The sequence below is a fragment of the Allobosea sp. GW822-FHT05A11 genome (assembly GCF_058800455.1).
In genome coordinates this window covers 330,781-386,239 of sequence record NZ_JBXAMI010000004.1, presented here as the reverse complement: position 1 = coordinate 386,239, position 55,459 = coordinate 330,781, and the positions used below count along the sequence as shown (strand labels likewise).

At 66.9% G+C, this 55,459-nt stretch carries 54 protein-coding genes (2 of these 54 running past the window's edge); 17 read left to right on the top strand and 37 right to left on the bottom strand.

Annotated features, from left to right (window positions below; all coding sequences use genetic code 11):
- The 4 genes from AC1RLU_RS15760 to AC1RLU_RS15745 form a co-directional block, all read left to right on the top strand.
- Positions 1-618 carry the 3' portion of a 2'-5' RNA ligase family protein gene (locus tag AC1RLU_RS15760; protein WP_492796622.1) on the top strand. 159 nt of this gene lie to the left of the window's left edge, so the window shows 618 of its 777 coding nt (coding positions 160-777); the start codon falls outside the window, past its left edge; the stop codon is at positions 616-618.
- Positions 619-707: 89 nt separating this feature from the next.
- A complete protein-coding gene (locus AC1RLU_RS15755) occupies positions 708-1,136 on the top strand; it encodes an HIT family protein (protein WP_492796621.1) in 429 nt (142 codons plus the stop codon).
- Between the two features lie 62 nt (positions 1,137-1,198).
- Positions 1,199-1,669 (top strand): carboxymuconolactone decarboxylase family protein, encoded by a 471-nt coding sequence (locus AC1RLU_RS15750; protein WP_061967564.1) that lies wholly within the window; start codon positions 1,199-1,201, stop codon positions 1,667-1,669.
- Between the two features lie 19 nt (positions 1,670-1,688).
- Entirely contained in the window at positions 1,689-2,582 is an 894-nt protein-coding gene (locus AC1RLU_RS15745) for a sigma-70 family RNA polymerase sigma factor (RefSeq protein WP_492796620.1), read from the top strand.
- Here the strand turns inward: AC1RLU_RS15745 and AC1RLU_RS15740 are convergent.
- The 5 genes from AC1RLU_RS15740 to clpS form a co-directional block, all read right to left on the bottom strand.
- Positions 2,579-2,941 carry an AzlD domain-containing protein gene (locus AC1RLU_RS15740; RefSeq protein ID WP_061967563.1) on the bottom strand — a complete coding sequence of 121 codons (363 nt, stop codon included), beginning with the start codon at positions 2,939-2,941 and terminating at the stop codon, positions 2,579-2,581. The two genes, AC1RLU_RS15745 and AC1RLU_RS15740, sit on opposite strands and share 4 nt — an antisense overlap.
- Positions 2,938-3,660, bottom strand: a complete 723-nt coding sequence (locus AC1RLU_RS15735) for an AzlC family ABC transporter permease (RefSeq protein ID WP_492796618.1) — start codon at positions 3,658-3,660, stop codon at positions 2,938-2,940. Before AC1RLU_RS15735 ends, AC1RLU_RS15740 begins: the two co-directional genes overlap by 4 nt.
- Positions 3,661-3,808: 148 nt before the next feature.
- On the bottom strand, positions 3,809-4,108 hold the full coding sequence (locus AC1RLU_RS15730) for a hypothetical protein (RefSeq protein ID WP_091861032.1): 300 nt from the start codon (positions 4,106-4,108) through the stop codon (positions 3,809-3,811).
- 6 nt (positions 4,109-4,114) lie between these two features.
- Positions 4,115-6,640 carry an ATP-dependent Clp protease ATP-binding subunit ClpA gene (gene clpA / locus AC1RLU_RS15725; protein ID WP_492796616.1) on the bottom strand — a complete coding sequence of 842 codons (2,526 nt, stop codon included), beginning with the start codon at positions 6,638-6,640 and terminating at the stop codon, positions 4,115-4,117.
- A gap of 46 nt (positions 6,641-6,686) precedes the next feature.
- On the bottom strand, positions 6,687-7,046 hold the full coding sequence (gene clpS / locus AC1RLU_RS15720; protein WP_082617444.1) for an ATP-dependent Clp protease adapter ClpS: 360 nt from the start codon (positions 7,044-7,046) through the stop codon (positions 6,687-6,689).
- 268 nt (positions 7,047-7,314) lie between these two features.
- On the opposite strand from clpS, the gene kdsA reads away from it, so the two are divergent.
- The gene (gene kdsA / locus AC1RLU_RS15715) at positions 7,315-8,187 is read left to right on the top strand and encodes a 3-deoxy-8-phosphooctulonate synthase (protein ID WP_492796614.1); all 873 of its coding nucleotides are present in this window, start codon (positions 7,315-7,317) and stop codon (positions 8,185-8,187) included.
- Positions 8,180-9,403: an MFS transporter gene (locus tag AC1RLU_RS15710; RefSeq protein ID WP_492796612.1), complete on the top strand. Its 1,224-nt coding sequence runs from the start codon at positions 8,180-8,182 to the stop codon at positions 9,401-9,403. The genes kdsA and AC1RLU_RS15710 overlap by 8 nt, the downstream gene beginning before the upstream one ends.
- Here the strand turns inward: AC1RLU_RS15710 and queF are convergent.
- The gene (queF, locus tag AC1RLU_RS15705) at positions 9,388-9,843 is read right to left on the bottom strand and encodes a preQ(1) synthase (protein WP_492796611.1); all 456 of its coding nucleotides are present in this window, start codon (positions 9,841-9,843) and stop codon (positions 9,388-9,390) included. The genes AC1RLU_RS15710 and queF overlap by 16 nt on opposite strands.
- Positions 9,844-10,118: 275 nt before the next feature.
- Here queF and AC1RLU_RS15700 point away from each other — a divergent pair, with 275 nt between their 5' ends.
- The gene (locus tag AC1RLU_RS15700) at positions 10,119-10,442 is read left to right on the top strand and encodes a hypothetical protein (protein ID WP_061967550.1); all 324 of its coding nucleotides are present in this window, start codon (positions 10,119-10,121) and stop codon (positions 10,440-10,442) included.
- Between the two features lie 200 nt (positions 10,443-10,642).
- A complete protein-coding gene (gene eno / locus AC1RLU_RS15695) occupies positions 10,643-11,926 on the top strand; it encodes a phosphopyruvate hydratase (protein ID WP_492796610.1) in 1,284 nt (427 codons plus the stop codon).
- A 23-nt stretch (positions 11,927-11,949) separates the two neighbouring features.
- On the opposite strand, the gene AC1RLU_RS15690 is transcribed toward eno, so the two are convergent.
- The gene (locus AC1RLU_RS15690) at positions 11,950-12,567 is read right to left on the bottom strand and encodes a hypothetical protein (protein WP_492796608.1); all 618 of its coding nucleotides are present in this window, start codon (positions 12,565-12,567) and stop codon (positions 11,950-11,952) included.
- Between the two features lie 171 nt (positions 12,568-12,738).
- On the opposite strand from AC1RLU_RS15690, the gene AC1RLU_RS15685 reads away from it, so the two are divergent.
- Positions 12,739-13,728, top strand: coding sequence for a DMT family transporter (locus AC1RLU_RS15685; RefSeq protein ID WP_492796606.1), 990 nt, complete (start codon positions 12,739-12,741; stop codon positions 13,726-13,728).
- Here the strand turns inward: AC1RLU_RS15685 and AC1RLU_RS15680 are convergent.
- The 5 genes from AC1RLU_RS15680 to AC1RLU_RS15660 all read right to left on the bottom strand — a co-directional run bounded on the left by AC1RLU_RS15680 (position 13,642) and on the right by AC1RLU_RS15660 (position 17,449).
- Entirely contained in the window at positions 13,642-14,427 is a 786-nt protein-coding gene (locus AC1RLU_RS15680; protein ID WP_061967544.1) for a hypothetical protein, read from the bottom strand. The two genes, AC1RLU_RS15685 and AC1RLU_RS15680, sit on opposite strands and share 87 nt — an antisense overlap.
- Positions 14,424-15,587: a tRNA guanosine(34) transglycosylase Tgt gene (gene tgt / locus AC1RLU_RS15675; protein ID WP_492796604.1), complete on the bottom strand. Its 1,164-nt coding sequence runs from the start codon at positions 15,585-15,587 to the stop codon at positions 14,424-14,426. Before tgt ends, AC1RLU_RS15680 begins: the two co-directional genes overlap by 4 nt.
- Positions 15,588-15,669: 82 nt before the next feature.
- Complete coding sequence (locus tag AC1RLU_RS15670) at positions 15,670-16,026, bottom strand: ArsC family reductase (RefSeq protein WP_492796602.1); 357 nt, start codon at positions 16,024-16,026, stop codon at positions 15,670-15,672.
- 12 nt (positions 16,027-16,038) lie between these two features.
- Positions 16,039-16,746, bottom strand: a complete 708-nt coding sequence (locus AC1RLU_RS15665; protein WP_061967541.1) for a glutathione S-transferase N-terminal domain-containing protein — start codon at positions 16,744-16,746, stop codon at positions 16,039-16,041.
- Positions 16,747-16,864: 118 nt separating this feature from the next.
- Complete coding sequence (locus AC1RLU_RS15660; protein WP_113584312.1) at positions 16,865-17,449, bottom strand: 2'-5' RNA ligase family protein; 585 nt, start codon at positions 17,447-17,449, stop codon at positions 16,865-16,867.
- Between the two features lie 201 nt (positions 17,450-17,650).
- Here AC1RLU_RS15660 and AC1RLU_RS15655 point away from each other — a divergent pair, with 201 nt between their 5' ends.
- Positions 17,651-19,030: a M20/M25/M40 family metallo-hydrolase gene (locus tag AC1RLU_RS15655; protein WP_492796600.1), complete on the top strand. Its 1,380-nt coding sequence runs from the start codon at positions 17,651-17,653 to the stop codon at positions 19,028-19,030.
- A 24-nt stretch (positions 19,031-19,054) separates the two neighbouring features.
- Here AC1RLU_RS15655 and AC1RLU_RS15650 read toward each other — a convergent pair whose 3' ends face one another.
- The 3 genes from AC1RLU_RS15650 to AC1RLU_RS15640 all read right to left on the bottom strand — a co-directional run bounded on the left by AC1RLU_RS15650 (position 19,055) and on the right by AC1RLU_RS15640 (position 22,511).
- Complete coding sequence (locus AC1RLU_RS15650; RefSeq protein WP_492796598.1) at positions 19,055-19,837, bottom strand: enoyl-CoA hydratase/isomerase family protein; 783 nt, start codon at positions 19,835-19,837, stop codon at positions 19,055-19,057.
- A 12-nt stretch (positions 19,838-19,849) separates the two neighbouring features.
- On the bottom strand, positions 19,850-21,043 hold the full coding sequence (locus tag AC1RLU_RS15645) for a CaiB/BaiF CoA transferase family protein (protein WP_492796596.1): 1,194 nt from the start codon (positions 21,041-21,043) through the stop codon (positions 19,850-19,852).
- A 151-nt stretch (positions 21,044-21,194) separates the two neighbouring features.
- Complete coding sequence (locus AC1RLU_RS15640; RefSeq protein ID WP_244492824.1) at positions 21,195-22,511, bottom strand: aspartate aminotransferase family protein; 1,317 nt, start codon at positions 22,509-22,511, stop codon at positions 21,195-21,197.
- Positions 22,512-22,645: 134 nt separating this feature from the next.
- On the opposite strand from AC1RLU_RS15640, the gene AC1RLU_RS15635 reads away from it, so the two are divergent.
- Positions 22,646-23,437: an IclR family transcriptional regulator gene (locus tag AC1RLU_RS15635; protein ID WP_492796594.1), complete on the top strand. Its 792-nt coding sequence runs from the start codon at positions 22,646-22,648 to the stop codon at positions 23,435-23,437.
- Between the two features lie 62 nt (positions 23,438-23,499).
- On the opposite strand, the gene AC1RLU_RS15630 is transcribed toward AC1RLU_RS15635, so the two are convergent.
- The 12 genes from AC1RLU_RS15630 to AC1RLU_RS15575 form a co-directional block, all read right to left on the bottom strand.
- A complete protein-coding gene (locus tag AC1RLU_RS15630) occupies positions 23,500-24,447 on the bottom strand; it encodes an ABC transporter permease (protein ID WP_492796592.1) in 948 nt (315 codons plus the stop codon).
- On the bottom strand, positions 24,444-25,322 hold the full coding sequence (locus AC1RLU_RS15625; protein WP_492796591.1) for an ABC transporter permease: 879 nt from the start codon (positions 25,320-25,322) through the stop codon (positions 24,444-24,446). Before AC1RLU_RS15625 ends, AC1RLU_RS15630 begins: the two co-directional genes overlap by 4 nt.
- 79 nt (positions 25,323-25,401) lie before the next feature.
- Positions 25,402-26,943, bottom strand: a complete 1,542-nt coding sequence (locus tag AC1RLU_RS15620; protein ID WP_492796590.1) for an ABC transporter substrate-binding protein — start codon at positions 26,941-26,943, stop codon at positions 25,402-25,404.
- A 32-nt stretch (positions 26,944-26,975) separates the two neighbouring features.
- On the bottom strand, positions 26,976-28,490 hold the full coding sequence (locus AC1RLU_RS15615; protein ID WP_492796589.1) for a M81 family metallopeptidase: 1,515 nt from the start codon (positions 28,488-28,490) through the stop codon (positions 26,976-26,978).
- A gap of 169 nt (positions 28,491-28,659) precedes the next feature.
- Complete coding sequence (locus AC1RLU_RS15610; protein WP_492796587.1) at positions 28,660-29,622, bottom strand: ABC transporter ATP-binding protein; 963 nt, start codon at positions 29,620-29,622, stop codon at positions 28,660-28,662.
- A complete protein-coding gene (locus AC1RLU_RS15605) occupies positions 29,619-30,431 on the bottom strand; it encodes an ABC transporter ATP-binding protein (protein WP_492796586.1) in 813 nt (270 codons plus the stop codon). Before AC1RLU_RS15605 ends, AC1RLU_RS15610 begins: the two co-directional genes overlap by 4 nt.
- On the bottom strand, positions 30,428-31,282 hold the full coding sequence (locus AC1RLU_RS15600) for an ABC transporter permease (RefSeq protein WP_492796584.1): 855 nt from the start codon (positions 31,280-31,282) through the stop codon (positions 30,428-30,430). The genes AC1RLU_RS15605 and AC1RLU_RS15600 overlap by 4 nt, the downstream gene beginning before the upstream one ends.
- A gap of 8 nt (positions 31,283-31,290) precedes the next feature.
- Positions 31,291-32,232: an ABC transporter permease gene (locus AC1RLU_RS15595; protein ID WP_492796583.1), complete on the bottom strand. Its 942-nt coding sequence runs from the start codon at positions 32,230-32,232 to the stop codon at positions 31,291-31,293.
- 34 nt (positions 32,233-32,266) lie between these two features.
- Entirely contained in the window at positions 32,267-33,871 is a 1,605-nt protein-coding gene (locus AC1RLU_RS15590) for an ABC transporter substrate-binding protein (RefSeq protein ID WP_492796582.1), read from the bottom strand.
- A gap of 253 nt (positions 33,872-34,124) precedes the next feature.
- The gene (locus AC1RLU_RS15585) at positions 34,125-35,027 is read right to left on the bottom strand and encodes a GNAT family N-acetyltransferase (protein ID WP_492796581.1); all 903 of its coding nucleotides are present in this window, start codon (positions 35,025-35,027) and stop codon (positions 34,125-34,127) included.
- A gap of 106 nt (positions 35,028-35,133) precedes the next feature.
- Positions 35,134-36,438, bottom strand: coding sequence for an alanine racemase (locus AC1RLU_RS15580; RefSeq protein WP_492796579.1), 1,305 nt, complete (start codon positions 36,436-36,438; stop codon positions 35,134-35,136).
- Positions 36,429-37,889, bottom strand: a complete 1,461-nt coding sequence (locus AC1RLU_RS15575; protein ID WP_492796578.1) for a M81 family metallopeptidase — start codon at positions 37,887-37,889, stop codon at positions 36,429-36,431. Before AC1RLU_RS15575 ends, AC1RLU_RS15580 begins: the two co-directional genes overlap by 10 nt.
- Before the next feature lie 186 nt (positions 37,890-38,075).
- Here AC1RLU_RS15575 and AC1RLU_RS15570 point away from each other — a divergent pair, with 186 nt between their 5' ends.
- Positions 38,076-39,560, top strand: a complete 1,485-nt coding sequence (locus AC1RLU_RS15570; RefSeq protein ID WP_492796576.1) for a M81 family metallopeptidase — start codon at positions 38,076-38,078, stop codon at positions 39,558-39,560.
- A gap of 213 nt (positions 39,561-39,773) precedes the next feature.
- Positions 39,774-42,110 carry a heavy metal translocating P-type ATPase gene (locus tag AC1RLU_RS15565; RefSeq protein ID WP_492796574.1) on the top strand — a complete coding sequence of 779 codons (2,337 nt, stop codon included), beginning with the start codon at positions 39,774-39,776 and terminating at the stop codon, positions 42,108-42,110.
- Between the two features lie 85 nt (positions 42,111-42,195).
- Here the strand turns inward: AC1RLU_RS15565 and AC1RLU_RS15560 are convergent, their stop codons facing one another.
- Positions 42,196-42,540, bottom strand: a complete 345-nt coding sequence (locus AC1RLU_RS15560) for a hypothetical protein (RefSeq protein WP_492796572.1) — start codon at positions 42,538-42,540, stop codon at positions 42,196-42,198.
- Between the two features lie 556 nt (positions 42,541-43,096).
- Here AC1RLU_RS15560 and AC1RLU_RS15555 point away from each other — a divergent pair.
- The 3 genes from AC1RLU_RS15555 (at position 43,097) to AC1RLU_RS15545 (ending at position 46,274) form a co-directional block, all read left to right on the top strand.
- Complete coding sequence (locus AC1RLU_RS15555) at positions 43,097-43,252, top strand: DUF1127 domain-containing protein (RefSeq protein ID WP_082009515.1); 156 nt, start codon at positions 43,097-43,099, stop codon at positions 43,250-43,252.
- Positions 43,253-43,436: 184 nt separating this feature from the next.
- Positions 43,437-44,840: a methylenetetrahydrofolate--tRNA-(uracil(54)-C(5))-methyltransferase (FADH(2)-oxidizing) TrmFO gene (trmFO, locus tag AC1RLU_RS15550; protein ID WP_113584325.1), complete on the top strand. Its 1,404-nt coding sequence runs from the start codon at positions 43,437-43,439 to the stop codon at positions 44,838-44,840.
- A gap of 123 nt (positions 44,841-44,963) precedes the next feature.
- Positions 44,964-46,274, top strand: coding sequence for an MFS transporter (locus tag AC1RLU_RS15545; RefSeq protein WP_492796569.1), 1,311 nt, complete (start codon positions 44,964-44,966; stop codon positions 46,272-46,274).
- 19 nt (positions 46,275-46,293) lie between these two features.
- On the opposite strand, the gene AC1RLU_RS15540 is transcribed toward AC1RLU_RS15545, so the two are convergent.
- The 5 genes from AC1RLU_RS15540 to yajC all read right to left on the bottom strand — a co-directional run bounded on the left by AC1RLU_RS15540 (position 46,294) and on the right by yajC (position 50,616).
- The gene (locus AC1RLU_RS15540; RefSeq protein ID WP_492796953.1) at positions 46,294-47,181 is read right to left on the bottom strand and encodes a phytoene/squalene synthase family protein; all 888 of its coding nucleotides are present in this window, start codon (positions 47,179-47,181) and stop codon (positions 46,294-46,296) included.
- 104 nt (positions 47,182-47,285) lie between these two features.
- Positions 47,286-47,663 carry an Mth938-like domain-containing protein gene (locus AC1RLU_RS15535; protein WP_492796567.1) on the bottom strand — a complete coding sequence of 126 codons (378 nt, stop codon included), beginning with the start codon at positions 47,661-47,663 and terminating at the stop codon, positions 47,286-47,288.
- A gap of 8 nt (positions 47,664-47,671) precedes the next feature.
- Complete coding sequence (gene secF, locus AC1RLU_RS15530) at positions 47,672-48,634, bottom strand: protein translocase subunit SecF (protein WP_091861456.1); 963 nt, start codon at positions 48,632-48,634, stop codon at positions 47,672-47,674.
- Between the two features lie 33 nt (positions 48,635-48,667).
- A complete protein-coding gene (secD, locus tag AC1RLU_RS15525; RefSeq protein ID WP_061967500.1) occupies positions 48,668-50,278 on the bottom strand; it encodes a protein translocase subunit SecD in 1,611 nt (536 codons plus the stop codon).
- A gap of 62 nt (positions 50,279-50,340) precedes the next feature.
- Positions 50,341-50,616 (bottom strand): preprotein translocase subunit YajC, encoded by a 276-nt coding sequence (gene yajC, locus AC1RLU_RS15520; protein ID WP_061968270.1) that lies wholly within the window; start codon positions 50,614-50,616, stop codon positions 50,341-50,343.
- Between the two features lie 339 nt (positions 50,617-50,955).
- Between yajC and AC1RLU_RS15515 the strand changes: the two genes are divergently transcribed.
- Positions 50,956-51,834 carry an ATP-binding protein gene (locus tag AC1RLU_RS15515; protein WP_492796565.1) on the top strand — a complete coding sequence of 293 codons (879 nt, stop codon included), beginning with the start codon at positions 50,956-50,958 and terminating at the stop codon, positions 51,832-51,834.
- A 323-nt stretch (positions 51,835-52,157) separates the two neighbouring features.
- Here the strand turns inward: AC1RLU_RS15515 and AC1RLU_RS15510 are convergent, their stop codons facing one another.
- The 4 genes from AC1RLU_RS15510 to serS form a co-directional block, all read right to left on the bottom strand.
- On the bottom strand, positions 52,158-53,387 hold the full coding sequence (locus AC1RLU_RS15510; RefSeq protein WP_492796563.1) for a peptidoglycan DD-metalloendopeptidase family protein: 1,230 nt from the start codon (positions 53,385-53,387) through the stop codon (positions 52,158-52,160).
- 244 nt (positions 53,388-53,631) lie between these two features.
- Positions 53,632-54,294 carry a protein-L-isoaspartate O-methyltransferase family protein gene (locus AC1RLU_RS15505; protein ID WP_061967494.1) on the bottom strand — a complete coding sequence of 221 codons (663 nt, stop codon included), beginning with the start codon at positions 54,292-54,294 and terminating at the stop codon, positions 53,632-53,634.
- Positions 54,295-54,313: 19 nt separating this feature from the next.
- A complete protein-coding gene (gene surE / locus AC1RLU_RS15500; RefSeq protein WP_091861131.1) occupies positions 54,314-55,075 on the bottom strand; it encodes a 5'/3'-nucleotidase SurE in 762 nt (253 codons plus the stop codon).
- Between the two features lie 3 nt (positions 55,076-55,078).
- On the bottom strand, positions 55,079-55,459 hold the 3' end of the coding sequence (gene serS, locus AC1RLU_RS15495) for a serine--tRNA ligase (RefSeq protein ID WP_492796561.1). Its footprint extends 921 nt past the window's final position; only the last 381 of its 1,302 coding nucleotides appear in the window; its start codon lies off the right edge, out of view; its stop codon occupies positions 55,079-55,081.

The window sequence follows — 55,459 nt, the reverse complement described above, 5'->3', positions numbered from 1 at the left end:
CCCGGTGTCATCGCCCGACGCGAAGGCAAGTTCTACGAGATGGGCCGGCACCCGGCGGTCTACTCGCTGGTCCTGCCGTTGGAAGACCAGGCCTTGCGCACCTCCCCGGCCTTTCTCGTGCTTGAGGCAGAACTCAAGACCGCTCCCTTCGCCCACAAGATCGCCTGGGACATCCTTCCGAGGCGACAAGATAAGCTGCACGCCACGGTCTGTGGCTCGCTCAGCCTTACCGAGCCCCCGGCCATTGCCGAAGAAACGCGCAACGCCCTGCGCAAGATCGCGCCCTTCACGGTCGAGCTACGCGGGCTCTTCTCCGGCAACGTCAATCGCGGCCGACTCTATCTCGCGGTCTATCCGGAGAAGCGCGCCGGCCGGAACACGTTGCAGCAAGTTCAAGCCGCCTTCGACCGGGCGCCGGGCGACCTCTGGCTCGTCGGGCTCTACAACCTCACCGACGATCTCGATGCGACTGAGACCGCGGCACTGGCCGACATCATCACGCGCTGGTGGAACAAGCCTTTGCTCAACCTCGCCGTGACGGAGTTTCAGGTGATGGGCGCGCGCGATGACCTCGTGCTCGACGCCCATGTCGAAGCGCTGCTGCTGCTCGGCGCCTGAGGCGGGGGCATCAGCCGGTTCGCGGCCTTGACGCCCCGGCTGGCGCGCCGCAGCTTGCGCCTTCCGTTTTCGATCCTGCCGGACCCGCCATGACCGCCTATGATCCGTCCAACGTCTTCGCCAAGATCCTGCGCGGCGAACTGCCCTCCCACACCGTCTACGAGGACACTGATACCCTCGCGATCATGGACATCATGCCGCGCGCCGACGGCCATGTGCTGGTGATCCCGAAGGCGGCCTGCCGCAATGTCTTCGACGCGCCCGCCGAGGCGCTGAATGCGGTGGCGCTGACCACACAGAAGCTGGCGCGCGCCGTGAAGGCCGCGTTCTCGGCCGAAGGCGTCACCATCCAGCAGTTCAACGAGGCGGCCGGCGGCCAGGTGGTGTTCCATCTCCATGTCCATGTCATGCCGCGCTTCGACGGCGTGGCACTGCGCCCGCATACCGGCACGATGGAGAAGAACGAGGTTCTCGCCAGCAATGCCGAGAAAATCCGCGAGGCCCTGAAAAAAATCTGACGGGCCATGTCACAGCGGGGTGAGCTGCCTCGTCTTGTCGTCATCAACCGATGGAGACAATCATGAGCCAACGCCTCAACGCTTTCCAGATCGCGCCCGAAGCCTACAAGGCCATGCTGGTCCTGCAGGACTACGTCAACAAGTCGGCGCTGGAGCACAGCCTGATGGAGCTGGTGAAGATCCGCGCCTCGCAGATCAACCGCTGCGCCTATTGCCTGCACATGCATGTGCTCGACGCGCGCAAGGCCGGCGAAACCGAGGCGCGCATCAACCTGCTCAATGCCTGGGAGGAATCCGAGCTCTATACGCCGCGCGAGCGCGCCGCCCTGCGCTGGACGGAAGAATTGACCCGCGCCTCCGAGCGCAGCCCGAGCGACGCCGCCTATGCCGAGCTCCGCGAGCATTTCAACGAGAAGGACAGCGTCGACCTGTCCTTCGCCATCGGCGCGATCAACACCTGGAACCGCGTCAATGTCGGCTTCCGCACGCGCCATCCGGCCGACCGGCCGCACAAGACCGAGGCTGCCGCCTGATGACACCAACCCGGCGCGCATGACAGGCGCGCCTGCCAGCCCTTTCGAGGCGAACCGGTCCTACCTGACCCGCCTCGCCTATCGCATGCTCGGCTCGCTCAGCGACGCCGAGGATGTGGTGCAGGATGCCTGGCTGCGCTGGCATGGCGCTGCGCCCGAGGCGATCGCCAACCCGCGCGCCTGGCTCGGGCGCGTGGTCACGCGGCTTTGCCTCGACCTGATGAAATCGGCGCGGCGCAAGCGCGAGACCTATGTCGGCGCCTGGTTGCCCGAGCCCTTGATCGAGGCCATCGGCGGCGCGCCCAGCGCCGACGAGGCGATCGACGTGCCCTATGCGCTACAGCTCGCGCTGGAACGGCTCTCGCCATTGGAGCGCGCGACCTTCCTGCTGCACGACGTCTTCGACCTGCCGTTCGGTGAAATCGCCGAGACGCTCGGGCGCAGCGAGGCTGCCTGCCGGCAGCTCGTTTCACGGGCACGCCGCCATGCGAGGGAGGAAGACGGCCCGCGCCATCCGCTCTCGCCTGACGAAGCGCGTCGCTACTCCCAGGCCTTCTTCCAGGCCGCTCACAGCACCGATGCCACGATCCTGAAGAGCATGCTCGCCCATGACGCGGTGCTGCGCGCCGATGGCGGCGGCAAGGTCAATTCGGTGCTGAACCCGATCCTCGGCAGCGACAAGATCGGCCGATTCTTTGAAGGCATCGGCCGCCATGTCGAGCGGGAAGGCCGTTCGACCACACGCTATGAATTCGTGATGATCAACGGCCTGCCCGGCTATGTCAGCCTGGAGCGCGGCGAGACCGTGCAGGCCACGGCCTTCGACATCCGCGACGGGCGCGTCACCGCGGTCTACATCATCCGCAACCCCGACAAGCTCGGCCATGTCCGGCGGTTGCTGGAAGCAGCCTAACCTGCCGCGAAGAGCCAGACGCCGCCGATCAGGATCATTTCGCCGGCGAGCACCGCGAGCATCATCCGGCGCTTGTCGAACAGCATGACGGCAGCCGCCGCCGCCAGCGCTGCGACGCGCACCCATCCTGGAGCCGCCGCGAGCACGCCCGGCGGCGAGACCATCAGCTTGGCGACGATCCCGGCGAGCAGCGCAGTCGCGACCGCCCTCACCCATTCGAGCAGGGGCGAATCGTTGGAGAGCCCACGCGAGAAGCCCACCGCAAGCCAGCGCCAGATCTCCGTCGGCAGCACGGCGAACAGCATCAGCGCGAGATAGGGCCAGAGCGGCCCGTCGAGCATGGCGATCGGCTGGGTCATGCCGGCTTCCGTTTCCGCCCGATGAGAAAGGCCAGGCTTCCGGCGGCGAGCCCAGCGACGATCAGGTCGAAGCCGCCGCCGATGAAGCGCTCGCAGACCGGCGCCAAGGCCAGCCCGAGGATCAGCGCCGCCATATCGCCGCGATGGCGCAGGCCCGCGATCAGCGAGACCAGGAAGAACATCGGCGTGAGGCAGAGCAGCCCTGCCGCGAAGGGGATCGGGAGCGCGCCCAGCAGGTAATAGCCGGCGAAGGTGCCGATCGAGCTCACCACCATGCAGGTATTGGCGAAGCCGAGGAAATAGGCGACGCGCTGATGCGGCGCGATGCCAGGCAGGCGCCGCAGGCCCTCGCTCCAGGCGGTCACGGCAACGTAATGCGCAAGGAGAAGCTGCTGCCAGATGCTCTGGCCGGGCCGGCGCAGCAGCGGCAGGATCGCCATCGTCATCGGCAGGAAGCGCAGCGAGGCGAAGGCGATCGCGATCACGATCGCGCTCCAGGCGGCACCGGCTGCGATCGAGGCGAAGAACAGCACCTGCGAGGGGCCGGCCCAGACCAGGATCGTGGAGAGCACGGCGACATCGACGGGATAGCCGACGTCGCGGGCGAGCGAGCCGATGCCGATCAGCCCAAAGCCGACGATCCAGGCCGGCAGCATCAGCGCATCGCGCATGCCGGCCAGCGCGACACGCTGCCAGCTCCAGTCGGCGGATACGCTCATGAGGCCATCGGGGCGGAATGGGTTCGACAGGATTCCGGCCCGGAGCAGTTCGAGCCCATTCCTCTATCGCTCATGCGCGCGACGCTTGCCTAGCCACCGGCAGGCCGGCCGGCTCTGCATCTCTTGCAAGCGCGGGTCGTGCCGCCTCTCAGCCTTTGCCGCCCTTCATCGCAATGGCGATGATCTCATTGGCGAAATCGATCAATTCCTTCGGGATGCCACCGACAGCCTGGACGCCCAGATAGATCAGATAGATGAGGGCCGGCACCAGGATCCAGCCCAGCACTTCCTCGAAAATCTTGCGGCGGCGCCGGCGGCGGTCGCGCTTTTCGAACCAGCCGAGCTTTTCCTTGGCCGGGCGAGCGGGAGCCGAGGCCGGGGCCGGAGCCTCCTGAAGCACCTCGCCGCTCTCGGCGGCGAGGCTTGCGGTCTTTCGTTTGAACAGCACGGTGCCTTACGCCTTCGTCAGCGGGACCTTGGGAACGGTGCGGACGGTCTTGGCCGAGGCCTTCGCTGCGCCACCCGTCCCACCCGGAGTGCCGCCACCTTTAGGCGCTCGCCGCGGCGGAGTCTTGGTCGTTTTGCCGGTGGCAGCCGCTTTCGCGCGCGGCTTCGGCACACGCTTGGCGGTTGCCGCCTCGACATCCTTCTCCGGCTTGGGCCTGGCCGGCCCGTCCGGGAATTCGAGGCCGAGCACCTTGATGCCGGTCTCGGACTGGACGACGACGACCTTCACGGCCCCGCCGCTCTTCAGGCGGCCGAACAGCACTTCGTCGGCGAGCGGTGTCTTGATCGTCTGCTGGATCAGGCGGGCCATGGGGCGCGCGCCCATCGCCTCGTCATAGCCGTTCTCGACAAGCCATTCGCGCGCCTCGTCCGAGAGCTCGATCGTGACGTTGCGGTCGGCGAGCTGCGCTTCGAGCTGGAGCACGAACTTGTCGACGACGCGGGCGACCACCGTCTTCGGCAGATGGCCGAAGGAGATGACCGAGTCGAGCCGGTTGCGGAATTCCGGCGCGAACAGCTTGTTGATCGCCTCGGTATCGTCGCCCTCGCGCTTGGTCCGGGTGAAGCCATAGGCGTTGCGGGCCATGTCGGCGGCGCCGGCATTGGTCGTCATGATCAGGATGACGTTCCTGAAATCGACCTGCTTGCCGTTGTTGTCGGTCAGCTTGCCGTGGTCCATCACCTGCAGGAGGATGTTGAACAGGTCGGGATGGGCCTTCTCGATCTCGTCGAGCAGCAGCACGCTATGCGGATGCTGGTCGATCTGGTCGGTCAGGAGCCCGCCCTGGTCGAAGCCGACATAGCCGGGAGGCGCGCCGATCAGTCGGGAGACGGTGTGGCGCTCCATGTATTCCGACATGTCGAAGCGGATCAGCTCGACGCCGAGCGAAGAGGCGAGCTGGCGCGCGACCTCGGTCTTGCCGACGCCGGTCGGGCCGGCGAAGAGATAGCTGCCGATCGGCTTCTCGCCGTCGCGCAGGCCGGCGCGGGCGAGCTTGATCGCCGAGGACAGCGCCTCGATAGCCTTCTCCTGGCCATAGACCGTGCGCTTCAGCGTGGTCTCGAGGTTGCGCAGCACCTCGGCATCGTCCTTCGAGACGGTCTTGGCCGGGATACGGGCCATGGTCGCGATCGCGGCCTCGATCTCCTTGACCCCGATCGTCTTCTTGCGCTTGGCCTCGGTCACCAGCATCTGCGAGGCGCCGGTCTCGTCGATCACGTCGATCGCCTTGTCGGGCAGCTTGCGGTCATGGATGTAGCGGGCCGAGAGCTCCACCGCCGCCTTGATGGCGTCGTTGGTGTAGCGCAGCTTGTGGAACTCCTCGAAATAGGGCTTCAGCCCCTTGAGGATCTCGATCGTGTCCGGCACCGAGGGTTCGTTGACGTCGATCTTCTGGAAGCGACGCACCAGCGCCCGGTCCTTCTCGAAATACTGGCGGTATTCCTTGTAGGTGGTCGAGCCGATGCAGCGCAGCGAGCCCGAGGCCAGCGCCGGCTTGAGCAGGTTCGAGGCGTCCATCGCGCCGCCCGAGGTCGCACCGGCGCCGATCACCGTGTGGATCTCGTCGATGAACATGATCGCCTTCGGGTGCTGCTCGATCTCCTTCATCACCTGCTTGAGGCGCTCTTCGAAATCGCCGCGATAGCGCGTGCCGGCGAGCAGCGTGCCCATGTCGAGCGAGAAGACGGTCGCGTCCTCCAGCACCTCGGGCACCTCGCCGCGCGTGATCTTGAGGGCGAGGCCCTCGGCGATCGCGGTCTTGCCGACGCCGGGGTCGCCGACCAGCAGCGGGTTGTTCTTCTGGCGACGGCACAGGATCTGGATCGTGCGCTGCACCTCGGCCTCGCGGCCGATCAGTGGATCGATGCGCCCGTCCCTCGCTTTCCGGTTGAGGTTGACGCAGTAAGCGTCGAGCGCGCTTTCCTTTTTCTTCTTGTCTTTGTCCTCGGTTTGGCCTTGCTCGGCGCGCTGCTCGCGCTGCGGTTCGCCCTCCTCCTCGGAGCCGCGGACAGGCCGGCTCTCGCTCGCGCCGGGGCGCTTGGCGATGCCGTGGCTGATGTAGTTGACCGCGTCGTAGCGGGTCATGTCCTGCTCCTGCAGGAAATAGGCCGCGTGGCTCTCGCGCTCGGCGAACATCGCGACGAGCACGTTCGCGCCGGTCACCTCCTCGCGACCGGACGACTGGACATGGATCACCGCGCGCTGGATGACGCGCTGGAAGCCGGCGGTCGGCTTGGAATCGTCACGCCCGTCGGTGACGAGATTGGTCAGTTCCGCGTCGATATAGTCGACGAGATTGCGCCTGAGCAGGTCGAGATCGACGCTGCAGGCGCGCATCACCGCGGCCGCGTCCTGGTCGTCGACCAGCGCGAGCAGGAGGTGTTCGAGGGTGGCGTATTCGTGACGGCGCTCGTTGGCCAGAGCCAGAGCCCGGTGAAGCGCCTGTTCGAGACTGCGCGAGAAACTCGGCAAGGGGCGCGCTCCTATCTGATTTCCAAAAGAACTCGATGACCCAAGACTACTTTTTCTCCATCACGCACTGCAGCGGATGCATGTGCTTGCGCGCCAGATCCATGACGAGCGTAACCTTGGTCTCGGCGACTTCGTAGGTAAAGACGCCGCATTCGCCGACGCCGTTCTGATGCACATGCATCATGATCTGCGTGGCTTCGGAGCGATCCTTGTTGAAGAAGCGCTCCAGAACGTGAACGACGAACTCCATCGGCGTGTAGTCGTCGTTGAGCAGCAGGACGCGATAGAGATTGGGCTTGCGCGTCCGCGTCCGGGTGAGGACGGCAGTGCCGCTGCCCTCGCGCCCGTTGCCTTCGCGCCCGCCGCCATCGTTCGGCGGCTGGCCGCGCCTGGGGCGATCGGCCATGGTGAGCCCGTCGCCCGCGCGCACCGGACGCCCTGCCTGGCTTGCCCTGTCCTGGCCTGACTGCATCATTCCCGTCCGCGCCGTATCCATCGATCCTGCATCGCCACCCGAGATAGTGCTTCGCCTGTGAATTTACAGACCTCGCCCCTGCTTCGCCAGCCCGTTTGAAGGCAGGCTTGATCCATAAGCTGTCCGCAGGGCTGCCCTGACTTGACCCGGCAGGGCTCACAGACATAAGCCCGGCAGCCCGCCGGACAAGGACGCCGCCATGACTCCCAACGCCATCGTGACCATCGGCGAGGATCTCGCCCGCCCTGTGCGCTTCGGCAATGCATTGCCGTTCGCCCTGATCGCCGGACCCTGCCAGATGGAAAGCCGCGACCACGCGCTCGAATGCGCGCTGGCGCTGAAGGATATCGCAGAGGAGCTGAATATCGGCCTCGTCTTCAAGGCCTCCTTCGACAAGGCCAACCGCACCAGCGTCAAAGGCGCCCGCGGCATGGGGATGAAGGCCGGCCTGCCCGTCTATGCCGAGATCCGCGAGCGCACCGGCCTGCCGGTTGTCACCGATGTCCACGAAGCCGATCAATGCGCGCCCGTGGCCGAAGTGGTCGACATCCTCCAGATCCCGGCCTTCCTCTGCCGCCAGACCGACCTGCTCGTCGCTGCCGCGAAGACCGGCCGCGTCGTCAACGTCAAGAAGGGCCAGTTCCTTGCGCCCTGGGACATGGTCAATGTCGCGGCCAAGGTGACCGAGAGCGGCAATCCGAACGTGATGCTGACCGAGCGCGGCGCCTCCTTCGGCTACAACACGCTGGTCTCCGATATGCGCGCCCTGCCGACCATGGCCGAGATCGGCGCGCCCGTGATCTTCGACGCCACCCATTCGGTGCAGCAGCCCGGCGGCAAGGGTGCCTCGACCGGCGGGCAGCGCGAATTCGTGCCGGTGCTGTCGCGCGCGGCGGTCGCCGTCGGCGTCGCCGGCCTCTTCATCGAGACCCATCCCGATCCCGACAAGGCACCGTCGGACGGCCCCAACATGGTGCCGCTATCGGAGTTCAAAGCGCTGATCGAGGAGCTTCAGGGCTTCGACCGCCTGGCCAAGTCGCGGGCCGCCCCGGCGGCCGTCGCTGATGTCTGAATCCGCTTCGTCGGCAGACCCATCGACGACATCGCTACGAACGCTCGTTCTCGTCCTGGGAGCCTGTGGCTTCGCCTCGACCTTCACTATGCGGCTCATCGATCCGCTGGTGCCGACGCTCGCCGGTCATTTTGCCCGGTCGATCGCGCAGGTCGCGGTGATGGCGACGGCATTCTCCTTCTCATACGCCTTCGGGCAGCCGATCCTCGGCCCCATCGCCGACGCCGTCGGCAAAATCCGCACGATCGGCACCTGCCTCGCCCTTCTGGTCCTGCTGTCGATCGCCTGCTCCTTCGCGCCGAATTTCGAGGCCTTGCTCGCGCTGCGCGCCGCCAGCGGAATTGTCGCCGGTGGGATCATCCCGATCGCGATGGCGGCGATCGGCGATCGCGCGACCATGGCACAGCGCCAGATCACGCTCGGCCGCTTCACCGTCATCATGATCTTCGGTCAGATGGCGGGCGCCGCCTGTTCCGGCGTGATCGCCGAATATGTCGGCTGGCGGGGCGTCTTCCTGATGGCGGGCGGCATTGCCGGGCTCGCGCTCCTGATGCTCACCTTGACGATGCGGCCCCGTGCCGGCGCGGTACGTCGCCGTCCGACACTGCGGGGAGCGATCGCCAGTTACGCGGCCGTCTTCTCGAACCCGCGCTCGAAGCTGCTCTATGCGCTGGTCATCACCGAAGGCAGCCTGATCTTCGGCATGCCTCCCTTCGTCGCCGCGATTCTGCAGGAGCGGGCCGGCATCGGCCCGTCGCTCGCCGGGTTGGTCATCGCCGGAACGGGCATCGGCGGGCTGATCTACGGTCTCTCGACCCGTATCCTGGTCGATCGGATCGGCCCCGCCCGCATGCCGATCGTCGGCGGCGTCCTGATGGCGATCGGCTATGGGCTGTTTGCGCTGCCCTTCCTGCCGTGGTGGAGCGCCGTGCCGTTCTTCGTGGTCAACGGCTTCGGCTTCTTCCTGATGCACGGCACGTTCCAGGCGCAGGCGACCGAACTCGCCCCCGAGGCCCGTGGCTCTGCGGTCTCGCTGTTCGCCTGCTCGCTTTTTGCAGGCCATGCGCTCGGCCCCGTGCTGATGGGCACAGCGCTCGCCCTGCTCGGCACGACCGGCGCCGTCAGCCTTTTTGCCGTCGGGATCGGACTGCTCGGCTTTGCCGCGCCGCGCATCCTGCCGATGCTCGGCGCGGCTGAGGCTCAGCGCCCGCGATAGGGCGCGACGCCTTGGTCGGGGAGCCAGAGGCCCTTCGGCGGCTCCCCCGTCTGCCAGAACACGTCGATCGGAATGCCGCCGCGCGGATACCAGTAGCCGCCGATGCGGAACCATTCCGGCTCCAGCAGGTCGACCAGCCGCTTGCCGATGCCGACGGTGCAATCCTCATGGAAAGCGCCGTGGTTGCGGAACGAGGCGAGATAGAGCTTCAGCGACTTCGACTCGACCAGCCACTGGCCCGGCAGATAATCGATGACGAGGATACCGAAATCGGGCTGGCCAGTGACCGGGCAGATCGAGGTGAATTCCGGACAGGTGAAACGGGCGAGATAGTGCGTGCCGGCATGCGGATTGGGCACGCGGTCCAGCCGCGCCTCCTCCGGCGAAGCGGGCAAGGCGCTGCTCTGGCCGAGCTGCAAGGTCGAGGCGTCGATGGTCATGGGATGCTCCTGGATTTGGCGGGGTTCTAGAGCATCTCCGGCCGATATGGGAACTGCCGCCGTTTGCGGCATGGGAAAGCAGTCCAGCCCGGCGCCCGCAACTGTGCGAACGACCACCCGTTCGCAAATGAAGCGTTCGATGAAAGCCTCAAGTTCTGCGCAATTAGGCCGGGTTGTTTGCTTAAATATTTCCGGAATTTCCACACGCATATTTGTGCGGATAGGCAGCATGTTCCAGGTCTAACTCGCGCAATCAGAAGCCTAGACCGAACTCCATGATCATTGCCGGCATCTTGTTCCTGATCGGCCTTCTGATCGGCTTGTCCTACGGCTATCCGGCCATCATTCTCGCCAGCGCCGCGGTCACGCTCATCGCTTTCCCGACATGGATCATCCGCGGCGAGCTCGGCCTGTTCGTCGTGCTCGTCTGGATCGGATACCTCTTCGCCCTCCAGGCCGGCTTTCTGCTCGGCGGCTATCTCGGCCTGCCGGAAGAGGAACAGGACCTACCAGAGCCAGACCGGCCGCCCCGCAGCGAGGCAAAGACCCGCCCACCACAGGACGGTCAGGCCGGACCAGAACAGGACAGAGGCGAGTGAGGGTCGGCGGCGGTTAGGCATGGTCTGGAACATGATCGTTTCCCGATGGGACGAAGCGTCGGAACGACCGGTCAATCCGCAAGCCGCGCGCCATCGGGGGCCGCCCCACCGGCACCGGCCTGCCAATTGAGGCTTTCCCCGCGGCAGGCTGTTGGCTAGAAGCGCCTTATCCATTCGCCCCGCCTCTCCCGGAGCCTGCCATGACCGCGATCATCGACATCATCGGACGCCAGATCCTCGATTCCCGCGGCAACCCGACGGTCGAGGTCGATGTCGTGCTGGAAGACGGCTCGATGGGCCGCGCCGCCGTTCCGTCGGGCGCTTCGACCGGCGCGCATGAAGCGGTCGAGCTGCGCGACGGCGACAAGTCGCGCTATCTCGGCAAGGGCGTGCTCAAGGCGGTCGAGGCGGTCAACGTTTCCATCGCCGAAGCGATCGTCGCCATGGATGCCGAGGACCAGACCGCGATCGACCAGGTGATGATCGATCTCGACGGCACCCCCAACAAGTCGAAGCTCGGCGCCAACGCCATCCTCGGCGTCTCGCTCGCCGTCGCCAAGGCGGCCGCCGAGGCCTCCGGCCTGCCGCTCTACCGCTATGTCGGCGGCACCTCGGCCCGTGTCCTGCCTGTGCCGATGATGAACATCGTCAATGGCGGCGCCCATGCCGACAACCCGATCGACTTTCAGGAATTCATGGTCATGCCGATCGGCGCGCCCTCCTTCGCGGAAGGCCTGCGCATGGGCTCGGAAATCTTCCACACGCTGAAGAAGAAGCTGCACGACGCCGGCCACAACACCAATGTCGGCGACGAGGGCGGCTTCGCCCCGAACATCAAGTCGGCCGAGGCCGCGCTCGACTTCGTCATGCAGGCGATCGAGACCGCCGGCTACAAGGCGGGCGAGGATGTCGCGCTGGCGCTCGACTGCGCCGCGACCGAGTTCTTCAAGGACGGTTCCTACGTCTACGAGGGCGAGCGCAAGACCCGCGATCCCAAGGCGCAGGCCAAGTACCTCGCCAAGCTCGTCGGCAACTACCCGATCGTCTCGATCGAGGACGGAATGTCCGAGGACGACTGGGAGGGCTGGAAGGCGCTGACCGATCTCGTCGGCTCGAAGTGCCAGCTCGTCGGCGACGATCTCTTCGTCACCAATGTCACCCGCCTGTCGCAGGGCATCAGGACGAAGACGGCGAACTCGATCCTGGTCAAGGTCAACCAGATCGGCTCGCTGACGGAGACCCTCGCCGCCGTCGAGATGGCGCAGCGCGCCGGCTACACCGCCGTGATGTCGCACCGCTCGGGCGAGACCGAGGATGCGACCATCGCCGACCTCGCGGTCGCCACCAATTGCGGGCAGATCAAGACCGGCTCGCTCGCCCGTTCGGACCGGACCGCGAAGTACAACCAGCTGCTGCGCATCGAGGAAGAGCTCGGCGCACAGGCCGTCTATGCCGGCCGCTCTGCGCTGAAGGCGCTGGCCTGATCGAAAGCCTCACGCTGCCGCGCTCACCAGCGCGGCAGCAGGCCGTTCGCCTGCGTCAGGGTCCATGATCCTGCCGCCTGCATGCTCCCGGCCGCACCGGACACCGCGTCGGCGACCTTCATCACCGGCGCGACGACGAACTGGCGCAGCGATGAATCGGCGGGCTCGCCGCCAGACGGTTCCGCATCCGTGATAGCCGCCGGAGGCAGGATCACCAGGGGCGCGCCGATCGCCTGCCCCTTTGTCTTGGACAGCACCGCCAGACGGCGCGGCGGCAATGTTGCCACGTTCACGGCAACACGCGCCCGGGCCTGAGCGGCACCCCGCGATGGCGTCCAATCGCCCTCCTCAGGCCAGGCAAGCGACATCGGCATCGCCAGCGCCGCAGGCGTGAGCGGACGTCCGACCTCGAAACTCCCCTCATCGACCCATCCGGTGTCCGCGAGCCGGTCGCCGATCTTGCCGTCGCGCAGCAAGGTCAGGGCTGGCGCCTTGGCACGATCGGGCGTCGCGTCGGATAGGAGAGCCGGCACCATCACCAGAAGGGCCGTCGCCGTCGCGATGCCCAGGGAGAGCAACAGGTCGCTCCCCAATCGCGCTGCCATCGTGGCCGGCGCGGGAAAATCAGATTGTCTCGACATCGGTTGCGCTCCGTATCGCTGCGCCCCTTGAACCTCACGGCGTAAGGAAGCCGTCGCGTCTGGGCACCAGCAGGGCCGAAACGGGGCGCAAATACGGTCTGCCGCCGCACGCGCGGGCGCCATGCGCGCCGGCCCGTAACCGGCCCGGTCGCCCGGCGCTAGAGAGGGGCGATGGATCAGATCACCCCCGCCACGATGCTCGAGACCGATGCGAGGGTGCGCCGTCGCAAGCGCCTCGCGGCTCTGGGTATGCTGCTGGCGGTGCTGATCTACGGCTCCAATTTCGTCATCAGCCGCCACGCCGTGCTTAACGGTTTGACCCAGCACGACCTGATGGCGCTGCGCTTCGCCATCGCCGGCCTGCTGCTGCTGCCGGTCTTCCTGCGGCCGGGCCTGGCCTCCTGCGGCGGCGTCGGCTGGAAGCGCGGGTTCTGGCTGACGGTGAGCAGCGGCTTCCCGATGACCTATCTGATGCTGACCGGGCTCACCATGGCGCCCGCCGCGCATGGCGCCACGATCGGGCCGGGCACGGTGACGATGATCGGCATCATCGGCTCCGTCGTGATGTTCGGCGCCGCCCTGACCGGGCGACTGATGATCGGCGTCGCAGGCGTGCTCGGCGGCCTGATCTGCCTCGGCATCGCCGGCAGTGCGGGCGCGAGCGCCATGACGCTGCGCGGCGACCTCTGCTTTCTCGGCGTCGGGCTGCTCTGGGGTTTCTATCCGCTGCTGATCCAGCTCTGGCAGGTCGACGGGCTGAAGGCGACGGCGATCGTCTCGGTCCTGTCGCTCATCTACCTGCCGATCTATTTCCTGTTCTATTTCCGCGGCTTCGACGTCGCGCCCTGGTGGGTTCTCGCCTTGCACGGCTTCAACCAGGGCGTGCTCAACGTCATCGTCGGCCTCTGGGTCTGGGGCTGGGCCGCGCATGTGCTCGGGCCGTCCGTGGTCGGACGTTTTCCGCCGCTGATCCCGGTCACCGGCACGCTGCTGGCAATCCCGATCCTGAGCGAGATCCCCTCCTCGCTTCAGCTCGTCGGCATCGTGCTGATCATCGGCGGCCTGTTCGTGGCGTCATGGCGCCGACCGACGCGCCAGTCCAAGCAGGATCAGGTTCCAGATCACGGCAATGGCGAGGCCGAGCCCCAGCGCCGTCCATGAGCCCCAGGGCACGGCGGCGAGATGCACCGCCGCCAGCCCCAGCCCGGCACCCAGCAACCCGAGCGCGCTGCTGCCGATGACCGCCGCTGCGGCCGGGCCGCCGGCGCGCGTATGCAGGATGATGATCAGGCTCGACAGGATGATCGGCAGGCCGGCGAGGATGCCGGACCATTGCGGGCCGACGCGTTCGCTGAGGCCGGTCACGATGCCGACCAGCGCCGCGACGCAGGCCGCGCGGATGGGGATGGCATAGCGCGAGATCCCGGCGGGAGGCTTGGCGCGCACTTTGAGATAGGGCCGTACCAGTTGGTGCACGACGAACAGCGCCAGCACGGTCAACATCGTGAGCGGGAGCACAGGCAGCGCCATGCTGCGGAGAGCCAGCAGCAGCACCGTCCAGATCGCCAACGCTCCGCCGAGGGAGGCAACCACGCCATGGCGCTGGGCCAGCAGCACATAACTCAGCACGAAGCTGGCATGGGTGGCATTGGCATTCATCGTGCCGAGCGCGGCACCCGCGATGAAATCCGGACCATGGTCGAGCGCCAGGAAGACGAGGACCGGTCCGAGCGAGATCGGCAAGGTCGCGATCATCGCCGCCATCAACGGCCCGGCGCGCTCGGCCAGCATCGAGCAGCTCACGACCACTGAGGCCGCGAGCGCCATCTTGAGAGGCAGCAGGGCGAGGCCCGTGCTCAAGCCGGCTCGCCCCTTTCCCAGCCTTCGCGGGTCTCGGCGATGAAGTCGTCGAGGCGCCCGGCGGCGATGGCGGCGCGCAGGCCCGCCATCAGGTCCTGATAATAGGCGAGGTTCACCCAGGTCAGCAGCATCTTGCCGAGCATCTCCTCGGCCTTGACGAGATGGTGCAGATAGGCGCGCGACCAGCCATTGGCCGCCGGGCAGGAGGATTGCTCGTCGATCGGGCGCGCGTCTTCCGCGTGCTTGGCGTTCTTCAGGTTCATCCGGCCGAAGCGGGTGAATATCTGGCCATGGCGCCCGGCCCGCGTCGGCATCACGCAGTCGAACATGTCGATGCCCCGTGCCACCGATTTCACGATGTCGTCCGGCGTGCCAACGCCCATCAGGTAGCGCGGCTTCTCCTGCGGCAGATGCGGCTCCACCGTCTCGATCATCGCCAGCATCACGTCCTGCGGCTCCCCGACCGCGAGCCCGCCGACGGCATAGCCCTTGAGGTCCATGGCAGCGAGTTCGCGCGCGCTCTCGACGCGCAGATGCGGCACGTCCCCGCCCTGCACGATGCCGAACAGTGCCCGTCCGGGATGGTCGCCGAAAGCCGTTTTGCAGCGCTCCGCCCAGCGCAGCGACAGCCGCATCGCCTTCTCCGCGATCTTCTCCTCGCAGGGCAGCGCCACGCATTCGTCGAGCTGCATCACGATGTCGGAGCCGAGCAGGTTCTGGATCTCGACCGAGCGCTCCGGCGTCAGCACATGTTTCGAGCCGTCGATATGCGAGCGGAAGGTCACGCCCTCCTCGGTCAGCTTGCGCAGATTGGCGAGCGACATCACTTGGAACCCGCCGGAATCCGTCAGGATCGGGTGCGGCCAGTTCATGAATTTGTGAAGGCCGCCGAGCTTTGCGACACGCTCGGCACCGGGCCGCAGCATCAGGTGATAGGTGTTGCCGAGCACGACATCCGCGCCGAGCGCCCTCACCTGCTCGGGATACATGCCCTTGACGGTCGCGGCGGTGCCGACCGGCATGAAGGCCGGCGTGCGGATGACGCCGCGCGGCATGCTGATCGCGCCGGTGCGCGCCGCGCCGTCGCGGGCCGCGACCTTGAAGGTGAATTCGGATGTGGCAGCGGTTTCGGGCTGCATGGCTTGGGGCTGAACGGTCATGGCCTGCGAGGTAGAGCAGCGCGCGGATTTAGGGAAGAGACCCGCGCGCCGGATGGCCTTTCGCCGCCGTCATGCGCGGGCTTTAGCCCTTCGGCACCGCCGCCGCGTAGATCTCCGGCTTGAAGCCGACAACCGTCTTGCCTTTGCCCAAGTCGAGCACCGGCCGCTTGATCATCGAGGGCTGCGCCAGCATCAGCGCGATCGCCTTCTCGGCATCGAGCCCCTGCTTCTCGGCCTCCGGCAATGCCCGGAAGGTCGTGCCGGCGCGGTTCAGCACCGTCTCCCAGCCGTGCTCCTTGACCCAACGCTCAAGCGAGGCCTTGTCGATCCCGCTCGCCTTGTAGTCATGGAACGCGACCGCGACGCCATGGCCGTCGAGCCAGGAGCGCGCCTTCTTCATCGTGTCGCAGTTCTTGATGCCGTAGATCGTGATAGCCACGTCGCGAACCTCTCAGGCCGGACGCTTCGGGCTGTCGAGGCCGCGCTGCACGGCCGGGCGCGACAGGCAGCGCTCCAGCCAGATCGGCACATGGGTCAGCTTGGCATAGTCGACGAGCTCGCCCGCGCCATAGAACCCGACGAGATTGCGCACCCAGCCGAGGATCGCGATATCGGCGATGCTGTAGTCGTCGCCCATGATCCAGGTATGGCTCGCCAGCCGGCTCTCCAGCACGCCGAGCAGGCGCTTGCTCTCGTTGGCGTAGCGATCACGCGGGCGCTTGTCCTCGTATTCGCGGCCAGCGAATTTATGGAAGAAGCCGAGCTGGCCGAACATCGGCCCGATCGCCGCCATCTGGAAGAACACCCACTGGATGGTCTCGTAGCGGGCGGCAGGGTCCTTCGGCAGGAGCTTGCCGGTCTTCTCGGCGAGATAGAGCAGGATCGCGCCCGACTCCCACAGGCCGAAGGGCTTTCCGTCCGGGCCGTTGGGGTCGATGATCGCCGGGATCTTGCCGTTGGGGTTCAGCGACAGGAATTCCGGCCCCCAGGTCTCGTTCTTGCCGATATCGATGAGATGCGGCTCGTAGGGCAGCTCCAGCTCCTCCAGCGCGATCGAGACCTTCACGCCGTTCGGCGTCGGCAGCGAATAGAGCTGGATACGGTCGGGATGCGCGGCGGGCCAGCGCTTGGTGATCGGGAAAGCGGACAAATCGGCCATGAAAGGCTCCGTCTGAATCGGATGAGGCTTCGGCCGGGAACGATAGAGCCGGCCGCGCCCAAAGCAACGGCACGCGCTCCCGATTGCCGCAAACCGGCCTTGCACGACTGCATGGAGCTCAGCCGAGCGGCCAGGAGCCCAGAATCTGATAGGGCCTGCGATCGATGCTCTCGATCAGGAAGAACTCTCGCACTTGCCAGTGCAACGCCGGCACATCGATGGGCGGGCGCGCAATTCGATCATAGAATATAGTCACGTGTGGCCAGAATTTCTGCTTGTCAGTCATGATCCCGGCCCGCCGTAAGGCTCCGTCAAGAGAGACTGACAAGCCGTTGACCCCAGGCAAGTCCTCCCACGTCGTCAGTGAGAAAGCATGTTTCGGCGCGGCACCGAAACTCGCCCCCTGGTTGAGTTTGACTGCGAAGGAAGTCTTTTGAATCTCCTTTGCAATCGTGCGTGCCATCTCGACGGTCTGCCCGAACGGCCCATCGGGCACCGCAATTCCACGTAAGGTCACATGGTATTTGCCCAAGCCACGCGGCGGCTTCATGGGGCGAAGCCGTTCGTGCAGGGCTTGCGCCAATCCGTGAATCTGCGGTTCGACATCCGCATCCGGAAGGAGCGCGAAAAAATAGCGGGGCGGGCGGCGGCCTTCTCGCGGCCGAAACTCTCGCCCACCGTCGAGGTCGAGAACGAGCTGCATATCTCATTATAGAACAAAACAAGAACGTGACAAGCCCCGAGCCGCCCAGCAAAAATCGCAGGGCCGCCAGTCGCCGCGACAGCCCCACCCGCGCTTGAGCGCCACAGGTCCCGCGTCTAGGCTGCCTTCGGTGGCCGCACGGCCGCCGCTTGCGCCCCCGCCCGGCGGGAGGCACGGATTCCTCTCCTGTCAGGCATGGCTATGGCTTCCTCAGACGCACTCGCCGCGGTCTTCGATCATATCGAGACCAACCGCAGCGCCTTCCTCGACCGCCTCATCGCGTATCTGCGCCACCCCAGCATCAGCGCCGAGAATATCGGCATCGCCGAGGTCGGCCTGCTGCTCGTCGATCTGCTCACGGAGATTGGCCTCGAGACCAGCCTGATCCAGACCGAGGGCCACCCGGTCGTCGTCGCGCGCTGGGAGAAGGCGCCGGGCAAGCCGACCGTGCTGCTCTACGGCCATTACGACGTGCAGCCGCCGGACCCGCTCGACAAATGGGTCTCGCCGCCCTTCGAGCCGACGATCCGCGACCGAAGGCTCTATGCGCGCGGCGTCGGCGACAACAAGGGCCAGCATTTCGCCCAGATCCTCGCGATCGAATCCCATCTCAAGGTCCATGGCGAATTGCCCTGCAACGTCATCCTCGTGCTTGAGGGCGAGGAGGAGATCGGCAGCCCCAACATCGCCGGCTTCGTCCGCGCCAACCCGCATCTGCTGAAGGCCGACCTTGCCGTCACTGCCGATGGCCCGCGCCATGCCAGCGGCGCACCCTCCATCAAGTTCGGCTCGCGCGGCGTCGTCTCCTTCGACCTGCGCTGCCGCCATGCCAGCCGCGACGTCCATTCCGGCAATTTCGGCGGCGTCGTGCCGAATCCGATCTGGACGCTGGTCCATCTCCTCGCGACGATGAAGAACCCCGAAGGTGAGATCACCATCGAGGGGCTGCATGACGACATCGAGCCGCCGACGGCCGAAGAGCTCGAGGCGGTCGAGCGCCTGCCGCTCGACATCGAGGCCTTCAAGAAGGGGGTCGGCCTCGCGCGCCTCGACGCGCCGGCGGACCGCCCCTTCTACGAGCGCCTCTGCTTCCGGCCGACGCTGACGATCAACGGCTTCCATGGCGGCTATGGCGGGCCGGGCACCAAGACCGTGCTGCCGAACGAGGCGCTGGTGAAATGCGACATCCGCCTCGTCGAGGCGCAGGACCCGGAGGATATCATCCGCAAGGTCCGGGCTCACGTCGAAAAGCACGCGCCCGAGGTCGAGTTCATCTGCGAGGAGAAGGGCATGCAGCCCTCGAAGACCTCAATCGGCTCGCCCTATACCGCGCCACTGCGCCGCGCTTTCGTGGCGGCACAGGGCGAGGAGCCCCTGCTGATCCCGGCCGGCTTCGGCAGCCTGCCGAACTACGTCTTCACCAAGATCCTCGGCATTCCCGCCTTCGTGACGCCCTACGCCAATCACGACGAGGCCAACCACGCCCCCAACGAGAACATGACGCTGGACTGCTTCCATAGCGGCGTTCGCACCGGCGCAGCCCTGCTGCACGAGCTCGGGCAGCTCGGAAAGCCGGCCTGAGCGATCTCGCAGACTGGGAGGGCGCTATCTGCCCTTCCAGTTCGGCGTCCGCTTGCCGAGGAAGGCTTCCATGCCCTCACGGAAATCGGCACTGGTGTAGCAGAGCGTCACAAGATCGTGGCCGTCGACACCTGCGGCAGCGGCGGCGGTCAGGCGGCGCATCGCCTCCTTGGTCGCGCGTATGGTGAGCGGCGCATGGCCGGCGATGATCTCCGCCAGCTCGCGCGCCCGGCGCATTAGCGCCTCATGGTCCGGTACCAGCTCGTTATAGAGCCCGATCCGTGCGCCCTCCTCCGCCTCGACCAGTCTGGCGGTGAAGACGATGTCCTTGACCCGCGCCGGGCCGAGAATGGCGTAGAGCCGCCCGTAATTCTCCATCGACAGGCAATTGCCGAGCGTGCGCGCGATCGGGAAGCCGAAACGCGCGGTCTGCGTCGCGATGCGCAGGTCGCAGGCGAGCCCGATCGCCGCCCCGCCACCGGTGAAGGCACCGGAGATCGCCGCAAGCGTCGGCACCGAGCAGCTCTCGATCGTGCCGATCACGGTTTCGATCCGCTCCTCATAGGCCAGCGCATCCTCGGCGCCGGAGAAGGCTCGGAACTGGGCGATGTCGGTGCCGGCCGCGAAGGCCTTGTCGCCCGCCCCGGTCATGACGATGACGCGCGGATCGCCATGCGCGGCCGGGTCGCGGCAGATTTCGGCGATGCGCTCATACATGGCGAAGGTCAGCGCGTTGCGCGCCTGGGGCCGGTTGAGCGTGATCGTGCCGACCCCGCCCTCGACCGCATACAGGATTTCGTCGTTCACGCAGGCTCTCCGTCAGATCACGCCATCGGCCCGCAAGCGCGCGAGCCCGGTTTCGTCATAGCCGAGTTCGGCCAGGATCTCGTCGTTATGCGCGCCGGCCGCAGGCGTCGGCGTCGCGACATCGGCCGGCGTGCGCGACAGCGTCACCGGCTGGCCGATCAGGCGGATATCGCCGAGCTCGGGGTGGTTCAGCGGCTTGGCGATGCCGAGATGACGCACCTGCGGGTCCTCGAACATCTCGTCGACCGCATAGATCGGCCCGGCCGGGACGCTATGGCGCTCCATCGCCTCCAGCCAATGGGCGCTGTCGGCCGCGGCGAAGACTTCCTCGATCAGTTCCCGCAGTTCCGGCCGGCGGGCGAAGCGCTTCTCCGAGCTGTCATAGCGCGCATCGGTGCCCCATTCCTGCCGCCCGATCGCCCGGCAGAACGCGCGCCATTGCTCCTCACCGCCGACACCGAGATTGATCGCGCCGTCGCGCGTCCGGTAGACGCCCATCGGCGTCTGGTAGGGATGATCGTTGCCGGATTGCGGTGGCACCGAGCCCTCGACGAGATAGCGCGCGGCCTGGAAATCCATCATCGCGATCTGGGCTTCGAGCAGCGAGGTCTGCACCCACTGCCCCTTGCCCGAGACCGCCCGCTCCTGCAGCGCGACCAGCGCGCCCACCGCGCCATAAAGCCCGGCCGAGGAATCGGCGAGCGCAATTCCCGCCCGGACCGGCCCCTGCCCCGGCAGCCCGGTCACCGACATCATTCCGCCCATGCCTTGCGCGATCTGGTCGAAGCCCGCGCGCGTCCGGTACGGGCCGGACTGGCCGAAGCCGGAGATCGAGACCAGGATCAGCCGCGGATTGCGCGCATGCAGCGTCTCGAAATCGAGCCCGAGCCGCTCCTTCACGTCCGGACGAAAGTTCTCGACGATGAGATCGGCCTCGTCGACGAGCTTCATCAGGATCGCCTTGCCCTCTGGCGTTTTGAGGTTGAGCGCCAGCGAGCGCTTGTTGCGATGCAGGTTCTGCATGTCGTAGCCGAGGCGCGGCCCGCTCATGTTCTCGTTGGGATCGAGCCCAGGCGGGCTTTCGACCTTGATCACGTCGGCCCCGAAATCGGCGAAGACGCGCACGCAGGTCGGCCCGGCCCGCACCCGCGTCAAATCCAGCACCTTGAGCCCGGCAAGCGCGGTGGACGGTCTCGGCTGCGGCATCGGTCTTCGCTCCCTGCTGGGGCGAACTATCCGGTACGGCGTGCGGCGCGGTCAATGGCGCAGTGCATGCTGCATGCAGGAGCGGAGCGCATGGCGAAAAAGCGCCCGGCTTGAGGCCGGGCGCTGCTTGAATGCCTCTCGTTCCGGGATGTTAAGCGACAGCCCGCGCCGCGTCTCGCACGGCGGCAAGCGTCGCATCGACCACCGCCGCATCATGCTCCGACGACACGAACCAGGCGCCTCGCTCCAGCACGCGCACGCCGCGCTTGAGCAGTTCATGCGCGAAGCGGCTATAGGCGGCCTTGTCGGCGCGCGCGACGTCCCGGTAATTCCGCGCCGGCGCATCGAGCCCGAAGGCAACGTGGAACATCAGCGGGAAGCCGGCGACCTGCGCCTTGATACCCGCTTCCTTCAGGATCGTGCGGATGCCGTCCTGCAGGCGTTGGCCATGAACGGAACTGCGTTCGTAATGCTCCGGCGTCAGCGCCTTCTGGGTCGCGACCAGCGCCGCCATCGACACCGGCTGGGCGTTGAAGGTGCCACCATGCAGCACGCCATCGGCGAACAGGTCGAGCAGATCGGCCCGCCCGGCGATCGCCGCGACCGGGAAGCCGTTGGCGATCGCCTTGGCCATCAGGGTGAGATCGGGCGTCACGCCGAAGCGCTCCTGTGCTCCGCCTCGGCCCAGCCGGAAACCGGTGATGACCTCGTCGAAGATCAGGATCGCGCCATGCTTGCGGCAGGCGGCGAGCGCGCCTTCCAGATAGCCCGGCGCCGGCGCGATAGCGCCCTGGTTGCACATCGCTGGCTCCATCAGCACGGCCGCGACATCGCCCTTGGCGAGCCGCGCTTCCAGCGCCGCGAGATCGTTCCAGCCGATGATCGAAAGCCCCTCGCCCGCCGCCGGGTCCTGGCCCTTGCTGCCGATCACCGGCGTCGGCGCTTCGTCGGGACCTGCCGCGTTCAACCCCGGCGCCGTCGACCACAGGATGTTGTCGAACCAGCCGTGATAATGCCCCTCGAACTTGACGATGGTGTGCTTGCCCGTGGCCGCGCGCGCCAATCGCATCGCCGCCTGCGCCACCTCCGAGCCGGATGAGCCGAAGCGCAGGCGCTCCGCCGAGGGAATGCGCTCGCAGATCAGTTGCGCGGCCTCCGCCTCGATCGGCATCTGGCCGGCGAAGAGGATACCCTTCTCGGCCTGGCGCTTCACCGCCTCGATGACCGTTGCAGGGGTATGGCCGAGCACGGTCGCGCCCATGCCGCAGTAATAATCGATGATCCGGTTGCCGTCGGCGTCGATGAGATAGGCGCCCTCGCCGCGCTCGAAGACGAGCGGCCCGGGCTGCATGCCCAACCGGAAATTGCTGTTTACGCCGCCGGCGATGAAACGCGCATTCGCCGCGATCTGCCGGGCGGATTCGTCGAAGCGCAGAGCGCCCGCCTGCTGGCTGCCATTGCCTGTCACCTGCGTTGCCTCCTGCTGTTGCCCCGACCAGACCAGAGCGCCCTCACCGTGTAAAGGAACAGCGGTTTCGCCTTGCGGAATTCGATTTGGTTGGCCATGCTGACTCGGAAGCGAGCCCGACCAGCGGAGCGGCCATGGCCAGAAAAACCGACAACCCCTATGTCGTGCAGCCCGTGATGAAGGCGCTGAAGGTGCTGGAGCTGGTCGCCCGCCATGGCCACGAGATCGCACTCACCGCCGTCAGCAAGGAGCTCAGGATCCCCAAGACGACGACCTTCCGCTATCTCCAGACGCTCGCCGCCGCCGGCTTCCTCGACCACAACCGCGCGACCGATCGCTACAATCTCGGGCCGCAATTGCGCGCCATCGCGCGTGCCGATGCCAGCGTCAGCAAGATCCGCGAACTGGCCCGGCCTGCGATGATCGAGCTGATGCAGGAGTTCAACGAGACGGTGAACCTCGCCGTGAAGGGCAATGGCAGGGTCGTCTATATCGACCTGATCGAGGCCAACCGCTCGCTCAGGATGCAGGCCCGCATCGGCGAGAGCCACCCGATGCATTCGACCGCGCTCGGCAAGGCGATCCTCGCCTTCCTGCCCGAGGCGGAGCGGCAGCGCCAGCTCGACCTGCCTCTGACCGAGCGCACCGGCCGCACCTTGCTCGAGCGCGAAGAGATCGAGCGGCAGCTTCGGCAGGTCGCGCGCACCGGCTACGCCACCGAGATGGGCGAGAACGAGGACGGCGCGATGTGCGTCGGCGTGCCGATCCTCGACGAGGACGGCTATCCGGTCGCGGCGCTCAGCGTCTCCGCGCCGCTGATGCGGATGCCGCATTCGCTGGCGGCCAAGGTCGGAACGCGGTTGCGCGAGGTCTCGGCCGGCATCTCGACCCATCTCGGCTCGCGCCCGACCGCGGACCTGCGCTGAGGTTTTTTGCTCGCGCATTTTCTTCACGCGAACCGGCATCCACTTCGCTTGAAAATGCGCCGTCATCGGTATTCGATCCGCGGGTCGATCCAGGCGTAGAGCATGTCGACCGTGAGGTTCATCAGCATATAGGCGACGAGGGTCACCAGGATGCAGCCCTGAAGCAGCGGGTAGTCGCGGGTGCTGATGGCCTGGATCAGAAGACGCCCAAGCCCCGGATAGGTGAAGACCGCCTCCGTCACCACGGCGCCGCCGATGAAACTCGCCATCGTCAGACCAACGATGGTGATGAAGGGTAGCAGCGCATTGCGCATGATGTGGAAGCCGACGATGCGGCTCTCCGGCACGCCCTTGGCGCGGGCGGTGCGGACATAATCCGCCCGCGCCTCGCCGATCAGCGAAGCTCGCAGGAAGCGCGCCAACACCCCCGAGACATAGACCCCGAGCGTCAGCGCCGGCAGGATGAGGCTGCGCAGCGCATCAACAGGCGATTCCCAGAGCGGCACATAGCGCGAGGCCGAAGGCAGCAGGCGCAATTCGACGGCGAAGAGCAGGATCAGCAGAATGCCGAGCCAGAAGGTCGGCACGCCGAGCGCCAGCGCGCTCCAGCCGCTGAGCAGCCGATCGAGCCAGGATTGCGGCTTGATCGCGCTGGCCACGGCAACCGGAATGCCGATCGCGAGCGCAACCAGGATGGCGCAGAGCGCGAGCTGCAGTGTCGCCGGCAAGCGCTCGCCGATCAGATGCAGAACCGGCTGGCGGCTATGCAGCGACAGGCCGAAATCACCTGTGACCGCTCGGCCGAGCCAGTCGAGATACTGCACGATCATCGGCCGGTCGAAGCCGAATTTCCGGGTCACCTCGGCGATTTCCTCGGCCGAGGCGTTCTCGCCGACGATGACCGCCACCGGCCCACCGGGCACGGCGTAGATCATCGCGAAGATCGCGAAGGAAGCGATCAGCAGCACTGGCAGCATCTGGGCGAGGCGGCGCAGGATATAGGAGGTCATCTCCGCCCTCCGACCGTCGCGCCCGAGGCATCGGTCTCGTCATGGTCGAGCAGCGCGGTCAGCGCCCGTCCGATCGTGTCGAGGGAGAGGATCGTCAGCGTCAGCACGATCCCGGGCAGCACCGCATAGCTCGGCGCCTCGTAGAGATAGGATTTGCCGGTGCGCAGCATCTCGCCCCAGCTCGGCGTGGGCGGCGGCACGCCGACCCCGAGAAAGGCGAGCGCCGCCTCCAGCAGGATCGCGACCGAGGCCAGAACGATCGCCTGCACGACCAACGGGCTCAAGGCGTTGGGCAGGATCGTTTTGAACATGATGTAGCCGGGGCTTCCGCCGAAGCCGCGCACCGCCATGACGAAATCGAGCTGGCGCAGTGCCATCACCTGAGCCCGGGCGATGCGCGCAAAGCCCGGTATGCCGGCGATGCCGACCGCGATCAGCGCAGCGCCCTGGCTGCGGCCGAGCACCGCGATCAGCGCCATGGCGAAGAGGATGTTCGGCAGGGCGAGCAGCACGTCGATACAGCGCATCAGCAGGGAATCGCGCCAATCGCCGTAGAAGCCGGCCGCCAGTCCGATCGGCACCCCGACCAGCGCCGCGATGAAGACCGCACCGAAGGCCGTGACGAGCGAGGTACGCGCGCCATAGACGACGCGGGCGAGGATGTCGCGGCCGAGTTCATCGGTGCCGAACCAGCTTTCGGCCGAGGGCGGCTTCAGCGAATCCGCGACGTTTTGCGCCAGCGGATCGAGCGGCAGCAGGCCGGCGCAGATCGCCGTCAGGGCGACCAGGCCGAGAAAGATCAGGCTCAGCGCGGCACCGCGCCGGGCGAACAGCCGGCGCAGCAGGGTGCCGAAGGCGGCCAGCGTCTCGCTCATCGTGCCGCGCCGGAGCCCGATCCCTCAGGGGCCGGCGCGGTCCAGCCGCGCCGGCGGGTTTCGACGGCGTCGCCCTCTCTCATTTGAAGCCGATCGTGCGGGCGACAAAGAGATTGTCCATATCGAGCGTGATGCCGCTGATCTTCTCGGAGGCGACGATCAGGCCGACATCATAGGAGTTGGTCGGGATGGCGAAGGCCTCGTCGACCAGGACGCGGTTGAGGTTGTCATAGGCTGCCTTGACCTCTGCGTCGCCGCCAGCCGCGGCGTCGACCTTGGCGATCGCCTCGACATATGCCGGGTGCGGATGCGGGTCCTTCAGCACCGGGTTCTGCACGGTCCGGTAGATCGTGTTGGTCGAAACGCGCGAGGGGAACTTCTGAACATTGCCGATGGCGCCGAAGGTCGCGTCGAAATCGCCGGCGAGCTGGGCGGTGACGTATTCGGCGCCCTGCAGGACGGTGAGCTCGATCGGAATGCCGACCTTCGCCAGCGTGCCCTGCATGATCTGGCTGAGCGCAACCGCGGCTTCTTCGTTGCCATAGACCAGGAGCTTCCAGCTCTTCATTTCGGCGGGCGAGAGGCCGGAAGCAGCGAGCAGCTTCTTCGCCTTATCGAGATCATAGGCGTAGGTCTTGGTATAGGCGGCATCGAAGGCCGGGCTCGCCGGCGCCCAGGGCAAGGCCACCACCTGGCCCATGCCGGCATAGCCGACGCGCAGCATGCTCTCGCGGTCAACCAGATAGTTGAAGGCCTGGCGGAAGCTCTTGTTCCGGAAGGGGCCTCGCGTCGAGTTGATGCGGAAGACCTGCACGAGCTTGCCCGGCCCGGAAAAGACCTGGTAGCCGGCGGCCTTCAGCCGGACCGCGCTGCGCGAACCGCCATTGTAGATGATATCGATCGCACCCGATTCCAGCGCCGCGCTCGCCGAGGCATCCTCGCTGAACACCGTGAAGACGAGATCTTGCACGATAGGCTGCTTCTCGCGCCAGTATTTCGGGTTGGCCTTGAGCGTCAGGCTCTGGCCGACGGCCCGGTTCACCAGCGTGTAGGGGCCCGTACCGGCCGGCACGGTCTCGACCGTTTCGATGCCCTTCGGGTCGATCGGGATCAGGAACTGCAGGAGATCGAGGATCTGCCGTTCCGGCGCCGGCGCCTTGAAGTTGATCACGACCGTGCGCTCGTCCGGCGCCGCCCAGTCCTTGACGATCGCCATGGTCGAGAAGACGTGCTTGCCGCGCTTGGGGTCGGAGCCCTTCTGGAGCGTCGCCATCACGGCATCGGACTTGAACGGCGTGCCGCTATGAAAGGTGACGCCGTCGCGCAATTTCAGGCTGACCGACTTCTTGTCCGGCGCGATCGTCCACTCGGTGGCGAGGCTCGGCAGCGGCTTTCCGTCCGGCGTGTACTCGATCAGGCTGTCATAAAGGTTCTTCATGACGTGGAAATTGACCGTCGAGAGCTGCTGCGGATCGAAATTTGCGAGCTCGCTGAGCACGCCGACGCGGAGCGTCCCGCCTTTCAACTGTTGGGCAGCAGCGGGCCACGCCGCAGCCAGAGGCGCCGCACCCGCCAGGGCGAGGCCGGCCATACCGAATTGACGTCGCGACAGCTTTGTCATCGCTTTCCCCTTTTGTTGTGTTTGGTTTCGTCTCAGCGCGCCCCCGCTCCCGGCTGGGACGAATGCGCCCGCCAGTCGCTTATTGTCTCCAACGGATAGACCGGGCGCGGAATCCGCTGCCACGGCAGGGTGAACACGTCCGACTGCCCCGGCCCGCGCGTATCGGCGCGAACGAGCCCGGAGGCGATGCGGTCGAAATACTGGAAATTCGAGGCGGTCTTGAGCACGGCCATCTTGTAGTCGGAAAGGTCGATGCCGAAGGCCTCGTAGACATCCGGCACATTGCCCGCGACGCCGCGCAGTTCCGAGATCAGCAGCGTCACCGGCCCGACATCGAAGACCGCGACGCGGCCCATGTCGACCTCTCGCTGGTGGTTGAATTTGAGCGGGATCGAGCCGCCGCCGAGCTTCCGCACCCGCCCGGTCACCGTCAGCGGCTTGAAGAAAGCGGTCGCCGCATCGCCCCCCAGCGGCAGCGTCACCTCGGCGCCCTCACCCGCCGCCGTCAGCGTCGCGACGGCTTTGGGCGAGATCAGCGGGATCAGGGCTTTGCTCCTGATCCCGAGCCGCAGCATCGTTTCCAACAGCAGGTTGCTGTCGCCGGCCGCGCCGCCGAAGACCGTGTCGCCGGTATCGCTGACCACGACGATGCCGCGCTCGGCCGCATCGGCCTTGCGCACGGCATCGTCGATCGAGACCGCCTCGCGCACCTGGAAATCATCGCGCATCGACCAGGCAAGATCGGCCAGCTCGTCGGCAAGCGTCTCGGCCAGCGCCTGATCGCCATCGGTGACCACGATCGTCGACCAGCCGCCCTCGGCGACATCGAGCCAGGGCTGCATCGGGTAGTTCGAGGCCTGCAGGACGCGCCGGTCGGCCTCGATGGCGCGGGCCCGGTCGAACCAGACCTTCATCGGCCCCTTCGAGGTCAGGAACTGTTCCTGATGCGAGAGCAGCGGAATCTTCCGCCAGGCCATGACCGGCCGGCATTTCTCGCTGAGGATGCGCAGCAGCACCTCGGTGCCGACCTTGCCGGTGTCGAACACGTCATGCGGCTGAGTGCGGTGCCCGACGATGGCCGTGCAATTGGCCATGATCTTCTGCGTGATATTGGCGTGGTGATCGAGCCCGAGCAGGATCGGCACGTTCGGCCCGAGAATCCTGCGGCAGAGCTCGGCCTGCTCACCCTCGACATCGTCGATGCCCTCGGCCGCGCAGGCGCCGTGCAGATGCAGAACGAGCCCGTCGATCGGCCCCACCGTCTCAAGGCCAGCCCGGATCTTCGCCTGGAAGAAGTCGAAGGCCTCGCGCGAGATGCGCCCGCCCGCCACGGCCCAGGCGCGGATGATCGGGATCGTCTCGATCGCGAGGCCGCTCTCCTTCACCGCCGCATAATGCCCGCCGATCTGGCCGATCTCGCCGAACTGCCGGGCGATCTCCTCGCCCTCGACGAGGCCGAAAGCCTCGAAATCGGCAAGCGTCGTCAGCAACGGATTGAAGTCGTTCGTCTCCTGAACGATGTGGATCAGCGCCAGACGCACGGGCATCCTCCCGGATTGCGGCTCCGCTGATCCGGCCGATGCCGGGCGAAGCGACTTGTCGGTCTTCAGGGCATCGTGCCAGCCTGCATTTTCAGGCCAGCAGCATGGTCAAAAGCGTAGTTGCCACAGATATTTCGCGTCAAGGATTGGATGTTCCACCCAAAGGAACACGCGATCAGGCGGCAATTTCGGTCCGGCTCTTCGGCCAATAGCGGCAGGAGACGCCGTGCCCCGGCGCGATCTCGTGCCATTCGCGCGTCCCGTCCTGCGCATGATCGACACCATGGACGCAAGCGCCGCCATCGCCGTCGAGGAAGCGCAGATCAGGCGGTGGGCGCCGCAAACGCTCGCGCTGGAGCACGGGATCGGGTACCGGCACCGCATCGAGCAGCAGCTGCGTGTAAGGGTGCGCCGGGCTGTCATAGACCTGTCCCGCGCTGCCCATCTCGACGATGCGCCCTCGGAACATCACGGCGACGCGATGCGCCATCTCGCGGACGATCGCGAGGTCATGCGCGATGAAGAGATAGGACAGGCCGAGTTTCTCCTGCAGCGATTGCAGCAGCGCGACGATCTGCGCCTGCGTGCGCACGTCGAGAGCGGAGACCGGCTCGTCGCAGACGACGAAATCGGGATTGACCGCCAGGGCGCGGGCGATGACGACGCGCTGTCGCTGTCCGCCGGAAAATTCGTGCGGATAGCGCTGCATCACCAACGGATCGAGACTGACCAGCTCCAGCAGTTCTTCGACACGCTCGCGGATTCGGTTCGCCGGCACCGTGCCATGGACCTGCAAGGGCTCGCTCAGGATCTGCCCGATCGTCATCCGTGGATGCAGGCTGGAATAAGGGTTCTGCAGCACGAACTGCATATGCCGGCGCATGCGGCGCAGCTCGCCCGAGCGCATCGTGGTCAATTCCTGACCGAGGAGCCTGACCGAGCCTTCGCTCGTCTTCTGGAGCTGGAGGATCGCGCGCCCGGCCGTGGTCTTGCCCGAGCCAGACTGGCCGACGAGCCCAAGCGTCTGCCCAGGCGCGATATCGAAGGAGACCCGCTCGACCGCCTTGACCGGCGGGGCGCCGCGCCGCGCCGGAAACAGCACCGAGAGATCGCGGACCTGAAGCAGCGGCTCCGTCATCGCACCGCCCCCGCCCCTTGCAGCCGCGGCACGGCATCGAGCAGCGCCCGCGTATAGGCATGCTGCGGCCGCGCGAAGACATCGTCGACCGGGCCGGCCTCGACGATCTCGCCGCGATACATCACGTTCACCCGGTCGACCATGCCGGCGACGACACCGAAATCATGGGTGATCAGCATCAGCGCCATGCCGCGTTCCTCCCGCAGCCGCAGCAGCAACCGCAGGATCTGCGCCTGCACGGTGACGTCGAGCGCCGTCGTCGGCTCGTCGGCGATCAACAGGTCGGGTTCGCAGGAGATCGCGATGGCGATCATCACGCGTTGGCGCTGCCCGCCCGAGAACTGATGCGGGAAATCGTCGACGCGCCGCGCCGGATCGGGAATGCCGACGAGGTCGAGCAATTCGACACTGCGCTCGCGCGCTGCCTTGGCGGGCAGGCCGAGATGGCGGCGCAGCATATCGCCCATCTGCGCGCCGATGCTCATCACTGGGTTGAGCGACGTCATCGGGTCCTGGAAGACCATGGCGATGCGCCGGCCGCGCAGGTCGCGCATCTCGTCCTCGCCGAGCCCGAGCAACTCCTGCCCCCAGAAGGCGACCGAGCCGCCGAGCCCGATCGAGGCGCCCTCGGGCGCCAGTCGCATCAGCGCCTTGGCGGTGACGCTCTTGCCGCAGCCGGATTCGCCGACGAAGCCGACCGCCTCGTCGGCGTTGATATCGAAGGAGATGCCGCGCACCGCCTGGATCACTTCGCGGCGGGTCGTAACCGTCGCGGTGAGGTCGCTCACCTTGAGCAGCGAGCCGGTCATCGCACGCTCCCCACGTCGAGAACCTCGCGCAAGCCATTGGCGATGATGATGAAGGTCAAGGTCGCGAAGACGATCGCGAGCGCCGGCCCGACCACCGTCAGCGGCGCGAGCTCCATGAACTGGCGGGCTTCCGAGAGCATGCCGCCCCAGTTCGGATCGGGCGGCGGCGGGCCGAGGCCGAGGAAGGAGAGCGCCGTCACCGTGAAGATCGTCTGCGACAGCGTCAGGCTCGTGGCGACGAGGATCGGCGAGACCACGATCGGCAGGATATGGCGCAGCACGAGACGCATCTCGCTCATGCCGACACTGCGGGCCGCCTCGACATGGTCCCATTGCTTGACGCTGAGCACCGGCGCCCGCACCACCCGCGCCATGGCCGGCATATAGACGATGGCGATGGTCAGGATCAGGTTCGGCACGCTCGGCCCCAGCGCCGCGACCACCGCGATCGCCAGCAGCAGCACCGGGAAAGCGAAGACGACATCGAGCAGCCGCATGATGATCTCGTCGGTGCGCCCGCCGAGATAACCGGCCGCGAGCCCGAGGATCAGCCCGGCCACCAGCGCGATCAGCACGGCCGAGACCGTTATGAGCAGTGTCGTGCGCCCGCCGACGATCAGCCGGCTCAGCACGTCGCGCCCGATCGAATCCGTGCCGAGCCAATGGGCGGCGCTGGCCGGCGCCAGCGAATCCGGCGAGGTCACCGAAGGATCATAGGGCGCGACCAGCGGCGCGAAGATCGTCAGCACCAGCATCGCGGCCAGCATGGCGAGGCCGACGCCAAGCAGGAGCCAACCCTGCGTGATCCCCGCCCCCTTCCGCTCCGCCACGACCGGCGCGCTGTCCTGCATCGCGCCGCTCACATCTGCACCCGTGCATCGACGCGGGCATAGGCGATGTCGATCATCGTGTTGACCAGCACGACGATGCCGGCCGCGACCAGCACGATCGCCTGGATCACCGGATAGTCGCGGCTGTTGATGGAATCGAACAGGTACTGCCCCATGCCGGGAATGGCGAAGATGGTCTCGACCAGGATGCTGCCGCCGAGTAGCGCCGCGATCTTGAGGCCCGCGGCGGTGATCACCGGCGTCAGCGCATTACGCATCAGGTAGTCGCGCAGGATCGCCGCCGGCGTCAGGCCCTTGGCGCGGGCGACCATGACGAAATCCTGGCTGGCAACCTCGAGCACGGCGGCGCGGGTGTTCTCGGCGATCGTCACGGAGACCGCGAGCGCCAGCGCGATGGCCGGCAGCAGCAGGCTTGCGAGATTGCCGAGCGGGCTTTCGAGGAAGGGCGTGTAGCCGAGCACCGTGATCTCCGGGAAATAGAGCCCGAACAGCAGCACGATCAGCGTCGCCACGACGTAATTCGGCACCGCCAGCATCAGCCCGTTCCAGAGCCGGACCAGCCAGTCTGTCGCGCCACGCAAACGCGCGGCGGCAAGCCCGGAGGCGACGCCCATCACGGCCGCGATGACAGCGGCGAGAAGCGTGAGCTGGATGGTGACGATAAGCCTGTTCAGCAACTCGCCGAGCACCGGCTGCCGGGTGACGAATGACTTCCCGAAATCGCCGGTCAGCGCAGCCCCGAGCCAGCTCAGGTATTGCGCCATCAGCGGCTGGTCGAGGCCGAGGTCGCGCCGGATCGTCGCCAGAACCTCCGGCGCCACGCTCTGCGAGCCCGCCGCCGCGATGGCGAAATCGCCGGGAATGGCGCGCATCAGCATGAAGGCGACGAAGGAGACGCCGAGCAGGATCGCAGCCATCCAGGCCAGGCGCCCGAGGATGAAGCGCGTCATCGGCAGACCTCCGCCGGGCGGCGGCAGGCCGGGCCTATTTCTTCAGCCATGTCGTACGCACGAAGGAGCGGATATTCGCGGCGAGCGGTACATAGCCCTGGACGTAGTTCCACCAGATCTCCCAGCGCAGCGGGTACTGGTAGATCTGGATGACATAGGCGTTCTCGGCTATGCGCTTCTGGATATCGAGGTTCTTGGCCGCGCGCTTGGGAATGTCGAGCTCGGCCCGCGCCTCCAAAATCATCTTGTCGAGCTCCGGATCGTTCGAGCCCATTCCCTTGCCGTAGCCGCTGGTCGAGGTGATGTACTGGAACACACTGTCCGGATCCGGTGTCCAGGACAGCGCGACCGAGAGCAGCGTCGGCCAGTCGCCGCTCGCCCATTTGGCCAGGAGCGGCGCGGTCTCCATCGGCACCAGCTTCACGGTGATGCCCGCCGCCTGCCATTGCTGCTGCAGGATCTGCGCACAGGCGACGTCGAGCGGATTGGCCGCGACGATGATATAATCGCCGAGGTCGATCCCGTTGGGATAGCCGGCCTCGGCCAGCAGCGCCTTCGCCGCCGCCGGATCGTGCTTGTAATAGGGCAGTTCGCTCACGCCGTCATAGCCGCCGACCTGGCTTTCCGGGATCATCGCACCGACCTTGCCCGAGCCGCCGAGCACGGTGTCGAGGCAGGCCTTGCGATCCGTCGCGAGGCTGAGCGCCCGACGCACCTTCACGTCGTTCAGCGGCTTGGCCTTCATGTTCAGCCAGATCGGGAAGGTGCGCGAGGTCTGGCCCGGTGCCGAGACGAAATTCCGCGAGGCGCGCGAAATCGCGGTCGCGACCTTCGGATCCTTCACCCAGGTCATGTCGATGGCGCGCGAGCGCAGCGCCGAGGTCAGCGTCGCCTGGTCCTTGTAGAACTTGAAGATCACCTTCGCGAGATAGGGCTCGCCCTTCTCGTAATAGCCGTCGAAGCGTGTCAGCGAGAATTGCTGGTTCGGCTGATAGGCCTCGAAGGCGAAGGGGCCGGTGCCGACCGGCTGTGTGGCGAGGTTCTCGACGCCGACCGGCACGATCGCACCGTTCGGATTGCTGGCGAGATTGCTGAGGAAGGCCGCGTCGGTCGCGTTGAGCTGGAATTTCACGGTGAACGGATCGACCACCGTCACCGAATCGATGCTCGAATAGAGCGGCCTGAGCCGGCTGCCCGTGGCCGGGTTCATGATCCGGTCGAAGGTGTTCTTGACGTCGGCGGCAGAGAAATCCTTGCCGTTGTGGAATTTCACGCCCTGCCGGAGCTTGAAGACATAGGTCTTCGGATCGGGCTGCTCGTAGCCAGTCGCCAGGTCCGGCTCGATCTTCATCTCAGCGTTCCAGCGCAGCAGGCCGGAATAGAGCAGGCTGGTGAAATCATAGGACGAGAAGGCGTTGACCGTGACCGGGTCGAGCCCGATCGGGTCGGCATCGGCGCCGATCGTCAACGTGCCGCCGGCGACCGGGGGCTGGCCTTGAGCCAAGGCGAGGCCGCTCCACAGGCCGGGCGCCGCCAACGCCGCACCGCCCGCCGTCAGCAGCTGCAGCAGGCTGCGCCGCTGCAGGCCCTGGACAGCGGCGTCGGTCTCGTCGGTCATCGGGAATGACGGTGTCGTCACGAACAATCCTCCCAGCATCCTGCTTGCCGGCCGATCCCGGCCGTTTTCACGCGAGACGAGATCCGGCCTTCGCCATGCGCCCCGTCATCGCGGCCCGTCTCGTCCGCGTCGCGGATGGTGGGCCTTCCCTCTTGAGGTTCAGGCTAGGAAGGGGTGGAATTCACGTCAAGGATTACCGGTTTCGCTGGAAGAAACAGCACGTCACCCCTGCCTGAAGTTCCTGGCGGGCAGGAACTATCGTTACCCAGCGCGGTTACATGAAACCCGGATTGCGCGGCAGATACTGCGCCCAGTCTCCATAGCCGGGCGACGCCATCAGCAACATCGGAAAGGTAATCCGCATGCCCTGGTCGATGGCAAGGCTCAAGGCGCCGTCGCATGTGCCGGGCAGAAACGCCGACACTGTCTCTGCGCCGCGGTCTGACGCCAACTTCAGGGCCGCCACAAAGACATCGCGTAGCCTGTCCGGTCTGGTTGCCGCGAGAGGGCCGATATGCCCGCTACTGCTTGTATAGCAGTAGCCGACGCAATCATTGCCGGCATAAAGTAGCTTACCGTCGCTCGTCGGATCGTCATGCAGGTAGCGGTGATGCTTGTCCCGGGACGTGCCAATGGCATGGGAATCGATCGCGGCGAGCCTTTTCAGAGTTGCAGCACTGGCGTCGATCGGGACGGCGCGCAAGGCCGTCTTCGGCAGGCTTTGCAGCGCCCGTTCGCGCAGCAGGCTGAAGAAATAGACCGGCATCTTCGGAAAAAGCCCGTGCCGCATGTAGAGGCCCTGCGAGACACGGTTGAAGGTGAAGGTGATCAGCGCCTTATGGGCGGCTCCAGATCGCCCGGCATGCTCCATGGTGCGTTCCAGCAGGACGTTCCCGATGCCCTGGCCCTGCCGGGATGGATCGACGAACAGCTGGGCCAGAAACCAGAGTTCTCCGCAAACCCAACTCCAGGCGAAGCCGACGATTTCGCCCCCCTCCTCCGCGACCCACAGGCCAGCAGGATCATCCTTCAGCGAAAACGACTGAAAGCTCGAAGCGCCTGCGGTCGCCATCGGCCCGAAGCCGTGCCGAACCGTCAAATCGTTGATACTGGCAACCACCAGAGCATCCGCCCGAACCAAATCCTCGGCGCGGGCTGGCCTGCAAACGAGCGACATCGGCGCCCCCCGACAGAGGCTCCAAGGCTAGGCGCGAACAGTGGAATGATCCTACCAGTTCTGCTGCGCTTCGTCTTGGATGCCCCGCCCCCCTGCCCGGTCCCGCCTAGAAGAACGTCCGGATTGCGCCGGTGACGTTCCAGTCATCGTCGACCAGCATCAGCACGGCCCATTTGTCGAAGGTCAGGCAGGGATGGGCGATACCGAAGGCCACCATATCGCCGACCTGAAGCGGGCTCTCGTCCGGCGTGCCGAGATGGCAGTGCTGGTCGTTGAGCGCCAGGACCGTATGGCCCGCCGGCATCGGCTCCGGCCGGGCCATCGCCCCGCCCGGCCGATACCAGCGCAGCGGCACCGGCAAGGCGGAATCATAGGTGACGTCGCGCTTGCCGAGCGTGAGCAGGCTGCGCCCGCGCTCCGGCCGCGACTGCACATAGGCCCAGACCTCGAGAGCGGGTTCGAGCCCGCCCTGCGGCAGCTTCAGGCTGGTCTCCAGCATGATCCGGCGGAAAGAGGCGGAATAGCCGAGATCGTCATGCGTCACATAGCAGCCGGAGCGCAGCACCTTGAGGAGCGGGCGCCCGAGGCTCGCCGCGTTGAATTTTTCGCCGACGCGGTCGAACAGCGCGGTTCCGCCGGCGCTCAGGACCAGCGGCTCGGGGCCGAGCAGGCCCTCGGCATTCGCCGCCGCCGCGACGGCGATCACCTCGTCGAGCAGCTTATCCGCACCTGCACTGTCGCTATGCAGGCCCTCGAAGCATTCGAAGCCGGCGAGCCGCAGGCCCGGCGCGCCCGCAACGGCCCGCGCCACGGCCAGCGCTTCTTCCCGCGTCCGGGCGCCGGTGCGCCCGCCCATGAAACCGATCTCGACGAAAACACGCAGCGGATTGGCACCCGCATGCCCCTTGGAGGCTTCCGCCAGCAAGCCGACCCCGGTGACGCTGTCGGCAAGGCAGTAGAGCTCGAAGCCGGGTTCCCGCAGTGCTTCGAAACAGGCTGCCACCTCCTGCCGCCCGATCGGCTGGTTGGCGAGGATCACGCGCTTCACGCCGAAATGCCGGGCAACGGCGAGTTGCTGCATCGTCGCGACCGTGATTGCCCAGGCGCCGTCGGCAATCTGCAGGTCGAAGAGCTGGGGCGCCATCGTCGTCTTGCCATGCGGCGCGATCAGCAGATCATTTGCCCCGGTGAAGGCGCTCATCCAGGCGCTGTTGGCCTTCAATACGCTTTCGCGGATCACCGCGAGCGGCATCGGCATGTCACCAGCGAGCACGTTCCAGCCCTGCTTGCCGACATCGCCGAGCCGCAGCGATGCGCCCGGCGGCAGCCCCTTCGCCAGCACGTCGAGACGCTGGTCCTCGATCTCGCGGAGCGACAGGCGTGGAAGCGGGGCGGAAGCAGTCACAGCCATGGGTTCGGGTCCAGCGGAGAGAAGGGGCGCTTCACCTTGGTATAGGGGATCTTGGTCGCATCCGGCGGATAAGGTCCACCGCTGTCGAGATAAAGCACTTGTGCCGCGATCGGCGCGAAGGCGGCGTGGAAATGGTTGGAGGACTTCACCACCACGACCTTCTTGGCGCTGAGATCAATGCCCAGATTGGTGAAGACCGGCGGGCTGAAGGTCTGTGCCCGCGTCGAGGCCAGCACGATATCGAGCTGGCCGATCCGGATCGCCGCGGCGGGGCCGAGCGAGACCCAACTCTGCTCGAACGGGATCAGCAGGTCCCCGGTCGTGCCGACGACTTTCACCACCGCATCGATCGGCCGGCCTGAAGACGGCGCCGCCTTGCCGATGAAGCGCAAGGGAATCTCAGTGCCGACACCGGCCGCCCGGCACAGGCTCACCGCCACCGGGTCCCACAGAGCCCCGATCGCCGCCGGAATTTCCGGATGCCGCAGCAGCGCCTCGACCATCACCGAGGAATCGCCCGCGACGCCGCCGCCCGGATTGTCCCAGCGATCGGCCAGCACCACCGGCTTGCCGGGCTCGGCCAGTGCGAGCGCGGCCGCAATGCCCTCCTCCGGCTTGTAGTGCTTCGGCGAGCCGCCCTGCCCCCAGCGCAGGATTTCCAGCCCGAGCTGCTTCGCCAGCGCCGCCGCCTTCGCCTCGTCGCCATCGGCGATCACGAGCACCTTGGTCCCGACATCGGCGACATCGGCCGCCTGGAAACCATGCGCGACCGAGATCGAGAGGATGCCGTCCTTCCCCTCCATCGCCATCAGCCGGTCGACGAAGCTGCGGCCGGGCTCGCGGCTGGTCATGAAGGCGGCGAGCCCCCGGCAATCGAACACGGCGCTGACCGGCTTCACCTGCTTGCGCGCCGTCTTCAGGCAGAGCTCCAGCAGGTCCTCGGCCCGCGCCAGGAAATCCGTATGCGGGAATTCCTTGAAGGCGACGATGATGTCGGCGCCCGCGACCATCTCAGCGGTGAGATGGCAATGCATGTCGAGTTCGGCACCGATGACGCAATCCGGTCCGGCCAGCGCCCTCACCCGCGCGATCAGGTCACCCTCGCAATCGTCATAGCCACGCGCCACCATCGAGCCGTGCAGGCCGAGCAGCACGATATCGACCGGCAGCGCCGCCTTGAGTTGGCCGAGGATCTCGTCGCGCAGGCTCTCATAGCCCTCCTGCGAGACAAGGCCAGCCGGCTCGGCCCAGGTCGCCGTGCCCTCGACCAGCTCGTAGCCCTCGCTGGCGGCGCGGCGGCGTGCCGCGACGGTCGGCGCCGAGCACAGGGTCGGCGTATCCGGGTGCGTGCCGGGCGGGCAGTAGAAGGCGCCCTCGAAGGCGCTGCGATCGACGAAGAGCGGCGCGAACGTATTGGTTTCCGTCGCCAGCGACGCAGTGAAGACGCGCATCCGCATGCTCTCTCGGTCTGAGGCGGCAGCCGCCCCTTCGGACCGCCGACCCGCCCATGAAACCGGGACGGGATGCGGACTGTCAAAGCGTCCGCGTTCCTTGCAATGGAACAATGCAGGCTTGATCTGGAACAGATCGGCGGCCGAGATGCGCAGGCCTCGCAAGCCTGGGAGATTCAACCGATCATGTCCCGCCGCCGCATCCTGCTGGGATCGCTCTTCCACGAGACCCACAGCTTCGTCGACGAAGAGACGACGCTCGCCGACTTCACCATCCGCAAAGGCGCGGAATTGCTGGCCCGCCGCGGCGACGGTTCGACCATCGACGGCTTCCTCGAGGTGGCGGAAACCGAGGGCTGGGAGGTCCTGCCGACGATCGACTACGGCGCCTTGCCGGCCGGCACGGTCGCTCATGCGGTCTTCGAACGCTTCCTCGCGGAATTCGATGCGGGGCTGAGAGCGGCCCTCGCGGATGGCGGCCTCGACGGCATCTGGCTTGCGCTGCACGGCGCGATGGTCACGACCGCCTGCCTCGACCCGGAAGGCGCGCTGCTGGCCCATATCCGCTCGGTGCCCGGCTGCGAAACCCTGCCGATCTTCGCCGTCTTTGACCTGCACGCCAATTTCACCGCTTCCATGGCGCAGCATGCCAACGCTCTCGTCGCCTACCGCGAGAACCCCCACACGGACGCCCGCGAATCCGCCGTCCGCTCCGCGAGATTGCTGGCGAAGTCGCTCGCGAGCGGGGAGCTGCCGCGCATGCTCTCCTGCAACGCCCCCGTGATCTGGCCGCCGACCGGCACCGGCACGGCCGACCGCCCGATGCGCGATCTCGAAGCGCTGGCGCGCGGGATCGAGCAGGACAATCCGGCGATCTGGGTCGCCAGCGTCATCGGCGGCTATTCCTTCTCCGATGTGCCCGAGGCCGGCGTCGCCTTCGCCATAGCCTTCACCGGCCCGGAGGCTCCCGCCCGCGAAGCGCTGGAACGCCTCACCGCGACTGCAATCGAACTTCGCGAATCCGGCTTGCCGGCGGAATGGGACATCGACGAGGCCGTCGCGAAGATTCTGCGCTCTGAGGGCGGCCCCTATATCGTGGTCGAGCCGGCCGACAATATCGGCGGCGGCGCGCCGGGCGACGCGACCTCGGTGCTGCGCGCCTTCCTGCGCCATGGCGTCGAGAACTGCGCCGTCGCCATCGCCGATCCCGTCGCGGTCACCGCCATGGCCGGCGCGAAGCCCGGCGAAATCCGCAAGCTCTCGATCGGCGGCAAGGGCAGCGCCATCGCTGAAGGGCCGGTCGAGATCGAGGCGCGCTTCATCAGCGCCAGCGACGGCGAATTCGCGCTGGAGGACCTGAACAGCCATCTCGCCGCCGCGCAGGGCTCGCATTTCAGCATGGGGCCCTGCGTGGTCGTGCAGGTCGCGGGCGTCACGGTGCTGCTGAGCAGCCGCAAGACGCCGCCCTTCGACCTCGGCCAGCTCCGCTCGCAGGGCATCGAGCCGGAGACGCTGAAAGCGATCGGCGTGAAGGCTGCGGTCGCGCATCGGCGCGCCTACGACAAGATCGCCAAGGGCAGCTTCACTGTGGCGACGCCCGGCCCCTGCACCAGCCGGATCACCGGCCTGCCCTACAAGCGCCTGCGCCGGCCGGTATTTCCGCTGGATTGAGTGGCGAGGCCGCGCCGTCATTCTCGGGCGAAGCGCAGCGCAGACCCGAGAACCTCATGACGAGAGGCGCAAACAGCCTCCTCCGGTCTGAGATGCTCGGGTCAAGCCCGAGCATGACGCTCATGTGCCCCAAGCGCATTTTCCCTCTTGAACCTGAAGTGGCTACAGCTTGTAGAGAAGTGTCCCGTAGCGAAAGAGAGACGGAGACACGTCATGGCCGCCCACCCCGAAACTGCCAGCAAAACCCTGTCCTGGAAGGTCGGCGGCATGGATTGCGCGAGCTGCGCGGCGAAGATTCGCGGCGCGGTCGAGCGCCTGCCCGGTGTCAGCGACGTCAGACTCTCGGTGATGTCGGAGACGCTGACGCTCGCGCTCGGTGCCGGCGCGACCACCCCGGAAGCGATCGAGAAGCGCGTCAACGGCCTCGGCTACACCACCGCCGCGCTGGCGACACCGGCCACCGCGCACCCCGCGCCGGAACAGGACGCCTGCGGCTGCGGCCATGACCATGGTGGCCATGCACATGACCATGATCACAAGCACGATCATTCCGGCCACGACCATGCCGGCCACGACCATGCCGGCCATGACCACGCCCCCAAAGCCGGCAAGCAGTCCGCCACCGCGAAGGATCACGGCCACGGCCTGCCCGGCCATGTCCACGAGGCCACGCCCGATGGCGCGAGCTGGTACCAGACGGCCAAGGGCCGGCTCGTCATTGCCACCGGCCTGTTTCTCGGCGCCGCCTATGCTGCCGGCCTGATCTGGCCGGGCATCGGCCACTGGGCCTTCATCCTGGCCTGCGTCGTCGGCGTCGCCCCCGTGGCGAGGCGCGCCTTCGCCGCGGCCCGCGCCGGCATTCCCTTCACCATCGAGATGCTGATGACGATCGCCGCCATCGGCGCGCTCTTCATCGGCGCGGCCGAAGAAGCGGCGCTGGTCGTCTTCCTCTTCGCGGTCGGCGAGGTGCTGGAAGGCGTCGCGGCCGACCGCGCCCGTGCCTCGATCCGCGCGCTCGGCGACCTCGTCCCCAAGACCGCCATCGTCGAGGAAAACGGCGCGACCCGCCAGGTCGATGCCGCGAGCCTCAGGATCGGCCAGGTCGTGCTGGTGCGCCCCGGCGACCGCATCCCGGCCGATGGCGAAATCACCGACGGCACCTCCGGCATCGACGAGAGCCCGGTCACCGGCGAATCCGTGCCGAAGACCAAGGGCGTCGGCGAGCCCGTCTATGCGGGCTCGGTCAATCGCGAGGCAGCTCTGCGCGTGCGCGTCGACAAGGCGGCCGAGGACAACACCATCGCCCGCATCATCCGTCTGGTCGAGGAGGCGCAGGAGGCCCGTGCCCCGACCGAGCGCTTCATCGACCGCTTCTCGCGCTGGTACATGCCGGCGATCGTCGGGCTTGCGGTGCTGGTCGCGCTGGTGCCCCCGCTCCTGCTCGGCGCCGAATGGTCGGTCTGGATCTACCGGGCGCTGGCGCTGCTCTTGATCGGCTGCCCCTGCGCTCTGGTCATCTCGGTTCCCGCCGCGATCGCCGCCGCCTTGTCGGCCGGCGCCCGCCAGGGCCTGCTGATGAAGGGCGGCGTCGTCATCGAGACCGCCGCCAAGACGGGGCTGGTCGCCTTCGACAAGACGGGAACCCTCACCCAGGGCAAGCCACGCGTCACCGATGTCGTTGCCCTCACCGGCAGCGAGGCAGAGGTCCTGGCCTTCGCCGCCGCGGTCGAACACGGCTCGTCGCATCCGCTGGCCGAGGCGGTGCTGGAGCGCACCCGAACCGACGGCATCGCCTACAAGCCTGCGACTGAGGCAGCCGCACTGGCTGGCCAGGGCGTCACCGGCAAGGTCGACGGCCGTGCGGTCTTCGTCGGCGCCCCACGCCATGCCGAAAGCCGTGCGCCCTTCGACAAGCGGGCGCGGATCACGGCCGAGGAGCTGGAGGCCGCCGGCAAGACCGTCGCCGCCGTCATCGTCGACGGCGCGCTCGCCGGCTTCATCGCGCTGCGCGACGAGCCGCGCGAGGATGCGGCCGCGGCCATCGCCGAGCTCAAGGCGATGGGCATCCGCTCGACCATGCTGACCGGCGACAATGCCCGCACCGGCGCCGCCATCGCCGCCAGCCTCGGCATGGAGCACAAGGCCGAACTGATGCCCGACGACAAGGTCGCGGCGATCAAGGCCTTCTCCGGCGAGACCGCCGTGATGATGGTCGGCGACGGCATCAACGATGCGCCTGCGCTGGCCGCCGCCAGCATCGGCATCGCCATGGGCTCGGGCACCGATGTCGCGCTGGAGACGGCCGATGGCGCGGTGCTGAAGAGCCGCGTGCGCGACGTCGCGGCGATGATCCGGCTGGCGCGGGCGGCGATGGGCAATATCCGCACGAATATCGCCATCGCGCTTGGGCTGAAGGCCGTGTTCCTCGTGACCAGCGTGCTCGGCTATACGGGCCTCTGGGTCGCGATCCTCGCCGATACCGGCGCGACCGTGATCGTCACCGCCAATGCGCTGCGGCTGCTGCGCTTCGATGCGGGTAAGGCGAGCTAACGGCGAAAAGGTTGCATACGCTTGTCATTCCGGGGCCCGCCGCAGGCGCGAAGCCCCGGAATGACAAGGTGACTTGAAGCGTCTGTCAGACCCGGATGTCGGCGAGCGCGCCGGTCTTGTTCGCGTTCTCGCCCTTGGCTTCCATCTGCTTGAGCATCTCGTCGCGGATCTTGGTCATGACGTCGGCCTTGGCCTGGGCGTCGAGCTTGTTGAACTCGTCCTCGCTCATGCCGAGCTTGGCGAGGATCGCGGCCTGAACCCGCTCCTCCGGCGACATCCGCGCAATCTTCAGGAATTCGTCCTCGCTCGAGGACGGCGCCGTGACCGAGGCGCTGTTGCTGTTGTCCGCGCTGCTGTCGTTCTGTGCCGCCGGCTTCACCGGATTCGTGAATGGCAGGCTGATCGGCCGGTTCGTGATCGGGTTCGACATGGCTTGCTCCTTTGAGCAAACCGGCAGGCAAGCTTCGGGCCGCCGGGGCCGCTTCACGAAACCGCCCGAGAATCAGCCGTTTACAGGGAGGGCGACACGATTCGTGGCCATGCTCCCCAGGGAATTCGGCAAGATCTGCCCGGCAAACGCTGCCGGATGCCGATTGCTTCGTGGCGAAAATGCGCTCCTTCGATCGTCCGAAAACACCGCCGGACCGATCTCCGCTGCAACGCAAAAGTGCCCCGGCGCACCCGCTCGCCATTTAGCAGTCGCAGCATGACTATTTTATAAGCAATCGTTGAGTGATCTCACGCTCAGCCGACCAAATGAGCAATTAGTAGGCTGCCGATTTTCGCAATTTCGCCGCAAGCGTTACGTTCAGCGCAGAACGATCCCAGGAAAATGACCGGAACCTTAACTCGTCATGCATATGGAGCATATCGGAGCTGATGCCGTGCCCCTGTTGGAAGCAGGCTGTCCGGTTTATATGCAGTGCACAACGAAATTGTCGCTGTGGGCACCGCCCCGGTCCGGAATACTCGCAAGGAAGACCACCATGTTCGTCACCATGATCGCCGCTAAAATCCGCGCCTACCTCCGCTATCGCGAGACCGTTCGCGAGCTCTCCCGTCTGACCGACCGCGAGCTCGACGATCTCGGCCTGTCGCGCTCGGAGATCTCCTTCATCGCGCGTTCGCACGCCGCGGCCTGAAGGCTTGAGAATGAGAACCGCCGCGCATCGGGCGCGGCGCGTTCCGTGTAGTTTCTCCTGAGGCTCGTGATTCCCCTCCCCTCGAGCTTCGGTCGAAGAGCGAATGCCCGCCTCACGGCGGGCATTTTGCATTTCAGGCCGCCTGTCCCTTGACCTGCGCCCCGGCTGCGGACACATCCCAGCCATGGAACCCGTTCACATCATCGGCGGCGGTCTCGCCGGCTCCGAAGCCGCCTGGCAGATCGCCGAGGCCGGCGTCCCCGTCGTCATCCACGAGATGCGCCCCGTCCGCGGCACTGACGCCCACAAGACCGAGGGGCTTGCCGAGCTCGTCTGCTCGAACTCCTTCCGCTCCGACGATTCCTCCAGCAATGCCGTCGGCCAGCTCCATTGGGAGATGCGCCGGCTGAACTCGCTGATCATGGCCAAGGGCGATGCCCATCAGGTGCCCGCAGGCGGCGCGCTCGCGGTGGATCGCGACGGCTTCTCGCAGGCCGTCACCGCTGCGCTTGAAGCCCACCCGCTCGTCACCATCGATCGCGGCGAGATCGCCGGCCTCCCCCCGGCCGAATGGAACAACGTCATCATCGCCACCGGCCCTCTGACCTCGCCGGCTTTGGCCGAGGGCCTGCAATCGCTGACCGGCGAGGGCGCGCTCGCCTTCTTCGACGCCATCGCCCCGATCGTGCATTTCGATTCGGTCGACATGGATCAGGCCTGGTTCCAGTCGCGCTACGACAAGGCCGGCCCCGGCGGCACCGGCGCCGACTACATCAACTGCCCGCTCGACCGCGACCAGTACGAGGCCTTCATCGACGCGCTGCTCGCCGCCGAGAAGACCGAGTTCAAGGAATGGGAGGGCACGCCCTATTTCGACGGCTGCCTGCCGATCGAGGTCATGGCCGAGCGCGGCCGCGAGACCTTGCGCTGGGGACCGATGAAGCCGGTCGGCCTGACCAACAAGCATAACCCGACGGTGAAGGCCTATGCCGTGGTGCAGCTCCGCCAGGACAATGCGCTCGGCACCCTGTTCAACATGACCGGTTTCCAGACCAAGCTGAAATATGGCGAGCAGGCTGCGATCTTCCGGATGATTCCCGGCCTGCAGAACGCCGAATTCGCGCGGCTCGGCGGCATCCACCGCAACACCTACCTGAACTCGCCGAATCTGCTCGATGGCCGTCTGCGCCTCAAGGCCGACCAGCGCCTGCGCTTCGCCGGCCAGATCACCGGTTGCGAAGGCTATGTCGAGAGCGCCGCCACCGGCTTGCTCGCCGGCCGCATGGCCGCCGCCGAGCGTCTCGGCCAGGAGCTGTCGCTGCCGCCTGCGACGACGGCACTCGGCGCGCTGGTCAACCACATCACCGGCGGCCACATCGTCACCATCGACGAGGGACCGCGCTCCTTCCAGCCGATGAACATCAATTTCGGCCTGTTCCCGCCGATCGAAGGCGTCGCGACCACCGGCCCCGATGGCAAGCGCCTGAAAGGCCCGGCCAAGACCGTCGCCCGCAAGCAGGCCCTGACGGCCCGTGCCAAGGCCGAGATGGAGCGCTGGGCCACCGCTCCGGAAGCCAGCGCGGGCTGATCGCGCCATGCACAGAACGGTTGCCGGAAGGACCATCGCATAGAAGCCAAGCTCTCTGCGCATGGGCCGAGCTGCGATTGTCGATTACAGGTCTCCGACAAGAATCCGGAGGCCCCAGGAACCATGGCAACCACGACAGCAACAGCCGGCGGCGCAAGCCAGGCGAATATCCGCAAGGCAGTGACGGCGGCGACGGTCGGCACCGTGATCGAATGGTACGACTACGCCCTCTATGGCGCGGCGTCCGGCCTGATCATCAACAAGCTGTTCTTCCCCAATCTCTCGCCGACGACCGGCGTGCTCGCCGCCTTCGCGACCTTCGCCGTCGGCTATTTCGCCCGGCCCGTCGGCGGCATCGTGATCTCGCATATCGGCGACAAGTTCGGCCGCAAGCCGGCGCTGATCCTGACCATCACGCTGATGGGCCTCGCCACCGTGCTGATGGGCCTGCTGCCGACCTATGAGACGATCGGCATCATGGCGCCGGTCCTGCTGGTGCTGATGCGACTGATCCAGGGCTTCGGCGCCGGCGCCGAGCTCGCCGGCGCCATCGTGCTGGTGGCCGAATACGCACCGGCCAACAAGCGCGCCTTCTATACCGGCCTGCCGAATGCCGCGACGCTCGTCGGCATCATGCTGGCGACGCTGTCTTTCCTCGCGATCTCCTATCTGCCGGAACAGACCCTGCTCGGCTGGGCCTGGCGCGTGCCGTTCCTGCTTTCCGGTGTGCTGTTCTTCGTCGCGCTCTATATCCGCAAGCATCTCGACGAGACGCCGGAATATGTCGAGGCGATGGCCCGTGCCGAGGAGCGCAGGCACGAGCAGTCGGTCCCGCTCGGCCAGCTCTTCCGGGAAAGCCCGAAGGAGGTGCTGTTCGGCTTCCTGTCGGTGACCGCCCACAACGCCAACGCCTATATCCTCAGCGCCTTCTCGCTGAGCTACATGATCAACACGGTCGGCATGAGCCGGACGGACGCGCTGATCGCCGTCACCATCGGCTCGCTCTTCGGCATCGTCGGCGTCGGCTTCATGGGCGCGCTGGCCGACAAGGTCGGCGCGGCAGCGGTCTATATCTTCGGCTCGCTGGTGATCGGTGTCTTCGCCTTCCCGCTGTTCTGGCTGTTCGACACCGGCAGCCTGCTCTGGTGCACGATCGGCATCGCGCTCGGCTACGGCCTCGGCTTCGGCTCGACCTCGGGCGCACAGGGCGCTTTCCTGACGAACCTGTTCCCGACGCGCTACCGCTTCTCGGGGCTGGCGATGTCGCGGGAACTTAACGGCGTGCTCGTCGCCGGTCCGACGCCCTTCATCGCGCAGGCGCTGGTCGGCGCTGCCGGCGGCCGGCCGACCTATGTCGCGCTCTACATCATCGGCTGCTGCGTGCTCTCGATCGCGGCGATCCTGATCATCCGGAGCCGCTCGGTCCACGTCTGACAGGCCGAAGGCGTCGCGGTCAGCGGGACCGCGACGCCCGCCACAATACCCACTGCCGGCGCCAGGCCGGCAGGGTGATGATGGTGCGGTAGGGGTCGTATCCCCCGACCTCCATCCGCTTGAGATAGGGCTCGACCAGCGCCACCGGCAGGAAGGCCGGCTTCAGCCCGGACGGAATCGACTCACTCAGGCTGCTGAGCTTCTTCAGGTGCCCGCGCGCGATCTCGCGCAATTCCTTCAGCGTATAGAGCACGCCCGGCCCGCCGCGCCCGCGCACGATGTCGTCGCGCGTCACGCCGTTGCGGGCGAGGATATCCGCCGGCAGATAGACCTGCCCCTCGGCCGCATGCCAGGGAAAGGCACGCATCAGCCCGGTCAGCGCATAGGCGACGCCGGCATGGCCGCAGGCCGTCGCGCCGCCGGGGTCGCGCCCACCGGCGAGGATGATGCAGGCCAGCCGGATCACCGCGCTCGCCGTCTCGCCGGCATAACCTTCCAGGTCGCGCAGCGACGGCATCGGATCGTCGTAGAGATCGAAGATGCGCGCATCGATCAGCGCCGTCAGCGGCGCGACGGGCAGGCGATAGCGTTTGACCGTGTCGAGCAGGGCCGCGGCGACCGGATGTCCTTGCGTCTCGCCGCCTGCCTGACCTTCGAGCACGTCGCGCCACCATTGCAGCCGGACCTCGCCCGGCAGCGGCTCGCTCACCAGTGCCCGGACCCGCGCGATCTCGAGGCTGAAGGCATAGAGCGCATAGAGTGCCGCCCGGCGGTCCTCGGGCGCGTAGAGACCAGCGATATACCGATCCTGATCCTGTTCACGGACGAGCTCCGCGCAATGGGCATAAGCCTCCGGCAGGCGCGCCGGCGCGATATCCCTGCGGTCGTCGGTATCGGTCTGCGGCATCGTTCCGCCTCGGCCCGTCGTCATGTGGCCGCCTTCAATCTAGGGCAAGCGCCCTGCCCCCGCTACGCGTCGTCGGCATGCCCGGTTTCCCGAATCGCCATCCGTCAGTCGACCGCGATCAAAGCCGCAGCCACGCGCCGGTCCTCGCCCACCAGAACATTGTAGGTCCGCGCCGCCGCCCCGGTCGCCATGCCTTCGACGGCGATCCCGGCCTGTTTCAGCGGATCACGCAGAGCGGGCGGAATGAAGGCGATATCCGCGCCTGTGCCGATCAGCAGGAAATCGATCGCGCCGGCCTCGTCGAGCACCGGTTGCAGGCTCTCGATCGTCACCTCGGAAAAGCGCGTCACCGGCCAGATGCGGATGCCGATCGGCGTCGCGATAATCGAGCCCTTGTGGCTCATCTCGGCGAAGCGGAATCCGCCCGCGCCGATGGCGTCGAGCGGGAAACGGCCGGGAACGAAGCCCTCGAAGCGGGGCACGGCCGCGATCAGGCCTTGGCCTTGGCAGCGGAAGCCTTGGCGACGCGCGCCGCCTCCTGCGCTTCCTCACGGGCGCCGGCCGAGCGGACGTCCATGTAGAGCAGCACCGGCGTCGAGATGAACATCGCCGAATAGGTGCAGACCACGACGCCGAACAGCATGACCAGCGCGAAGCCCTCGATCGCCGTACCGCCGAACAGCACGAGCGCCAGCAGCGACAGGAAGGTCGTGGTCGCCGTCATGGCCGTGCGCGACAGCGTCGAGTTCACCGAGAGGTCGAGCAGCTCGGCCACCGGCATGGTCTTGTAGCGGCGCAGCAATTCGCGCGTACGATCGAACACCACGACCGTCTCGTTCAGCGAATAGCCGACGATGGTCAGGATCGCCGCGATCGAGGTCAGGTTGAACTCAAGCTGCGTGATCAGGAAGAAGCCGATGGTCAGCACGATGTCGTGCAGCGTGCCGAGGATCGCGCCGATCGCCAGCGGCATCTCGAAGCGGAACCAGAGATAGATCAGCACGCCGACGATCGCGAGGACGACGCCGAGCGTGCCGGCCTGCACCAGTTCGCCCGAGACGCGCGGACCGACTGTCTCGACGCGGCGGAAGTCATAACTGGAGGCAAAAGCCTCGCGCGCCTTCACGACGACCGCCTGCTGCGCCGTCTCGCCGCCCGGCTGCATGCCGAAGCGCATCGAGACTTCGCCGCCCGAGCCGAATTCCTGCACCTCGGCCTCGCCGAAGCCGAGCCCGTTGGCGGTATGGCGGATCTGGGCGATGTCGACGGCCTGTCCCTTCGTCTGCATCTCGATCAGGGTGCCGCCCTTGAAGTCGATGCCGAAATTCAGACCGACCGTCAGGAACAGCACGAGGACGAGAATCGAATAGGCAGCCGACAGCGGATAGCTGAAGCGACGGAACCAGACGAATTTGAACTTGGTGTTGTCGGGAACGATACGAAGCAGGCGCATGCGCATGGCCAATCTCCTGAGGGGTTGGCAGCGTCAGAACGGGAGGTGCTTGGGCTTGGCCCAGCGGTACCAGATCGCGATCAGCATCCGGGTCAGCGTCACCGCCGTGATGACGGTGGTGAGGATGCCGAGGATGAAGACGACCGCGAAGCCGCGAACCGGGCCGGAACCGAGCGAGAACAGCGCCACGGCCGCGATCAGCATGGTGACGTTGGAGTCGATGATCGTGGCGAAGGCGCGCTGGAAGCCCGCTTCGAGCGCCGAGACGAGGCTGCGCCCTTGATGCTCCTCCTCGCGCATGCGCTCGTAGATCAGCACGTTCGAGTCGACCGCGGTGCCGATGGTCAGCACGATGCCGGCGATGCCGGGCAGCGTCATCGTCGCGCCGAGGAAGGACATCAGGCCGAAGATCAGGCCGACATGGACGAGCAGCGCGATGCTCGCGATCATGCCGAAGATGCCATAGGTCGCCAGCATGTAGATCACCACCAGCACGGTCGCGATCAGGGTCGCCATCTTGCCGGCCTGGATCGAGTCGGCGCCGAGGCCGGGGCCGACGGTACGCTCTTCGACAATCGTCATCCGGGCGGGCAGCGCGCCGGCGCGCAGCAGGATCGCCAGGTTATTGACCTGCTCGACCGTGAAGTTGCCGGAAATCTGGCCGGAGCCGCCCGTGATCGGCGACTGGATCACCGGTGACGAGATCACCTTGTTGTCGAGCACGATCGCCAGCGGGCGGCCGAGATTTTCGGTGGTGATCTGGCCGAAGCGCTGGGCGCCGCGAATGTTGAAGCGGAAATTGACGATCGGCGTGCCCGAGCGCGAATCGAAGGCCGGCTGCGCGTCGATCAGGTCGGCGCCCTCGACCGAGGGCTGGCGCAGGACCGGCACCATCTGGCCGCCCGCATCCTGCGACGGCAGCATGTCGATATCGGCGCTGTTGGCGTCGCCGACGAGGCGGAATTCGAGCTTCGCGGTCTGGCCGAGGATATCCTTCAGCTTCTGCGGGTCCTGCAGGCCCGGCACCTGCACCAGGATGCGGTCGAGCCCCTGGCGCTGGATGTTCGGCTCGGTCGTGCCGAGCGCGTCGACGCGCCGGCGCAGCACTTCCATCGCCTGCTCGACGGCGCGGCGGATGCGCTCGTTGGAGCCGGCTTCCGTGACCGTGAGCTGGATCAGCCCGTCGGGCTGCTCGGCAATGATGATCGACTGGTTGCCGGAGGGGCCGAAGGCGCCGAGCGTGCCGATCGGCTGGGCGAGCTCACGCAGCTTGGGCAGAACGCGCCCGCGCTCGGCTGCATCGGGAACCCGGACCTGTACGCCGCGGGGCGTCGTCTGGATGCCGCCCTGGGGTGCGGCGCGCTCCTCGCGCAGGATGCGGCGAACGTCATCGCGCAGCTGGACGACCTGGCTGCGCACCAACTCGGCCCGGTCGATTTCCAGCAGGACGTGGGAGCCGCCCTGCAAATCAAGGCCGAGCACCACCGCATGGATCGGCAGCAATGCGCGCGGAATCCAGGACGGCGCGTTGGTTTCGATGGCCTTGCGCGTCTCAGGCGACAAGAGGTTCGGCACGGCGAGCCCGCAGCCGACGAACAGCACGAGCAGGACGAGGATGACCTTGCGGGCCTGGAGACGAAGCATCTGCGTGAACAGCCTTGTTGTCGTGGCTCAGGCTCCGCAAGCGGAGCCTGACCGTGGCATTCTCAGTTCTTGACCGGCTCGCTCTTGGAGCGGACGTCCTGGATCATGCCGCGCACGATGCGCACGCGCACGCCGTCGGCGATCTCGACTTCCAGCTCGCCGTCGTCGACGACCTTCGAGACCTTCGCGATCATGCCGCCCGAGGTGACGACCGTGTCGCCGCGGCGCACGTTCTTGATCAGCTCCTGATGGCTCTTCGCCCGGCGCTGCTGCGGCCGGATGATCAGGAACCACATGATGACGAAGATCAGCAGGAACGGCACGAGCTGGATCAGCATGTCGGTGCCGCCACCGGCTCCTGTCGCCTGGGCGAAAGCGGGGGTGATCACGAATACACTCCTCTGGTACGGCGGCGGCACGCCGCCGACCGCAGGTCTCTAGACAGAAAGACGCGGCAAAACCATCGCCCGGCCGGAAAATCGCGCGGACTATAGCCAGCAACGCCGTGAAATCAATCGGACGCGCCCGGTCGCCCGCACGCAGCCCCTCACCTATGGGTTGGCCGCCATTCGCGCAATGCCCCTTGCGCGCGATCCACGGCGTGGTTTAGCTAGCGGCAAGAACCGTACCGGACGGTACGGTACGGTTCAACGGCACGAAACGAAGGCACGGATGCCATGACCACGACCGCTCCCGACCAGACGCTGGCCACGCTGCTGCGCATCGCCGATGCCCTGGAGCGCATCGCCCCGCCCCGGCGCAAGCCCGCCGACCTCAAGGCCGCCGACGCCTTCGTCTGGCAGGCGGCGGGTTCGGAGCTCGTGCCGGTGCCGAAGGTCAACCGCGTCGGGCTCTCGCTTTTGCGCGGCGTCGATCGCGTGCGTGACACGCTGGCCGAGAATACCGAGCGCTTTGCCAAAGGCCTGCCGGCCAACAACGTGCTGCTCTGGGGCGCACGCGGCATGGGCAAGTCCTCGCTGGTCAAGGCGGTTCATGCCGACACCAACCAGCGCCTCGCCAGGGAAATGCTGCCGCTGAAGCTGATCGAAATCCACCGCGAGGACATCGAGAGCCTGCCGGCGCTGATGAGCCAGCTGCGCAACGATCCGCACCGCGCCATCGTCTTCTGCGACGATCTGTCCTTCGACAGCGACGACACCTCCTACAAGTCGTTGAAGGCGGTGCTCGACGGCGGCGTCGAAGGGCGACCGGACAATGTCGTGTTCTATGCCACCTCGAATCGCCGCCACCTGCTGCCGCGCGACATGATGGACAACGAGCGCTCGACCTCGATCAATCCGGGCGAGGCGATCGAGGAGAAGGTTTCGCTCTCGGACCGATTCGGTCTGTGGCTCGGCTTCCACAAATGCAGCCAGGACGAGTATCTCGAGATGATCAACGGCTATGCCGGCCATTTCGGTCTGAACGTCGCTGCCGACGAGCTGCGCCGTGACGCGCTGGAGTGGTCGACGACGCGCGGCTCGCGCTCCGGCCGCACCGCCTGGCAGTACATCCAGGATCTGGCAGGCCGGCTGGGTCGGAAGCTGGAGAGCTGACGAGACGGAGGCGCTCGCAACGGCCTTGCGCCAATCACCTTGTCATTCCGGGGCTTCGCACAGCGAAGAACCCGGAACCCACGACTGGGTGAGCCACCGATAACGCAGCGTCGCATGGTCCGCCCAGTCGTGGGTTCCGGGTTCGCGCCTGCGGCGCGCCCCGGAATGACAACTGCGCAGCTCTGCTGCCTCGCACCCGGCCCCTGCCCGCCCTCCGCAGGGAACAAACGAAAAACGGGGCCGCCCTTTTCTAGGGCAGCCCCGTTCTTTTCGATCGGGAGGGTCTCGCGGAACCGATCGAAGGCTGAAACGTCGTCCGCAGCTCAGTTGTTCAGATAAGGCGTCGGATCGACCGGGGCAGAGCCCTTGCGCAGCTCGAAATGCAGCTGCGGCGAGGAGACATTGCCGGTCTGGCCCGAGCTGGCGACGACCTGGCCGCGCTTGACGGCGTCGCCGCGCTTCACCTTGAGCTCGCCGTTATGGGCATAGGCCGAGACATAGCCGTTCGGGTGGCGGATCAGGACGAGATTGCCGTAGCCCTTCAGCTCGCTGCCGGCATAGGCGACCGTGCCGCCCTCGGCCGCCTTGATCGGCGTGCCCTCGGGAACCGCGATATTGATGCCTTCGTTGCCACCCTTGCCGCTATAGCCGGAGATCACGCGGCCACGAGCGGGCCAGCGGAAATCCGCCTTGTCGGACGCAGAGGTCGCCTCGGTCTCCTGCTTCGGAATGCTGGCGGTGGTCTTCGGCTCGGCGACGGGCTCGGACCGGGGGATCGCGCTCGCCTTCGGCTCGGCCGCAGGTGCGCTGGCCACGACGACAGGCTTGGCCGGCTTCGCCTCGGGCACCGGCTTCACGGCGGCGACCGTGGCAGCAGGCTTGGCGGCAGGCGTCGGCAGAGCCGCGGTCTTGCGGGCAGCCGCCTTGGCCTTGGCCTCGGCGGCGAAGCGGGCGCGCGATTCCTTCATGGCCTGGGCGTCGGCCGTGGCTTTCGCCCGGGCTTCCGCGGCGGCACTGGCCTTCTCCTCGGCGGCGGCCCTGGCCTGCGCCCTGGAATCGGCGGCCGGCGAAGAGGAGCGCGTGGCGGCAGACGGCCCGGCAACGAAGCGCTGGGTCTCGGCCGGAGCCTGGGCAACCTGACGAGCGGGAGCCGCTGAAGCAGCCGCGTTATAGACGGGAATGGTGATCCGCGTGCCGGGAGCGACATTCGCGTTGCTCAGCCCGTTCGCCGACATGATCGCGGCGCGCGGCACGCCGTAGCGCGACGAGATCGTATCGAGGGACTCGCCCTGGGCGAGCACGACCGGCGTACCGCCCTGCGCGGACCAGCCGGCAGCACTGCCCGAGACGGCCTGCGGCGGCGCGGCATTCAGCGCGACGGCCGATTGCGGCGGCGGCAGCGGCTGCGACCGGACGACGGGCGCGGGATTGGCCGGCTGCAGCGGCGCGCTCGCCACCCGCCCGATCGAGCCGGTGGTGGCCGGATCGCGGAAAGGCGTCGGAGCCTGGGCCGACTTGAACGGACTGTCGAAGGGCGTGTCGGTGAAACGCATCGCGTCCGACGAGCATGCACTGACGCTGAGAGCGAACAGGCACACCGTCGACAACCGACGAAGGGTGCGGGGATTGATCGATCCGGCTTGGCTACGCATGAACTGAGTACTCGCGAACGACGCAACTCGATGACGGAGATTAAAGTCCCGTTGAGGTTACGAAAGCGTTTCGCTCAGCCCGCCGTCTTCATTTTTTTGGATTTTTCAAATGGCCCGCATAGACGCCATTGGCATGGCGGCGGTCTCACAAGGCGCGCGAGCGGCCCGGAATCAGCGGCGGCAGGCGCAGGACCGGCCCGGTCGCATGGTCGAACTGTCCATCATCGAGATGGGTGACCACCACCCGCCGCGCCGCGCCCTCGACGCGCAGCGCACCGACCAGGCGCCCACCGGGCGAGAGTCGCGCCAGCAGTGCCTCGGGCACCGCCTGGGTGACGCCGTTGACGAGAATGCGGTCGAAGCGGCCGAGCGTTCGGTCGGGCTGGAACCCGTCGGCATGGCGCAGGTCGACGGCTCCGCCGAAGCCGCTATCGGAGACGCGCTCATGCGCAGCCAATGCCAGCGAGCGATAACGCTCCAGCGAAACGACCTCGCCTCCCATGGCGGCGAGCAGGGCCGAGACGTAGCCCGAGCCGGTCCCGACTTCGAGCACGCGTGCGCCCGGCTGCATGTCGAGCGCCACGAGCAGGTTGGCGACGGTGTGCGGAGCCGTCATCGTCTGGCCGCAAGGCAGCGGCACGGACACGTCCTGCCGGGCGAGATCGGCGAAGCGCGCCGGCGCGAAGCGGTCCCGCGGCACCCGCTCCATCGCGCGCAGCAACGCGAGATCGCGCACGCCCCGTGCGCGGAGCGAAAGCAGGAAGGCGACGGTACGCTCGCCTTCGCTGGCCGGCGCGTCCTCGCTCATGCCCCTCCCCGCTTCCCGCTCAGGCGAACAGCCGCGCGAAGCGCGTCAGCGTCGGCTCATGCGTCAGGTCGAGTTCCAGCGGCGTGATCGAGATGCGCTTCTCCGCCAGCGCCTTCAGGTCGGTGCCGTTGGCCGGCTCCTTGCCGCTGCGCTGGAAGGCGATCCAGTAATAGGGATTGCCGCGGCCGTCCTTGCGCGGTTCGAGCTGCACGATCTCCTGGTCGCGCCGCCCCTGCACCGTGACGGCGACGCCCTCGACCTCGTCCGGCCCGGCATTGGGGAAGTTGAGGTTGAACAGCACGCCCTCCGGAATGCCCTCCTCCAGCAGGCGCCGGATGATGCCCGGCGCGTGGCTTTCGGCGCAGTCCCAGCGGATCGAATCGCGATTGCCCGGCATATAGGCCTGGCTCACCGCGATCGAGGGCACGCCGAGCAGCGTGCCTTCCATGGCGGCGGCGATGGTGCCGGAATAGGTCACGTCCTCGGCGACGTTCGAGCCCCGGTTGACGCCGGAGAGCACGAGATCGGGCCGCGCCTCCTTCATGACGGCGCGCACCGCCATGATCACGCAATCAGTCGGCGTGCCCTGCACCGCGAAGCGCTTCTCCTCGATCTGGCGCAGGCGCAGCGGATTGGACAGCGACAGTGAATGGGCGACACCTGATTGGTCGGTCTCGGGCGCCACGACCCAGACATCGTCGGAGAGCTGGCGCGCGATGCGCTCCAGCACGGCCAGGCCCTCGGCATGGATGCCGTCATCATTGGTGACGAGGATACGCATGTCTCAGGCCGCCTTCTCGATCCGCGTCACGCCGCGCATATAGGGCACCAGCACGTCGGGCACGGTGATCGAGCCGTCGGCGTTCTGGTAGTTCTCCATCACCGCGATCAGCGCGCGGCCGACCGCCGTGCCCGAGCCGTTGAGGGTGTGCACGAAGAACGGCCCCTTGCCGTCCTTCGTCTTGTAGCGGGCGTTCATCCGCCGCGCCTGGAAATCGCCGCAGACAGAGCAGGACGAGATCTCGCGATAGGTCTTCTGGCCGGGCAGCCAGGCCTCGATGTCCCAGGTCTTCTGTGAAGCGAAGCCCATGTCGCCGGTGCACAAAGTCATCACGCGATAATGCAGGTCGAGCTTCTTCAGCACGGCCTCGGCACAGGCGAGCAT

Bases quoted from the DNA above. Each gene is read 5' to 3' on its own strand.
- clpS (WP_082617444.1), bottom strand. From the start codon at position 7,046: ATGGCCGATCGCCCCAGGCGCGGCCAGCCGCCGAACGATGGCGGCGGG.
- AC1RLU_RS15515 (WP_492796565.1), top strand. From the start codon at position 50,956: ATGACCACGACCGCTCCCGACCAGACGCTGGCCACGCTGCTGCGCATC.
- AC1RLU_RS15660 (WP_113584312.1), bottom strand. From the start codon at position 17,449: ATGCAGCTCGTTCTCGACCTCGACGGTGGGCGAGAGTTTCGGCCGCGA.
- AC1RLU_RS15620 (WP_492796590.1), bottom strand. From the start codon at position 26,943: ATGACAAAGCTGTCGCGACGTCAATTCGGTATGGCCGGCCTCGCCCTG.
- AC1RLU_RS15745 (WP_492796620.1), top strand. From the start codon at position 1,689: ATGACAGGCGCGCCTGCCAGCCCTTTCGAGGCGAACCGGTCCTACCTG.
- AC1RLU_RS15740 (WP_061967563.1), bottom strand. From the start codon at position 2,941: ATGACCCAGCCGATCGCCATGCTCGACGGGCCGCTCTGGCCCTATCTC.
- queF (WP_492796611.1), bottom strand. From the start codon at position 9,843: ATGACCATCGACGCCTCGACCTTGCAGCTCGGCCAGAGCAGCGCCTTG.
- AC1RLU_RS15615 (WP_492796589.1), bottom strand. From the start codon at position 28,490: ATGCCCGTGCGTCTGGCGCTGATCCACATCGTTCAGGAGACGAACGAC.
- AC1RLU_RS15700 (WP_061967550.1), top strand. From the start codon at position 10,119: ATGATCATTGCCGGCATCTTGTTCCTGATCGGCCTTCTGATCGGCTTG.
- AC1RLU_RS15585 (WP_492796581.1), bottom strand. From the start codon at position 35,027: ATGTCGCTCGTTTGCAGGCCAGCCCGCGCCGAGGATTTGGTTCGGGCG.
- AC1RLU_RS15645 (WP_492796596.1), bottom strand. From the start codon at position 21,043: ATGCCGCAGCCGAGACCGTCCACCGCGCTTGCCGGGCTCAAGGTGCTG.
- eno (WP_492796610.1), top strand. From the start codon at position 10,643: ATGACCGCGATCATCGACATCATCGGACGCCAGATCCTCGATTCCCGC.
- secD (WP_061967500.1), bottom strand. From the start codon at position 50,278: ATGCTTCGTCTCCAGGCCCGCAAGGTCATCCTCGTCCTGCTCGTGCTG.
- AC1RLU_RS15605 (WP_492796586.1), bottom strand. From the start codon at position 30,431: ATGACCGGCTCGCTGCTCAAGGTGAGCGACCTCACCGCGACGGTTACG.
- AC1RLU_RS15755 (WP_492796621.1), top strand. From the start codon at position 708: ATGACCGCCTATGATCCGTCCAACGTCTTCGCCAAGATCCTGCGCGGC.
- AC1RLU_RS15570 (WP_492796576.1), top strand. From the start codon at position 38,076: ATGTCCCGCCGCCGCATCCTGCTGGGATCGCTCTTCCACGAGACCCAC.
- AC1RLU_RS15595 (WP_492796583.1), bottom strand. From the start codon at position 32,232: ATGACGCGCTTCATCCTCGGGCGCCTGGCCTGGATGGCTGCGATCCTG.
- yajC (WP_061968270.1), bottom strand. From the start codon at position 50,616: ATGCTGATCCAGCTCGTGCCGTTCCTGCTGATCTTCGTCATCATGTGG.
- AC1RLU_RS15665 (WP_061967541.1), bottom strand. From the start codon at position 16,746: ATGGCCGATTTGTCCGCTTTCCCGATCACCAAGCGCTGGCCCGCCGCG.
- AC1RLU_RS15580 (WP_492796579.1), bottom strand. From the start codon at position 36,438: ATGGCTGTGACTGCTTCCGCCCCGCTTCCACGCCTGTCGCTCCGCGAG.
- trmFO (WP_113584325.1), top strand. From the start codon at position 43,437: ATGGAACCCGTTCACATCATCGGCGGCGGTCTCGCCGGCTCCGAAGCC.
- AC1RLU_RS15545 (WP_492796569.1), top strand. From the start codon at position 44,964: ATGGCAACCACGACAGCAACAGCCGGCGGCGCAAGCCAGGCGAATATC.
- AC1RLU_RS15575 (WP_492796578.1), bottom strand. From the start codon at position 37,889: ATGCGCGTCTTCACTGCGTCGCTGGCGACGGAAACCAATACGTTCGCG.
- AC1RLU_RS15540 (WP_492796953.1), bottom strand. From the start codon at position 47,181: ATGCCGCAGACCGATACCGACGACCGCAGGGATATCGCGCCGGCGCGC.
- AC1RLU_RS15600 (WP_492796584.1), bottom strand. From the start codon at position 31,282: ATGCAGGACAGCGCGCCGGTCGTGGCGGAGCGGAAGGGGGCGGGGATC.
- kdsA (WP_492796614.1), top strand. From the start codon at position 7,315: ATGACTCCCAACGCCATCGTGACCATCGGCGAGGATCTCGCCCGCCCT.
- AC1RLU_RS15655 (WP_492796600.1), top strand. From the start codon at position 17,651: ATGGCTTCCTCAGACGCACTCGCCGCGGTCTTCGATCATATCGAGACC.
- AC1RLU_RS15690 (WP_492796608.1), bottom strand. From the start codon at position 12,567: ATGTCGAGACAATCTGATTTTCCCGCGCCGGCCACGATGGCAGCGCGA.
- AC1RLU_RS15565 (WP_492796574.1), top strand. From the start codon at position 39,774: ATGGCCGCCCACCCCGAAACTGCCAGCAAAACCCTGTCCTGGAAGGTC.
- AC1RLU_RS15505 (WP_061967494.1), bottom strand. From the start codon at position 54,294: ATGAGCGAGGACGCGCCGGCCAGCGAAGGCGAGCGTACCGTCGCCTTC.
- AC1RLU_RS15625 (WP_492796591.1), bottom strand. From the start codon at position 25,322: ATGAGCGAGACGCTGGCCGCCTTCGGCACCCTGCTGCGCCGGCTGTTC.
- AC1RLU_RS15560 (WP_492796572.1), bottom strand. From the start codon at position 42,540: ATGTCGAACCCGATCACGAACCGGCCGATCAGCCTGCCATTCACGAAT.
- AC1RLU_RS15735 (WP_492796618.1), bottom strand. From the start codon at position 3,660: ATGAGCGTATCCGCCGACTGGAGCTGGCAGCGTGTCGCGCTGGCCGGC.
- AC1RLU_RS15555 (WP_082009515.1), top strand. From the start codon at position 43,097: ATGTTCGTCACCATGATCGCCGCTAAAATCCGCGCCTACCTCCGCTAT.
- AC1RLU_RS15750 (WP_061967564.1), top strand. From the start codon at position 1,199: ATGAGCCAACGCCTCAACGCTTTCCAGATCGCGCCCGAAGCCTACAAG.
- secF (WP_091861456.1), bottom strand. From the start codon at position 48,634: ATGCGCCTGCTTCGTATCGTTCCCGACAACACCAAGTTCAAATTCGTC.
- AC1RLU_RS15610 (WP_492796587.1), bottom strand. From the start codon at position 29,622: ATGACGGAGCCGCTGCTTCAGGTCCGCGATCTCTCGGTGCTGTTTCCG.
- AC1RLU_RS15710 (WP_492796612.1), top strand. From the start codon at position 8,180: ATGTCTGAATCCGCTTCGTCGGCAGACCCATCGACGACATCGCTACGA.
- AC1RLU_RS15635 (WP_492796594.1), top strand. From the start codon at position 22,646: ATGGCCAGAAAAACCGACAACCCCTATGTCGTGCAGCCCGTGATGAAG.
- surE (WP_091861131.1), bottom strand. From the start codon at position 55,075: ATGCGTATCCTCGTCACCAATGATGACGGCATCCATGCCGAGGGCCTG.
- tgt (WP_492796604.1), bottom strand. From the start codon at position 15,587: ATGACCGTTCAGCCCCAAGCCATGCAGCCCGAAACCGCTGCCACATCC.
- AC1RLU_RS15685 (WP_492796606.1), top strand. From the start codon at position 12,739: ATGGATCAGATCACCCCCGCCACGATGCTCGAGACCGATGCGAGGGTG.
- AC1RLU_RS15510 (WP_492796563.1), bottom strand. From the start codon at position 53,387: ATGCGTTTCACCGACACGCCCTTCGACAGTCCGTTCAAGTCGGCCCAG.
- AC1RLU_RS15630 (WP_492796592.1), bottom strand. From the start codon at position 24,447: ATGACCTCCTATATCCTGCGCCGCCTCGCCCAGATGCTGCCAGTGCTG.